General features: G+C 74.9%; 49 protein-coding genes, 1 other RNA gene, 2 pseudogenes and 1 riboswitch (2 of these 53 running past the window's edge). Of the genes and pseudogenes, 25 read left to right on the forward strand and 27 right to left on the reverse strand.

The window, feature by feature from the left end:
* The 3 genes from ABZ457_RS11295 to ABZ457_RS11305 form a co-directional block, all read left to right on the forward strand.
* Positions 1 to 538 carry the final stretch of an iron ABC transporter permease gene (locus ABZ457_RS11295; RefSeq protein WP_359156519.1) on the forward strand. 548 nt of this gene lie to the left of the window's left edge, so only the last 538 of its 1,086 coding nucleotides appear in the window; its start codon lies off the left edge, out of view; its stop codon occupies positions 536 to 538.
* 79 nt (positions 539 to 617) lie between these two features.
* Positions 618 to 1,505, forward strand: coding sequence for a heme ABC transporter ATP-binding protein (locus ABZ457_RS11300; protein ID WP_359156397.1), 888 nt, complete (start codon positions 618 to 620; stop codon positions 1,503 to 1,505).
* Positions 1,506 to 1,588: 83 nt separating this feature from the next.
* Positions 1,589 to 2,578 carry a hypothetical protein gene (locus ABZ457_RS11305; RefSeq protein WP_359156399.1) on the forward strand — a complete coding sequence of 330 codons (990 nt, stop codon included), beginning with the start codon at positions 1,589 to 1,591 and terminating at the stop codon, positions 2,576 to 2,578.
* Between the two features lie 463 nt (positions 2,579 to 3,041).
* Here the strand turns inward: ABZ457_RS11305 and ABZ457_RS11310 are convergent, their stop codons facing one another.
* From ABZ457_RS11310 to ABZ457_RS11340, 7 genes are all read right to left on the reverse strand, one after another.
* Positions 3,042 to 6,059 (reverse strand): hypothetical protein, encoded by a 3,018-nt coding sequence (locus ABZ457_RS11310; protein ID WP_359156401.1) that lies wholly within the window; start codon positions 6,057 to 6,059, stop codon positions 3,042 to 3,044.
* A gap of 82 nt (positions 6,060 to 6,141) precedes the next feature.
* Complete coding sequence (locus ABZ457_RS11315) at positions 6,142 to 8,070, reverse strand: HSP90 family protein (RefSeq protein WP_359156403.1); 1,929 nt, start codon at positions 8,068 to 8,070, stop codon at positions 6,142 to 6,144.
* Positions 8,071 to 8,222: 152 nt separating this feature from the next.
* A complete protein-coding gene (locus tag ABZ457_RS11320; protein WP_359156405.1) occupies positions 8,223 to 9,215 on the reverse strand; it encodes a hypothetical protein in 993 nt (330 codons plus the stop codon).
* A 215-nt stretch (positions 9,216 to 9,430) separates the two neighbouring features.
* The gene (locus tag ABZ457_RS11325) at positions 9,431 to 10,252 is read right to left on the reverse strand and encodes a bifunctional DNA primase/polymerase (RefSeq protein ID WP_359156407.1); all 822 of its coding nucleotides are present in this window, start codon (positions 10,250 to 10,252) and stop codon (positions 9,431 to 9,433) included.
* Positions 10,253 to 10,547: 295 nt separating this feature from the next.
* Positions 10,548 to 11,225 carry a TetR/AcrR family transcriptional regulator gene (locus tag ABZ457_RS11330; protein WP_359156409.1) on the reverse strand — a complete coding sequence of 226 codons (678 nt, stop codon included), beginning with the start codon at positions 11,223 to 11,225 and terminating at the stop codon, positions 10,548 to 10,550.
* A gap of 315 nt (positions 11,226 to 11,540) precedes the next feature.
* The gene (locus ABZ457_RS11335) at positions 11,541 to 12,617 is read right to left on the reverse strand and encodes a small ribosomal subunit Rsm22 family protein (RefSeq protein ID WP_359156411.1); all 1,077 of its coding nucleotides are present in this window, start codon (positions 12,615 to 12,617) and stop codon (positions 11,541 to 11,543) included.
* Positions 12,618 to 12,707: 90 nt separating this feature from the next.
* Positions 12,708 to 14,234, reverse strand: coding sequence for a multidrug effflux MFS transporter (locus ABZ457_RS11340; protein WP_359156413.1), 1,527 nt, complete (start codon positions 14,232 to 14,234; stop codon positions 12,708 to 12,710).
* Positions 14,235 to 14,335: 101 nt separating this feature from the next.
* On the opposite strand from ABZ457_RS11340, the gene ABZ457_RS11345 reads away from it, so the two are divergent.
* Both ABZ457_RS11345 and ABZ457_RS11350 read left to right on the forward strand, forming a co-directional pair.
* On the forward strand, positions 14,336 to 15,355 hold the full coding sequence (locus tag ABZ457_RS11345; RefSeq protein WP_359156521.1) for a Gfo/Idh/MocA family oxidoreductase: 1,020 nt from the start codon (positions 14,336 to 14,338) through the stop codon (positions 15,353 to 15,355).
* A 97-nt stretch (positions 15,356 to 15,452) separates the two neighbouring features.
* Entirely contained in the window at positions 15,453 to 16,211 is a 759-nt protein-coding gene (locus ABZ457_RS11350) for an SDR family oxidoreductase (RefSeq protein WP_359156415.1), read from the forward strand.
* Positions 16,212 to 16,414: 203 nt separating this feature from the next.
* On the opposite strand, the gene ABZ457_RS11355 is transcribed toward ABZ457_RS11350, so the two are convergent.
* Positions 16,415 to 19,225: a hypothetical protein gene (locus tag ABZ457_RS11355; RefSeq protein WP_359156417.1), complete on the reverse strand. Its 2,811-nt coding sequence runs from the start codon at positions 19,223 to 19,225 to the stop codon at positions 16,415 to 16,417.
* A gap of 54 nt (positions 19,226 to 19,279) precedes the next feature.
* On the opposite strand from ABZ457_RS11355, the gene ABZ457_RS11360 reads away from it, so the two are divergent.
* Positions 19,280 to 19,846 (forward strand): hypothetical protein, encoded by a 567-nt coding sequence (locus tag ABZ457_RS11360; protein ID WP_359156419.1) that lies wholly within the window; start codon positions 19,280 to 19,282, stop codon positions 19,844 to 19,846.
* A 143-nt stretch (positions 19,847 to 19,989) separates the two neighbouring features.
* Here ABZ457_RS11360 and rnpB read toward each other — a convergent pair.
* Positions 19,990 to 20,388: RNase P RNA component class A (gene rnpB, locus ABZ457_RS11365), an RNA gene on the reverse strand.
* Between the two features lie 43 nt (positions 20,389 to 20,431).
* On the reverse strand, positions 20,432 to 21,010 hold the full coding sequence (locus ABZ457_RS11370) for a Uma2 family endonuclease (RefSeq protein ID WP_359156421.1): 579 nt from the start codon (positions 21,008 to 21,010) through the stop codon (positions 20,432 to 20,434).
* Positions 21,011 to 21,184: 174 nt separating this feature from the next.
* On the opposite strand from ABZ457_RS11370, the gene ABZ457_RS11375 reads away from it, so the two are divergent.
* Positions 21,185 to 22,009: a MerR family transcriptional regulator gene (locus ABZ457_RS11375; protein ID WP_359156423.1), complete on the forward strand. Its 825-nt coding sequence runs from the start codon at positions 21,185 to 21,187 to the stop codon at positions 22,007 to 22,009.
* Between the two features lie 26 nt (positions 22,010 to 22,035).
* Positions 22,036 to 22,710: a hypothetical protein gene (locus ABZ457_RS11380; RefSeq protein WP_359156425.1), complete on the forward strand. Its 675-nt coding sequence runs from the start codon at positions 22,036 to 22,038 to the stop codon at positions 22,708 to 22,710.
* Between the two features lie 34 nt (positions 22,711 to 22,744).
* Here the strand turns inward: ABZ457_RS11380 and ABZ457_RS11385 are convergent, their stop codons facing one another.
* Positions 22,745 to 24,208, reverse strand: a complete 1,464-nt coding sequence (locus ABZ457_RS11385; protein WP_359156427.1) for an RNB domain-containing ribonuclease — start codon at positions 24,206 to 24,208, stop codon at positions 22,745 to 22,747.
* A gap of 276 nt (positions 24,209 to 24,484) precedes the next feature.
* Between ABZ457_RS11385 and yaaA the strand changes: the two genes are divergently transcribed.
* On the forward strand, positions 24,485 to 25,285 hold the full coding sequence (yaaA, locus tag ABZ457_RS11390) for a peroxide stress protein YaaA (protein WP_359156429.1): 801 nt from the start codon (positions 24,485 to 24,487) through the stop codon (positions 25,283 to 25,285).
* A gap of 156 nt (positions 25,286 to 25,441) precedes the next feature.
* The gene (gene eda / locus ABZ457_RS11395) at positions 25,442 to 26,083 is read left to right on the forward strand and encodes a bifunctional 4-hydroxy-2-oxoglutarate aldolase/2-dehydro-3-deoxy-phosphogluconate aldolase (protein ID WP_359156432.1); all 642 of its coding nucleotides are present in this window, start codon (positions 25,442 to 25,444) and stop codon (positions 26,081 to 26,083) included.
* A gap of 284 nt (positions 26,084 to 26,367) precedes the next feature.
* On the opposite strand, the gene ABZ457_RS11400 is transcribed toward eda, so the two are convergent.
* The 3 genes from ABZ457_RS11400 to ABZ457_RS11410 are packed head-to-tail and all read right to left on the reverse strand — an operon-like array spanning position 26,368 to position 29,518.
* A complete protein-coding gene (locus ABZ457_RS11400) occupies positions 26,368 to 27,939 on the reverse strand; it encodes a histidine phosphatase family protein (protein WP_359156434.1) in 1,572 nt (523 codons plus the stop codon).
* Positions 27,939 to 28,682 (reverse strand): C4-type zinc ribbon domain-containing protein, encoded by a 744-nt coding sequence (locus ABZ457_RS11405; RefSeq protein ID WP_359156523.1) that lies wholly within the window; start codon positions 28,680 to 28,682, stop codon positions 27,939 to 27,941. Before ABZ457_RS11405 ends, ABZ457_RS11400 begins: the two co-directional genes overlap by 1 nt.
* A complete protein-coding gene (locus tag ABZ457_RS11410; protein ID WP_359156436.1) occupies positions 28,679 to 29,518 on the reverse strand; it encodes a Nif3-like dinuclear metal center hexameric protein in 840 nt (279 codons plus the stop codon). The genes ABZ457_RS11405 and ABZ457_RS11410 overlap by 4 nt, the downstream gene beginning before the upstream one ends.
* Before the next feature lie 828 nt (positions 29,519 to 30,346).
* Here ABZ457_RS11410 and ABZ457_RS11415 point away from each other — a divergent pair.
* Together ABZ457_RS11415 and ABZ457_RS11420 are read left to right on the forward strand one after the other, a co-directional pair.
* The gene (locus ABZ457_RS11415) at positions 30,347 to 31,570 is read left to right on the forward strand and encodes a hypothetical protein (RefSeq protein WP_359156438.1); all 1,224 of its coding nucleotides are present in this window, start codon (positions 30,347 to 30,349) and stop codon (positions 31,568 to 31,570) included.
* 114 nt (positions 31,571 to 31,684) lie between these two features.
* Positions 31,685 to 31,861, forward strand: a complete 177-nt coding sequence (locus ABZ457_RS11420; protein WP_359156440.1) for a hypothetical protein — start codon at positions 31,685 to 31,687, stop codon at positions 31,859 to 31,861.
* Positions 31,862 to 31,976: 115 nt separating this feature from the next.
* Here ABZ457_RS11420 and ABZ457_RS11425 read toward each other — a convergent pair.
* Positions 31,977 to 32,273 (reverse strand): annotated as a pseudogene (locus tag ABZ457_RS11425) (transcriptional regulator); the annotation flags it as partial.
* Between the two features lie 7 nt (positions 32,274 to 32,280).
* The gene (locus ABZ457_RS11430; protein ID WP_359156442.1) at positions 32,281 to 32,616 is read right to left on the reverse strand and encodes a low temperature requirement protein A; all 336 of its coding nucleotides are present in this window, start codon (positions 32,614 to 32,616) and stop codon (positions 32,281 to 32,283) included.
* Positions 32,617 to 32,691: 75 nt separating this feature from the next.
* Here ABZ457_RS11430 and ABZ457_RS11435 point away from each other — a divergent pair.
* Positions 32,692 to 33,129, forward strand: a pseudogene (locus tag ABZ457_RS11435) (response regulator); the annotation flags it as partial.
* Between the two features lie 113 nt (positions 33,130 to 33,242).
* Here ABZ457_RS11435 and ABZ457_RS11440 read toward each other — a convergent pair.
* Positions 33,243 to 33,650, reverse strand: a complete 408-nt coding sequence (locus tag ABZ457_RS11440) for a RidA family protein (RefSeq protein ID WP_359156444.1) — start codon at positions 33,648 to 33,650, stop codon at positions 33,243 to 33,245.
* Between the two features lie 119 nt (positions 33,651 to 33,769).
* Between ABZ457_RS11440 and ABZ457_RS11445 the strand changes: the two genes are divergently transcribed.
* Positions 33,770 to 34,204, forward strand: coding sequence for a helix-turn-helix domain-containing protein (locus ABZ457_RS11445; protein WP_359156446.1), 435 nt, complete (start codon positions 33,770 to 33,772; stop codon positions 34,202 to 34,204).
* 21 nt (positions 34,205 to 34,225) lie between these two features.
* Here ABZ457_RS11445 and ABZ457_RS11450 read toward each other — a convergent pair whose 3' ends face one another.
* The 6 genes from ABZ457_RS11450 to ABZ457_RS11475 form a co-directional block, all read right to left on the reverse strand.
* A complete protein-coding gene (locus tag ABZ457_RS11450; protein ID WP_359156448.1) occupies positions 34,226 to 35,677 on the reverse strand; it encodes an MFS transporter in 1,452 nt (483 codons plus the stop codon).
* A gap of 751 nt (positions 35,678 to 36,428) precedes the next feature.
* The gene (locus ABZ457_RS11455) at positions 36,429 to 36,674 is read right to left on the reverse strand and encodes a hypothetical protein (RefSeq protein WP_359156450.1); all 246 of its coding nucleotides are present in this window, start codon (positions 36,672 to 36,674) and stop codon (positions 36,429 to 36,431) included.
* Positions 36,675 to 36,768: 94 nt separating this feature from the next.
* Positions 36,769 to 37,632, reverse strand: a complete 864-nt coding sequence (locus ABZ457_RS11460; RefSeq protein WP_359156452.1) for a hypothetical protein — start codon at positions 37,630 to 37,632, stop codon at positions 36,769 to 36,771.
* A complete protein-coding gene (locus ABZ457_RS11465) occupies positions 37,629 to 38,708 on the reverse strand; it encodes a hypothetical protein (protein ID WP_359156454.1) in 1,080 nt (359 codons plus the stop codon). The genes ABZ457_RS11460 and ABZ457_RS11465 overlap by 4 nt, the downstream gene beginning before the upstream one ends.
* Before the next feature lie 104 nt (positions 38,709 to 38,812).
* The gene (locus ABZ457_RS11470) at positions 38,813 to 39,082 is read right to left on the reverse strand and encodes a DUF397 domain-containing protein (protein WP_359156456.1); all 270 of its coding nucleotides are present in this window, start codon (positions 39,080 to 39,082) and stop codon (positions 38,813 to 38,815) included.
* A complete protein-coding gene (locus tag ABZ457_RS11475) occupies positions 39,042 to 39,890 on the reverse strand; it encodes a helix-turn-helix transcriptional regulator (protein ID WP_359156458.1) in 849 nt (282 codons plus the stop codon). Before ABZ457_RS11475 ends, ABZ457_RS11470 begins: the two co-directional genes overlap by 41 nt.
* 261 nt (positions 39,891 to 40,151) lie before the next feature.
* Between ABZ457_RS11475 and ABZ457_RS11480 the strand changes: the two genes are divergently transcribed.
* From ABZ457_RS11480 to ABZ457_RS11490, 3 genes are all read left to right on the forward strand, one after another.
* Entirely contained in the window at positions 40,152 to 40,751 is a 600-nt protein-coding gene (locus ABZ457_RS11480) for a class I SAM-dependent methyltransferase (protein WP_359156525.1), read from the forward strand.
* A 58-nt stretch (positions 40,752 to 40,809) separates the two neighbouring features.
* The gene (locus tag ABZ457_RS11485; RefSeq protein WP_359156460.1) at positions 40,810 to 41,691 is read left to right on the forward strand and encodes an N-acetylmuramoyl-L-alanine amidase; all 882 of its coding nucleotides are present in this window, start codon (positions 40,810 to 40,812) and stop codon (positions 41,689 to 41,691) included.
* A 158-nt stretch (positions 41,692 to 41,849) separates the two neighbouring features.
* Positions 41,850 to 42,674: a hypothetical protein gene (locus ABZ457_RS11490; RefSeq protein WP_359156462.1), complete on the forward strand. Its 825-nt coding sequence runs from the start codon at positions 41,850 to 41,852 to the stop codon at positions 42,672 to 42,674.
* A gap of 95 nt (positions 42,675 to 42,769) precedes the next feature.
* Here ABZ457_RS11490 and ABZ457_RS11495 read toward each other — a convergent pair whose 3' ends face one another.
* Positions 42,770 to 43,363 carry a hypothetical protein gene (locus ABZ457_RS11495; protein ID WP_359156465.1) on the reverse strand — a complete coding sequence of 198 codons (594 nt, stop codon included), beginning with the start codon at positions 43,361 to 43,363 and terminating at the stop codon, positions 42,770 to 42,772.
* A 176-nt stretch (positions 43,364 to 43,539) separates the two neighbouring features.
* Between ABZ457_RS11495 and ABZ457_RS11500 the strand changes: the two genes are divergently transcribed.
* Positions 43,540 to 43,830, forward strand: coding sequence for a hypothetical protein (locus tag ABZ457_RS11500; protein ID WP_026278010.1), 291 nt, complete (start codon positions 43,540 to 43,542; stop codon positions 43,828 to 43,830).
* Positions 43,831 to 43,892: 62 nt separating this feature from the next.
* Here the strand turns inward: ABZ457_RS11500 and ABZ457_RS11505 are convergent, their stop codons facing one another.
* The 3 genes from ABZ457_RS11505 to ABZ457_RS11515 form a co-directional block, all read right to left on the reverse strand.
* Complete coding sequence (locus tag ABZ457_RS11505; RefSeq protein WP_359156467.1) at positions 43,893 to 44,996, reverse strand: prenyltransferase; 1,104 nt, start codon at positions 44,994 to 44,996, stop codon at positions 43,893 to 43,895.
* Positions 44,993 to 45,724 (reverse strand): class I SAM-dependent methyltransferase, encoded by a 732-nt coding sequence (locus ABZ457_RS11510; RefSeq protein ID WP_359156469.1) that lies wholly within the window; start codon positions 45,722 to 45,724, stop codon positions 44,993 to 44,995. Before ABZ457_RS11510 ends, ABZ457_RS11505 begins: the two co-directional genes overlap by 4 nt.
* An 84-nt stretch (positions 45,725 to 45,808) precedes the next feature.
* Positions 45,809 to 47,119 (reverse strand): glycosyltransferase family 4 protein, encoded by a 1,311-nt coding sequence (locus tag ABZ457_RS11515; protein ID WP_359156471.1) that lies wholly within the window; start codon positions 47,117 to 47,119, stop codon positions 45,809 to 45,811.
* A gap of 199 nt (positions 47,120 to 47,318) precedes the next feature.
* Here ABZ457_RS11515 and ABZ457_RS11520 point away from each other — a divergent pair, with 199 nt between their 5' ends.
* The 7 genes from ABZ457_RS11520 to ABZ457_RS11550 form a co-directional block, all read left to right on the forward strand.
* Positions 47,319 to 48,032: a TetR family transcriptional regulator gene (locus tag ABZ457_RS11520; protein ID WP_359156473.1), complete on the forward strand. Its 714-nt coding sequence runs from the start codon at positions 47,319 to 47,321 to the stop codon at positions 48,030 to 48,032.
* 144 nt (positions 48,033 to 48,176) lie between these two features.
* Positions 48,177 to 48,248, forward strand: a riboswitch (cobalamin riboswitch).
* 140 nt (positions 48,249 to 48,388) lie between these two features.
* The gene (locus ABZ457_RS11525; RefSeq protein WP_359156475.1) at positions 48,389 to 49,645 is read left to right on the forward strand and encodes a prenyltransferase/squalene oxidase repeat-containing protein; all 1,257 of its coding nucleotides are present in this window, start codon (positions 48,389 to 48,391) and stop codon (positions 49,643 to 49,645) included.
* Positions 49,645 to 50,334 (forward strand): SCO2322 family protein, encoded by a 690-nt coding sequence (locus ABZ457_RS11530; protein WP_359156477.1) that lies wholly within the window; start codon positions 49,645 to 49,647, stop codon positions 50,332 to 50,334. Before ABZ457_RS11525 ends, ABZ457_RS11530 begins: the two co-directional genes overlap by 1 nt.
* A 452-nt stretch (positions 50,335 to 50,786) precedes the next feature.
* Positions 50,787 to 51,926: a CbiQ family ECF transporter T component gene (locus ABZ457_RS11535; protein WP_359156479.1), complete on the forward strand. Its 1,140-nt coding sequence runs from the start codon at positions 50,787 to 50,789 to the stop codon at positions 51,924 to 51,926.
* Positions 51,923 to 53,689, forward strand: a complete 1,767-nt coding sequence (locus ABZ457_RS11540; protein ID WP_359156481.1) for an ATP-binding cassette domain-containing protein — start codon at positions 51,923 to 51,925, stop codon at positions 53,687 to 53,689. Before ABZ457_RS11535 ends, ABZ457_RS11540 begins: the two co-directional genes overlap by 4 nt.
* Positions 53,686 to 54,582 (forward strand): ECF transporter S component, encoded by an 897-nt coding sequence (locus tag ABZ457_RS11545; RefSeq protein WP_359156483.1) that lies wholly within the window; start codon positions 53,686 to 53,688, stop codon positions 54,580 to 54,582. The genes ABZ457_RS11540 and ABZ457_RS11545 overlap by 4 nt, the downstream gene beginning before the upstream one ends.
* 274 nt (positions 54,583 to 54,856) lie before the next feature.
* On the forward strand, positions 54,857 to 55,110 hold the 5' portion of the coding sequence (locus ABZ457_RS11550; protein WP_359156485.1) for a transglycosylase SLT domain-containing protein. It continues 172 nt past the right edge of the window; 254 of the gene's 426 nt are visible here — the first part of the coding sequence; it begins with the start codon at positions 54,857 to 54,859; the stop codon falls past the right edge of the window.

Genomic DNA, 55,110 nt, shown 5'->3' on the forward strand with positions numbered 1-55,110 from the left:
CGCGGGCGCGCTGATCGGCCTGTTCATCTTCTTCGCGGACAACGCGCAGATCACCGAGATCACCTTCTGGCAGCTCGGCTCCCTCGCCCAGGCCACCTGGCCCAAGGTGCTCGCCGTCCTGCCGTTCGCCCTCCTCGGCCTGCTCGTCGCCCCCTTCTACGCGCGCAAGCTGGACCTCCTCGCGCTCGGCGAACGCCCCGCCCGCCACCTGGGCGTGGACGTGGAGCGGCTGCGCCTGGTGCTCATCCTGGTGGTGGCGCTGCTCACCGCGGCGGCCGTCGCGGTGGCGGGCATCATCACCTTCGTGGGCCTGCTCGTCCCGCATCTGCTGCGGATGGCGAACGGGCCGGGCCACCGGTTCCTCGTCCCCGGCAGCGCCCTCGGCGGGGCCGTGGTCCTCGCGGCCGGCGACCTCGCGGCGCGTACCGTGGCCGCCCCGGCGGAACTCCCGCTCGGGGTGCTGACCGCGCTGTTCGGCAGCCCGTTCTTCTTCTGGCTGCTGCGCAGGACCCGCCGCCGGCAGGGCGGTTGGGCATGACGCGCCCTCGCAGCCGCCGCGCCCGCCCCGCCCCCACCGCCCGCACTCCCGTGGGCCCGAACCCCGAGGCGATGCCCCCATGGTGATGTCCCTGCTCCCCCGCCGGCGGCGCGAGCTGCCCGCCCCCGTGCCCCGCGGCGAGATCGTGGCCGAGGCCCGGGACGTGACCCTGCTGCTCGGCGGACGGCCCGTGCTGCGCGGCGCCGGGCTGCGGGTGCGCACCGGCGAGGTGCTGGCCCTGGTGGGCCCCAACGGCGCGGGCAAGTCCACCCTGTTGTCCGTCCTCGCCGGCGACGGAGGCCGCTCCGGGGGCGAGGTGCTGATCGCGGGCCGCGAGGCCCGGGAGTGGTCCGCCGGGGACCTGGCCCTGCGGCGGGGCGTGCTCCCCCAGGCGGCCGCCCTCTCCTTCCCGTTCACCGTCGTCGACGTGGTGCGGATGGGCCGGGCGCCCTGGTCCGGGACACCCCTGGAGGACGAGGACGAGGCGGCGGTCGCCGAGGCGATGGCCGCGACCGAGGTCGAGGAGTTCGCCGCCCGGTCGTTCTCCGAACTGTCCGGCGGTGAGCGGGCCCGGGTCGCCCTCGCCCGCGTCCTCGCCCAGCGCGTCCCCCTCCTCCTGCTGGACGAGCCGACGGCCGCGCTCGACCTGCGGCACCAGGAACTCGTGCTGCGCATCTGCCGGGAGCGGGCGGCGGCCGGGGACGCGGTCGTCGTCGTCCTGCACGACCTGTCGCTCGCGGCCGCCTGCGCGGACCGGGTCGCCGTCCTCCAGGACGGCGCGGTGGTGGCGGACGGCCCGCCCGCCGAGGTCCTCCGCGGCGACCTCCTCGGCCGGGTCTACCGGCAGCCCGTCGAGGTGCTGCCGCACCCGGTCACCGGGGTGCCGCTGGTCCTGCCGCTGCGCCACGACCCGGACCGGCCGGGGGCGCCGGGGGTGCCGGGGACGGGCGCGGCCGGGCCGGTGTGAACAACCGGTCCCGGCACCCGGGGCGTTCCGGACCCCGGTAGGGTTCGGACGGTCAGTGGGGTGCGAGGAGCAGAAGGCGACCGATGAGAAGGATGGGCCGGGCGGCGACGGGTCTCGCGGCGGCAGTGGTGCTGTCCCTGGCGGCGAGCGGCTGTGTGACGATCCACGGGGAGCGGGAGGTCGTGCCCTCCGCCACGGAGCAGGAGGCCGCCGAGGCGCTCGCCGGCTTCACCGCCGCGTACAACGCGGCGGACAAGGCGTACGACCCGGCGCTGGACGCCCGGCACGTCACCGGCGCCCTCGGTGCGATCAACCAGGCCGGGCTCAAGGCCCGCCAGGTCAACTTCCCGGACGGCAACCCGCGCCACTCGCCGCTGGAACTGACCGACGCGAGGTTCCTCATCCCGAAGAAGGCGGGCTGGCCGCGCTGGTTCGTCGCCGACACGGACTCCAACCGGGACCGCGACGGCGACACCCGCCTGGACAACCGCTGGCTGGTGGTGTTCGTCCGCGCGGGCGTCGACGACACCTGGAAGGCCGCGTATCTGGCCATCGTCCCGCCGAAGGACATCCCGGCCGTCAAGCTGGACGCGGACGGGTACGCGGAACCGGTCGCGGCGGACACCTCGGCGCTGGCGATGGCGCCGCGCGACCTGAGCCGCGACTACGCCGCCTACCTCCAGGACGGCAAGCCGGAGCGGTTCGCGGCCGGGCCGCACACCAGTGTCTGGCGCGACACCCGGGCGAAGAGCGCCTCACGGCCGGGGCTGTCGACGCAGTACCTCGACCAGCCCCTGGACTCGGGGGCGTTCGCGCCGCTGGGGCTCGCCACCCAGGACGGCGGGGCGATGGTCTTCTTCACCGTGAAGAACTTCGAGCGGCAGACGGCCGCCGACGGGGTGGAGATCAAGGTCATCCCGGATGTGCGGGCGCTGCTGAGCGGCGAGGTGAAGACCACGATCACCAAGGAGCGGGTGTCCAGCCAGCTGGTGTCGGTGCCGGTCGACGGGGGCGGCGAGCAGCCGGACATACTGAGTCGGCTGACCGGCCTGACGGCGGCGAAGGGTTCCTGACGGGGGTGCGGGCCCTGGGGGCCGGGGCACATGGGGCCGGGGCACGTGGTGCCGCACCACATGGGGCCGGGGCACATGGGGCTGGCGCACGTGGTGCCGTGGCACACGTGGATCCGCACCATGTAGGGCGGGCGCCCTACGGGTCCTCGGCACACGTGCCCGGGCGACACATGGGCGCCCCACACGTGGACGCCCCACACATGGCCGGGCCACACCTTCCCTAGCCACACGGTGGGTGAGCGCACTCGCCCCGGCCCGCGCCACATGTGGCGCGGGCCCATGGGGGGCGGGCGCTTGGGCCTGAACTTATGGGCCAGCGGCCCATAGGGCCGGGGCCCATGGGCTCACGGCCCACAGGGGCGGGCCACATGTGCTCCCAGCACGTGGGGCCCCAGCACACAAGGTCGCGGCACACGCCCCGGGCCGGGGGCGAGCGCACCCGCCCCCGGCCGTCGCCCCCGCGTCAGTCCTCGTCGCGCAGTCGCCCCGCGAGGGACGCCAGCGCGTCGCTCTCCTCCGTGTGGCCCAGGGCCGTGAGGCGGGAGACCGCCGCGTCCAGGCGGGCCAGGGCCGGGGCGGGGCGCTCCAGGTAGATGCCCTCCACGGCGCCCGCGAGGCGGACGCACTCGGCCCACTCGCCGGCCACCTCCGCGTCCGCGCCCGGCTCGCCGAGGAGGCCGAGCGCCCGGTCCAGCGCGGTCAGCGCCTCCTCGTACTCCCCGGCGTACGCGTTGACCCGGCCGTGCTCGTACGCCAGCGCGCTGTCCAGGGACCGGCCGCGCGCCACGTACCCGGCGGCCCGGGCCTCGTCCGCGATCCGGCCCGCCGTGGCGAGGTGGGTACGCGCGCCGGCCAGGCCCTCCGGTCCCCGCTGCTCGGCCTGGAGACGGGCCAGCTCCCGCAGCGCGTTGCTGAGCTGCTCGAAGCGCGGGGCCCGGCCGTGCGCGGCGACCGCCCGGTCCATCGCCTCCCGGGCCCGGTCGAACTCCCCCGCCTCGCCGAGGAGTACGGCCGTCTCCGCCGCGATCATGGCGTGGCTGCCCGGGTCGTCGTCCCAGCCGGCCGACTCGGCCGCCAGCGCGACGAACTCCGCCGTGGCGGCCTTGAGGTCGTCCCCCGCGTGCAGCGCGCGGGCGCGGGTCAGCCGGAGCTGGGCGGTCAGCCGGTCGTCCAGCGCCCCCGCCGCGATGTCCGGTTCGGCCAGCAGGGAGTCGAGCAGCGCGATGCACTCCTCGACCCGGCCCAGGTCGAGGCTGAGCTGCGCGGCGCTGCCGTAGGCGCAGAACGCGTCGATCCGGCTGCCGTGGCGCAGCTCCAGTTCGGCGGAGCGGGTCAGGTGCCGCAGGGCCTCGTCGGGGCGGCCCAGGTGCAGACAGGTGTCGGAGAGGTCGCCGTGGATCCGGGCCGTCGCGATCACCCCCTCCGGCCAGTCGGCGGCCAGCCGCAGCGCCTCGGCCAGGTCCGTGTACGCGGCCTCCGGCTCCCGCAGTCCGCGCCGCAGCCTGCCCCGCAGGGCGAGCGTCCGGGGCAGGTGCCAGGCGGGGCCGTGCTCCGTCAACCGGGCCTGGAGGGTGTCGAGTTCGGTGACGGCGGTGGGCAGGTCCCCGGAGAGGGCGTGGGTCCCGGCGCGCAGCAGCAGGGCGCCGGCGATCTGCCCGGGGAGGTCGTGCCGGACGGCGTACTCGTGCAGTCGCTCCGCCTCGGCGAAGGCCGGCGCGATGTGCTCCTCGCTCCCCGAGACCTGGAGGCGCAGTCCGAGCGCGGTCGCCCGCACCCGCAGCAGACGGGCCTCCTGGTACGGAGCGAGCGAGGTGGCCTCCTCGTGCAGCCCGGCCATCGCGGCGTGGGCGGCGGTCAGCGCGGCCACCCGCGCCTCGGCCTCCGCCGGTCCGCCTTCCTCGCCGCCGTCCTCCTCGCCGCCGTCCGCCTCCGCGTCGTCCCGCTCCCCCGGCGGGAGTTCGGCGGCCGCGAGCAGGGCGCAGGCGCGGGCGACCGCCGCGTCGCCGGGCTCCCCGGCGTCCTCGTACAGGCCAGCGGCCTCCTCGTAGAGGGCGAGGGCGGTGGCGAAGTCGTCCTTGTCGCCCGCCCGGCCCGCCTCGTCGTCCAGCAGGTCCGCGCAGAGCCGGACGTACGGGCCCGTCTCCGGGTCCTCGGGGTGGGTGTACCCGGGAGCGGCGACGAGGGTACGCAGCCGGGCCCAGCAGGCACGCGCGTCCGGGTGCCCCTGCTCGTCCAGCTCCCGTGCGTGGCGGATCAGTTCGGGCAGCGACTCGGGAGCGGGGTCGGCCGTCCGGGCAGTGGCAGTGGCAGCGGCAGCGGCTACGGGCACGGGCGCCTCGGCCGCCGGGGCCAGGTCGGCCAGGGCCCGGGTGCGCAGGGACAGCTCCAGGGCGTCCAGCAGCGGGGCCCGGTCCAGGCGGGCCCGGCGGCGGTCGGCGTGGGCGGTGGTGCCGTTGCGTGCGTCGAAGCGGGCGGCGAGGTCGTCGGCACGCTCGGCCGCCTCGGCGCGCAGCCCGGCCACCGTCCAGGTGCGGCCCGCCCAGCCGACGGCGGGCAGCTCGCCGTGGCCGAGGGCCTCGACCCGCTGGAGGAGGACCTGCACCCCGGTGAGGAAGTCGAGCAGGTCCCGCGGCGAGTCCACCTCGTCGAAGAGGCTCCGGTTCTCGGCGAGGAGTTCCAGGCCGCGCGCCTCGTTGCCGGTCAGCGCGCAGAACTCCAGGTGCCGGCCGACCTCCCCGGCCATCGAGGGGTTGCGGCGGCAGGCCCGGTACCCGGCCAGGTGCAGTTCCCGGGCCCGGTCGGCGTGCCCGGTGCGCAGCAGGGGCAGCAGCGCGTACGAGACCGAACGGGCCGGCTCCTCCTGGCAGGACTCCTTCCCGGCCAGGACGGGGTCCCAGGCCGTCAGCGCCCGTCCGTCGTCGCCCGCCGCGAGGTGGAACAGGGCGCGCTCACAGATCTCGCACGCCTCGCAGTCGCTGAGCCGGGTACGGGCGCGGCCCGCCCACAGCTCATAGGCGCGGGTGGTGTCCTCGCCCATGTGGGCGGCCAGCTGGTACGCCTGCCCGTAGTAGGGCTGGAGGCCGAGGCCGGCCTTCTCGTACCGGTCGCGCATCTCCTTCTGCCACTGGCGCAGGCTGGCGAGCGGCACCTCGGGCAGGGCGCGCAGGGCGTTGGCCACCCACTTGAAACGCCAGAAGAGCAGGTGGCGCAGGCGCTCGTCGAAGACGTCGGGCTGCTCGTCGAAGAGGTTCAGCAGCCGGGCGAACACGACGGGCGACTTGCGGGGTTCGGAACCGTAGGTGTACGCCTCCTGGAGTTCGAGGAGGGCGTGCACGAGGGCGGTCGGGTCGTCGAACTGCTCCGCCGCGTCGACCAGTTCCTCGGCGGTGACGGTGCGGGGGCGGCCGTAGGGGCGCGCGTCGTTCTCCCGGAGTGCCGCGTACAGCTCGTCCGTGCTCTGGGGGTGGGGTGCGGTCGGCATCGTCAGTCCTTGCGGAGATCGGTCCTTGCGGAGGTCGGTTCTTGCGGAGGTCGGTTCTCGCGGAAGCCCGACCCTCGCGAGGTCAGTTCTTGCGGAGGGCGTGGGCGAGGAGGTCGAGGAAGGAGCGGTTGATCAGGCTGGACTCGGCGGGCCGCAGCGGGCGCCGGGAGAGCAGCGCGGCCTGCCCGTAGAGGGCTTCGGCGCTGGTGCGGGCCAGCTCGGGTTCGTCGATGGCGACGGCGGTGCGGACCAGCGGGTTGAGCTGGTTGAGGATCAGCTGCGCCCTCGGGGCCTCCTGCCGCAGCGCGCCGAGGATGTCGCCCCACAGACCGCCCTCCTGCTCCCGGGCGAGCTGCGAGCGGGTGCGCTCGTGCCGGGCCTCGCGGCTGTCCACGAGGAGGGCGGGGGCCGAGGCGGGCTGGAAGGTGCGCAGGGCGACGTCGCAGTCGAAGACGGCGAGGGCGTCCCGGGCGATCGCGAGATAGGCCGCGGCGGCGAGTTCGGTCTCCCGGTCGACGGGGTCCAGGTGCGCGGTCAGGGTCGCCGGGTCCAGGTCGGCGACGGTGACGGCGGGGTCGATCTCGGGCAGCCGGTGGACCAGTTGGCGGTCGTAGGTGTACCCGCCGTTGACGACGCCGAGCCCGGCGGCCGAGGCGATCGCCGCCACCTGCCGGAACTCCTCCACGCTCGACGTGACGAGCACCGTGCGGTGGGTGCGGGCGAACTCGTCGAGGGTGGTGTGCCCGGCGGTGGTCTCGAACGGCAGCCAGGGCAGCAGCATCCGCAGGATCTCGTCGTCGTGCACGGCGAGGGACTTCACGGCCAGGTGGTGGGCCTGGAGGAAGCGGCCGAGGAGTTCGGGGTCGCTGGCGGCGGCGCGGGCGATCCAGTCGCGCAGCCGCTCGGCGAGGGCGTCCCGGACGGCGGCGAGGGTGTCGTCCTCGTACAGCGCCTCACGGGACGCCGTCGGGCGCAGGCTCTCGGCGTCGACGACGCAGCGGACGAAGAAGGCCCAGTCGGGCAGGATCTCCTCGGCCTGCTCGGACAGCAGCATGCCCTTGACGTGCACCCGGTGGCCGTGGCGGCGCCCGGCCGGCACCGCCTCGGGCAGCACGCAGGCGATGCCCTTGAGGCCCACGGCCGGCAGGTCCAGCTCGACGGTGTCCAGCGGTGCGAAGCCGAAGACCTCCTCGCCGTACGCGGCCAGCGCGCGGGACCGGGCCCCGGGGGTCGGGTGGTCGCGGGCCCAGGGCGCGGGCTCGGGGTTGACGGACACGGCCGGGCCGTGGCCGCCGTCGTCGAAGGTGACCGGGTGGCGCAGCAGGGAGCCGAAGTGGCGGGCCAAGGCGTGCACGCGCGCCGGGGAGGTCCACTCGGCCGCGTCGGCGCGCGGGGTCAGGGTGACGGTGGTGCCGGGCCGGGGGCGTGCGGAGGCGGGCAGGGTGCGGACGGTGTAGCTGCCGTCGCCGCGTCCGCGCCATTCGACGGCGGGGGCGTCGGGGGTGCGGGCGGAGCGGCTGAGGACGTGGATCTCGTCCGCGACCAGGAAGCAGGAGAGCAGGCCGATGCCGAACTGGCCGATGAAGTCGCCGCGTTGCTCGGCGATCCGCTCGGCGCGCTTGCTGCTGCGGCCGATGGTGGCGAGGAAGGTGTGCACGTCGTCGGCGGTGAGGCCGATGCCGTCGTCCTCGACGCGGACGGTCGAGCCGTCGGCGTACACGCGGATGCCGGGGGTGTCCGGTCCGGCGTTCGCCGCCGGTCCCGGGGCGGGTGTGGTGCGCCCGGAGGCGTCCGGGCCGGTGGGGTCCGTGCCGGTGGGGTCCGTGCCGGTGGCGGGGTCGAGGGCGTGCCGGGCGGTCAGCGCGTCGACCGCGTTCTGCAGGAGTTCGCGCAGATAGACGCGGGGGCTGGAGTAGAGGTGGTGGGAGAGGAGGTCGACGAGGCCGCGCAGATCCACCTGGAAGGTGCGGTCCGCGCCGGCCGGGTTCGCGGCGGTGTCGGGCAGAGTCATCGGGCAGTCCGGGGTGGGAGAGGGTGAGCTGCGAGAGGGGCGGGCTGGGGCGGGACGCGGGTGTAACGCGTGGGCGCCCGGGGCGTGCCCGGTACTCGGGCGAGCGGGTGGTGTGCGGCGGCGCGCGGGGGCGCGCTCAGCGTGGTGCGGGGTCAGGCGGCGCGGCGGTGCGCGCGGGCGAACTGCTTCTCGGGCTCGCCGAAGAACACCCAGGGCCACCGGGTGTACGCGCCGTCCAGCGTCCGGAAGACGCGCTGGATCGTGTGCTGCTCACCGGCCAGCCACAGGGCCATGCCGAAGATGTTGAAGTCGTGCTGCCAGCCCGGGCGGCGCCGGTAGGCCGGGTGGAGGATGCTGTGGTCGGCCGCGTTCCTCAACTCCGCCCGGATCTCGGGGGTTGCCAGGCAGTCGGCGTCGTCGGACTCGACCCACTCCTCGATGTGCGCCATCGCGATCACCGAGCCGAGGGGGTGCCCCTGCGGGGTGCGGGCGAGCGCCTCGCGGGCGAACGCGAGGGCCTCGCCGGGCTCACCGCCCCAGCGGGGCTGGAGCTGCGACAGCCACTCCAGATGGGTCTCCGGGCAGAGGGTGTCGCGGCGCAGGGCTGCCTCGAACCGGGCCTCGTTGACGGCGGTGCCCAGCGATATCCCCCGTCCGGAGGTGAGGAGTTGGCGCCACGGGGTGATCCACTCCGGCTCCAGCTCGGCGGCCTCCAGCAACTGCTCCTCCGCGAGCTCCAGCCGCTCGTGGAAGATCCGCCACTGGTCCCGCGTGACGTCCACGGCACGGGCGGAGGTGCGCGCCTCCCAGCCCCAGGCGATATGGCGGGCCCCGGATATCAGCAGCGCGGTCGCCCGGTGCTCCTTGTCCTCCGCGACGGGGCGGCCGATCCAGTCCTGGAGGCCGTCGACGGAGACCAGTTCACCGAGGACCCGGTGGTCGCGGCCGAGGTCGAAGGGGGCCAGGGCCTCCTTGAGGGCGGGCCAGTTCCCGGACTCGGCGGCCTCCACGGCCAAGAGCACCCGCCGGTCGCCCAGCGCGCGCAGCACGTACATACCGCTGCGCCGCCGCTCGGACGGGGGAAGGGCGTACGGATCCGCCGGGGGTCTCTCCCCGCCGCCACCACCGAACAACCTGCCGAACATGCCGACCCCTCCCCTGGTCCCGCGCGATCTTCGGGGTGCAGCATAAACGCCACCACCGACACGGTGACCACAGGGTTTTCACCGGTGCTTCACGAGCGAAGGGTGGTCGGCCGGGAGCCGGTGGCGGGCGCCGGTGGCCGCGGGGCGGGGTCGGCCCGGGCCGACCCGGGCGACCGGGGGGCGGGACGCGGCCCGGGGCTAGCGTCGGCGAGGGGCTAGCGGCGGCCGAGGGGCCAGGCCGGCTCGTGGTGCTCGGCGTCGAGGCCGTTGCTGCGCCGGTCGTCCGCGTACCGCGCGCACGCGTCGGTCAGGGTCTCCAGCAGGGTCAGCGGGTCGGGCAGCGGGTTCTCCACCCCGCGTACCCAGGCCACGCCCCGGTCGCCGTCACCCGGCAGCCGGGCGGGCGGTACCAGGACGTAGCTGCCCCGGCAGTGCCAGCGCAGGCCTGGGTGCTCGTCCATCGTCTCGGGGTGGCAGTCCAGTTCGCAGGGCCACCACTCGTCCTCGTCCTCCGGGGTGCCCCGGGTGGCGGTGAAGAACAGCATCCGGCCGCCCTCGCCGTGCTCGTCGAGGACGGCGACCGGGCCCACCTCGACGCCCTGCTCCAGCAGCCTGCGCAGAGCACTGCGACCGGCCTCCAACGGAACGTCCAGGACGTCGTGGACCATGCCGGTCGCGGTGATGAAGTTGGCCTCGGGCTGGTTGCGGGCCCAGCGCTCGATCTGGGCGCGGTCCGTGGTGGACTGCGTCTGCCAGGCGAAGGAGAGCGGATGCGTCGCGGGCGTGGGACAGCCGATGCGCTCGCAGGAACATCGGAAGCCGACGGGATGCGCGGCCGGGGCGAGCGGCAGTCCGGCGGCGGCGGTGGCCAGCAGCAGATCCTCGCGGCGTGAGTGCTCCGCCTCGGCGCTCCGGGCCTCGGCCCCGCCCCCGGCGCGGCGGCGCAGCCACTGCGCCAGCCTGCCCTCCCGGGACCGGCCGCCCTCCTGGGACCGACTGCTCTCCGTGCCGCGGATCCGACCGCTACCGTCGCCCATCTATCCCCTCACACCTCACGCATTCGTCCGTGCGGACACTGCTGCCATGGTCCCACCATCCTGCGCCCCCGGTGGACACTGTCCCCAACCGGGGTACCGGCTCATCTGTTCCCGGCGTGTTCCCGGCGCGAGGGGGCGCACGGTGGCAGCTCCCGAGCGCACGGGCCGCACCGAGGCCCGGGACGGGCCGGGAGCCGGGGGCGGGACAGCGGCGGGGCGGGGACGCGACGCCTGCCCGAGGTGTGGGCGCGGGGCCGGGCGCGGAGGGGGCGCGCCGGGTCAGGAACGGGGCGCGTCAGGGGCGGGGCGCGAGGCCGTGCACGGCGTAGTCGACGATCGTGTCCGCGTACGCGTGCGTCAGGGGCAGGGTGCGCAGCAGCCAGCGGTGGGCGAGGGGGCCGACGAAGAGTTCCAGGGCGATCCGGGGATCCAGGTCGGCCCGCACCCCGCCCGCGTCCCGGGCCGCGTTCAGCCGGTCCGTGTACAGCCGGAGCTGGGGTTCGAGGAGCTTCTCGACGAACACGGCGCCGACCTCGGCGTCCAGGATGCCTTCGGCGGTCAGGGCGCGGGCGGGGGCGTCGTAGGCGGGGCTGTTCATCTCGTCGACGGTCGCGCGCAGGACGAGGCGCAGGTCGGCGGCGAGGTCGCCGGTGTCCGGGATGGCGTACTCCCCCGGCCCGCCGGGCTGCCCGGGGCCGCCCGCCGCGTCCGCCCCGGTCCCGTCCGCCGCCTCGGCCGCTTCCGCCGCCGCGCGGTCGGCCAGGTCGAGGAACGCCTCCAGCAGGACGGCGCCCTTGGAGGGCCACCAGCGGTAGATGGTCTGCTTGCCGACGCCGGCCCGGGCGGCGATGCCCTCGATGGTGGTCCGGCCGTATCCGACCTCCCCGACGAGGGCGAGGGCCGCGTCGTAGATCGCACGGCGCGAGCGCTCACTGCGGCGGGAGGAGTCGGGGGCGGTCCTGGCGTCGGTCATGGGGCCAACCTAGCAAGAGGAGAGACGAGACGTCTCGGACAGGCGGGCGGGGCCCGGCGCGGGGCTCGGCGTGAGCCCGGGTCCTGGGGTGCAGGGCGGGGTCCGGGGCGCACCCGGGCCCGAGGTGCGGGCCCGGGGCGCTGGGCCCGGGGCGCTGGGCCCGGTCCTGGACGGGCACCCCCGCACGGCGCGAGGCCGGTCCGAGGCGGGCCCGGTCCCGGGGTGCGGGACGCGGGGCCGACCCCGGGGCGCACCCGGGCCCGAGGTGCGGGCCCGGTCCGGGGTCGACCCAAGGCGGGTCCGGGGCCCGCCCGGTCAGGCGTCCCCCGCGCCTTCCGCCTCCGGAGGCCACGCCTCGCCCCACGCCGTGTCGCGGGCGGCCCGGTACAGCGGGCCGTGGCGCTTGGTCACGGTCTCCCGGCGCAGCCCCTCCGCCTCCGTGCACAGGTCGAGCAGGACCATCCCCTTGCGGATCTGCGGCCTGCGCACGACCCGGGCCGGGGCGGGAGCCACCGGAACCGGAACCTCCGCGTCGCCGCCACCGCCGGCCCCACCGCCACCTTCGCCGTCACCGCCACCGTCCCGAACCGCGGCCACATAGCTGAACTTCTCGTCCTCGTACGCCAGCGACCCGCCCTTGATCTGCCGGTGCAGGGAGGAGCGCGAGACGCGAGCCGCGAAGTGGCACCAGTCGGAGCCGGGCACGATCGGGCAGGCGGCGCTGTGCGGGCAGGGCGCGGCGACGGTCATGCCGGCCGCGACGAGGGCGTCCCGGGCCCGGATGATCCGCTCGTAACCGTCCGGAGTGCCGGGTTCCACGATGACCACGGCCCGCGCGGCGCGGGCGGCCTCGGCGACGACCACGTCCCGGTCCGCCTCGGTCAGCTCCTTGAGCACATACGACACCGTGACGAGATCACTGCTCTCGATACGGAGCGCCGCTCCAATACGAGAGCGCTGCCACTCCACCGCACCGAGCGACGGCACACCCGAGGCGCGGGCCAGTTCACGGCCGAGGGCGAGTGCCGGCTCGGCCCAGTCCAGGACGGTCGTCGACGGCGGCCGCTCGGCCCACGCCTCCGCCACGGCCCAGCTCGCCGCCCCCGTCCCGCCCCCGATGTCGGTGTGCGTCACGGGCGCCCACCCGGGCACGGCGTCCCGCAGCGCGTCCAGCGCCGACCGCACCGCCTCGTAGGTCGCGGGCATCCGGTACGCGGCGTACGCGGCGACGTCCGCCCGGTCGCGGAGCACGGGGGCGTCGGTCGGGGTGGTCCCCCGGTAGTTGGCGATCAGCCGGTCGACGGCCTGGGCGGTCTGCGTGGGCGGCAACCCGGCCAGCAGTCCGGCGAGGGTGTCGCGCAGCGTCTCGGCGGTGGGGGCGGTGGCGTTCACCGGAAAATCCTAGTCCTGCTCGCCGGATGACCGGGGTGACCGCCCTCAGATGTCCTGGCTCCCTCCCGGCCGGTCGCCGGTCGGTCGCCCTCAGATGCCCTGGTTCCTGCGCTGCCAGGGGCGGCACAGCACCAGGAAGCAGGTCACGGCGGCCAGCGCGCAGGACAACTGGACCACCGCCATCGGCACCGCCGTCCGCTCGCCCGCGATCCCGACCAGCGGCGAGGCGACGGCCCCGACCAGGAAGGACGAGGTGCCCAGCAGCGCCGACGCCGAGCCGGCCGCGTGCGGGGTGCGCAGCAGGGCGAGGGCGTTGGTGTTCGGCATCGCGAGGCCCATCGCCGACATCAGCACGAACAGCCCGGCCGCCACCGGCACCAGGCCGACCTCGCCGAAGACCCCGGAGGTCATCAGCAGCAGCGCGGTCGCCGCCAGGGTGATCACCGCGAGCCCGAAGCCGAGCGCCTTGTCCAGCGACACCCGCCCGACGAGCACCTTGCCGTTGATCTGGCCGACGACGATCAGCCCGACCGAGTTGAGCCCGAAGAGCAGGCTGAACGTCTGCGGCGAGGCACCGTAGATCTCCTGCACCACGAACGGGGAGGCCGCGATGTACGCGAAGAGCGCGGCGAAGGCGAGGCCGCCCGCGAGCATGTAGCCGGTGAACACCCGGTCCGCGAGCAGCCCGCGCATGGTGCGCAGCGCCTCGCCCACCCCGCCGGAGTGCCGCCGCTCGGGCGGCAGCGTCTCGCCGAGCCACTTGACGACGACCAGGGTCAGCAGCAGTCCGACGCCGGTGAGGACGACGAAGATCCCGCGCCAGTCGGTGATCCGCAGCACCTGGCCGCCGATGAGGGGCGCGACGATCGGCGCGGCTCCGGAGATGAGCATCAGGGTGGAGAAGAAACGTGCCATCTCCACGCCGTCGTACAGGTCGCGGACCATGGCGCGGGCGATGACGATGCCGGCCGCGCCCGCCAGGCCCTGGACCAGCCGGAAGGCGATGAGGAGTTCGGCGGTGGGGGCGAGGGCGCAGACGGCGGTGGCGAGGACGTAGAGGACCATGCCGGCGAGCAGGGGCCGGCGGCGGCCCCACCGGTCGCTCATCGGGCCGACGACCAGCTGCCCGAGAGCCATGCCGGCGAGGCAGGCGGTGAGGGTGAGCTGCACGGTCGCGGCGGGCGCGGAGAGCGAGTCGGTGACGGCGGGCAGGGCGGGGAGGTACATGTCCATGGACAGGGGCGGGAGGGCGGTGAGCCCGCCCAGTACGAGAGTCACCAGCAGCCCGGCCCGGCGTGCCCCGACGCCGTCCCGGCCGGTGGCCCCCGGCTTGCCCGCGCCGACGGCACCGCCCCTACCCGCGCCCTTGACGCCCCCGGCCTCGGGACCGGACCCGGGCGCCGCCACCACCCCGCCGGGAACGCCCCCGGCACCGGTCCCCGAAGCGGACCCGGGCGTGGCCGGCGCCCCTCCCCCGGAAACGGCCTCCGTCCCCGGGACGGCGACGGCTCCCGGGACGGCGACGGCCCCGGGGAGGGCGGCGGCCTCGGCCACGGGCTCGGGGTGTACGGCGGGTACGGGGTGGTGTCCTTCGTGGCTCTGGCCGCGGTCCGGCATCGACAGCTCTCCTGTTCCTGGTTTCAACAAACTATGCTCTCAGCCCGATCGCTTGATCGAATCCATCGGACGGGGCGCCCGTGCACACCACCCGCACCACCATCACCCCCGACGAGGCCGGAACCACGGCCTCCGACCGGGACCGGCCCCTGCGCTGGGGCATCCTGGCCACCGGCGGCATCGCCGCCCGCTTCACCGAGGACCTGCTGCGGATGCCCGACGCCCGGGTGGTCGCGGTGGCCTCCCGCAGCGAGTCCTCGGCCCGGGCCTTCGCCGACCGGTACGCGATCCCCCGCGCCCACGGGAGCTGGGCCGCGCTCGCCGCCGACGAGGATGTGGACGTCGTCTATGTGGCCACACCACACTCCGCGCACCGGGCGGCGGCCGGTCTCTGTCTGGAGGCGGGGCGTCCGGTCCTGTGCGAGAAGCCGTTCACGCTGAACGCGGCCGAGGCGGCCGAACTCGTCGCCCTCGCCCGCGCACGGGGCACGTTCCTGATGGAGGCCATGTGGATGTACTGCCACCCGGCCGTCCGGAAACTCACGGAACTCGTCCGGGACGGCGCGATCGGCGAGATCCGCACCGTGCAGGCCGACTTCGGCTTCGCCGCGCCGCCGGACGCGGCACACCGCCTGCGCGACCCGGCCCTCGGCGGCGGCGCCCTCCTCGACCTCGGCGTCTACCCGGTGGCCTTCGCCCAGCTCCTGCTCGGCGAACCGGACCGGGTCCGGGCGGACGCGCTGCTGAGCGAGGAGGGCGTCGACCTCAACACCGGGATGCTGCTCGGCTGGGACGGCGGCGCGACGGCGCTGCTGAGCTGCTCGATCACGGCGGGCACCCCGGTGACCGCCTCGGTCAGCGGGACCCTGGGCCGGATCGACGTGCCCGACGGCTTCTTCCACCCGGAACGCTTCGTCCTCCACCGGGCGGGCGCGGAACCGGAGGAGTTCGCCTTCACCGGGCGGCGCGACACGATGGAGCACGAGGCGGCCGAGGTGACGCGCGCGCTGCGGGCGGGCGAGACGGAGTCCCCGCTCGTCCCGCTGGACGGCACCCTCGCGGTGATGCGGACGCTGGACGCGGTGCGGGCCCGGATCGGGGTGCGCTTCCCCGGCGAGTGACCGCCCCGGGCCCGGCCCGTTCCCCCTCGCCCCCTCCGCGTCCGCATGGCGGTCGGCCGCGCCCCGCTCCCCGCGCCGGGCCGTACGCTGCGCAGCCATGAGCGCTGTACGGAAGATCGCGGTGGTGACGGGAGCGGGCTCGGGGATCGGCCGGGCCGTGGCCCTGGAGCTGGCGTCAACCGGCTGGTCGGTGGCCCTGGCCGGGCGCACGGCCGGCACGCTGGACGAGACGGCCTCCCTCACCGGCCCGGACGCGGACGTCCTGGCCGTCCCGGCGGACGTGACCGACCCGGCCGCGGTGACGGCCCTGTTCACCACGGTCCGCGAGCACTTCGGCCGCGTGGACCTCCTCTTCAACAACGCGGGCACCTTCGGCCCGGGCGGCATCGGCTTCGCGGACCTGCCGTACGAGGCGTGGCGCAAGGTCGTCGACGTCAACCTGAACGGCGCGTTCCTCTGCGCCCAGGCCGCGTTCCGCCAGATGCGCGACCAGGACCCGCGGGGCGGCCGGATCATCAACAACGGCTCCATCTCCGCCCACGTCCCCCGCCCGGACTCGGCCCCCTACACCGCGACCAAGCACGCGCTGACGGGCCTCACCAAGTCCATCGCCCTCGACGGCCGCCCGTACCGGATCGCCTGCGGCCAGATCGACATCGGCAACGCGGCCACCGACATGACCCGCGCCATGCAACAGGGCGTCCGCCAGGCCAACGGCGACCTCGCCCCGGAACCGGTCATGGACGTCACCGACGTCGCCCGCACCGTCCGCCACATGGCGGACCTCCCCCTGGAGGCGAACATCCCGTTCGCGACGGTGATGGCGACGAACATGCCGTACGTCGGGCGGGGTTGAGGGCGAGGAAGCGTCCGGCGGCGGTGCCGTCCGCTGCCCCGAGGACCCTGCCCGCGCCGGGTGTCCGTCATGGGCACCTTCCGTATCGCGGCCGGAGGGCGCCGGCCACGGAGATCGTCGTCCGTGAGTCCGTGCTCGCCCTGCTTCTGCCGGTGGCAGCCGGCGAAGAAGTCCGCCGGGGAACCGCTGTCGGCCCGGCTACGTCAATCGCCCAGTCCGGGACCCCGGTTCGGCCCGGGACGCTGCTGGTCCGGGGGTGCATGCTGCGGCTGGGTGGGGGCGGTGGCGCTCCTCGTGCCGGTCACCCGGACACCCGGCAACCACTGATGCCCCGGTCGCGGCTCGCGCGCTGCGGGAGCGGGTGCCTGCGGGGGAGCTTGCGTGGGCGCGGGGCGCGCGAGCGGCGGCTCCTGCTGGCCCTGTTGCTGTTGCTGTTGCTGTTGCTGTTGCGGGACGGAAGCGGTCGGTGAGTTCGAGGGCCCGGTCGTGGTGTTGGCCGGCACCGAAAGCTCCGGCGGCCGCCACCGGGGCGGGATCTCCTGTACCCGTCGCACAGCGTTCTCGTCCCCGGACTGTTCCGCGGCCACCGCCCTCGCCCGGAGCGCGCTCTGCCGGGCGATGGGAGAGAAGCCGGGCGAGGCGTTGCCGGTCTCGGCGGGCAGGGCGCGGGCGCCCATCTGGTTCAGCCGCTGCTGGATGCCCGACTCCGGGGCGAACACCTCGCGCGGGAGTTGCCAGGACGCGGCGCCGTCGACGTCGACACGATGCTCCTTGCCGTCCTCGGTGCGGAACGTCAGCCCGTAGCCGATGTACTGGTCGTCCTGGTCGAACATCAGGTCGCCGGTGACCTGCCCGCGGTTGTCCCGCACCTGGTTCGCCAGTGTCTGCAGGGCCGGGGGAAGGGGGTTGGTACGGCCCAGGCTCGCGACGTAGCCGTCGCCGGTGAGTTCCCTGGGCGGATCGCCTCTGTTCTCGCCCGGGTACGTCAGCTTGAACGATGTCCTGCCGTCCTCGCCCTGGAAGGTCTCGATGGCGCCCACGCGCGCGTTGACAAGATTCAGGCGGCCCTCGAACTCCTTCCGCATCTGAGGGAACTGCACCTGGTGCTCCAGAGCGGCCGGTGGTGCCGCACCGATGACGGTCACTTTCGCGTCGGCGTTCTCCCGCAGGATGATCTCAGCGTTGGCGACCCCCGTGCCGCCGGAGCCGGCGACGATCCAGTGCTCGGCGTCCGCCGGGTCGAAGCGGTTCTCGGCGACCTCGTCACCCATCAGCACCCGCCCGGGGGCTGCCTCCCTCGCCCTCTCCCACTTCTCGGTGGCGTCCAGGGTCGTGAAGCAGCCTTCCAAGCGCCGCTTGACCGGCCCTTCGCCCAGCCCGTCGAACAAGGCCCCCCGGAGGTTGGACGAGTCGACGGCGGCGAGGACCGTCGCGGTGTCGGCTCCGGTCCGCTCTGCCCGGATGAGCCGCTCCCGAAGCTCGCCGGCTCCGGCGGCCCCCTGCCCTTCGAGTTCCTGGAGGCGCTCGCTGATCAGCCGTACGGCCTCGCTGCGGCTCTCCACGCCCGGCCCGAGTTCTCGGCTGTCGCGTGCGATTCCGGGGACCACTTCGGCGGTCAGGCCGGTCGCGACGGTGGGCGTACCGTCGACCCGCACCAGCAGAGGTGTCCCGCCACGCTCGCTGCCGTCCCTGTTGAAGGCCCGCGCCTCGGCGAGCAGCGTGCCGTTCTCGTCGAGTCTCAGGTGGGCGCGGCCGTTCGCCACATCACCCTGGGTGGCCAGCTGATCCTCCCAGAGGCGCACCGCGTCGATGGAGATCCGGTCGCCGGGCTCCCTGACGGCCTGGTACGGGTCGGCTCCCATCCACTGGGCCAGGTCCCGGTCCTGGTCCGCCGACTGCACGATCCCGGCACCGGGGTCCAGGTGCCAGCGGCCCACCGCGTCGATGAGCAGGGCCTCACGGTCGCGCCCGGACAGGCTCGCGCCCCCGCCGATCGTCACCTTGCGCAGCGGGATCTCGCCCGCCGCGTTCTGATTCGCCACGGTCTGCGCGGCCAGCTCACCCATCTGGCCGCGGTAGTCCGCCCACTGCTGCGAGGCGGGTTCTACCTGATCGCGGGGGAGCGGCAGGCCGTTCTGGTCGTAGCCGGGCATGGCCATGGTGATGTCGCGCCGCCCGATGAACGCCTCGACCTGCCGCTGCGCGACGGCGGCCGCCTCACGAGCGGCCTGGAGCATGGCGGCGTCGGTGGGGTCGAGTTGTTCGATGGGGCGGGCGAGTTCACCTACTGTGCGCTTGGCGGCGGGGGAGAGGAAATCCCGTGATGCGAGGAGCCGCCGCGCAGCGGATCTCCGCTCGGCTGCATGCTGTTCCACCTCGGCAGTGGGCACGACAGCGCGCTCCCCGCAGTGGTCGAGCAGGGCGGACAGTTCGGCACGCGCCCCGGTCCGCTGCCGCTGTGACAGATCCCGATTGCGGGCAATACTCGCAAGCCAGTTCAGCTCGCCGATACGGCCGTGGTCCCGGCTCGACAGCTCCTGCCGAGGGGAGACTTTCGCCCCCTGGGCCAGGAGATTCTCGCGGACAGGTGCCAGCCCCTGGCCGGACCGCTCGTGCACAGCCATGAGTTCGCCGACCTCGTGCGCCAGCACTCTCCTCAGCAGACGGCTCGGCAGACGATCGGACACCTGCACGATGTACTGGTCCGACGTTGTGTTCGTCGCGGTAGTGGCGATGGTGCCGGCAGGCATCGGAACGGCGTCCAGCCAGAGCGCCATCGGCTTCCCGCGTGTTGCCCTCAGTTCCAGGTAGTCGCGCGGATTGCTTTCCTCTGTCCGAGCAGCTTCGAGCGATCTGAAGCGATCTCCCAGAACCGTCGACGCGATGCTCTCCGTCTCAGCCCTGGAAGCCTCGACGAGCGCCGCCTGCCGGGCACGCAGTTGATCCGCCTCGGTTCCTCCTGGCTCCGCTGCCAGCACGTTCGCCAGCATTCGAGGATCGGCAGATCGGTCCATGCAATGCTCCGCCGTAATCCTGCCACCGCATCGAACAGCCAGTATGATCATGCCATGTTGACGGCACGCTCATCGTTCGAAGCGCATCTGTACATGGATCTGCACCCGTGTGTGTGCGGTTCCGGCGACTTCGACCGGCAGCACCGGCTGGAGCAGCACGGCGATGACCTCGTGGCCGTGTATGAGGGTCCGTGTCGGCAGTGTGGGACGGTTCGTCGCTTCGACTTCCGTATGGCTGAGGAGATTTCTCCGCCGCCGCCCGCGTTCGGTGGGGCTCAGCCCTCGCAGATCATCGACCCGGGTGAGTTCGCGGAGGTCGCGTTCCGCATCTCCGAGTCGGCCGGTATCCAATTGCTCAACTCTCCCGAGTCCGAGCACGACAAACTGCGTGATGCTGTGGCATACGCGCTCGCGGCCTTCCAGGAAACGCTGAAATTTGTGCCGCCGGGTGCCGACTCCATTCCCGCGGAGGCCTTCACCTCAGAGGTCGGCAAGGCTCGGTATCAACGCGAACCGGGGAATTTCGACCGCGACATCCTCGAAGGCAATGTCGCACTCGCCCAAACCGTCCTCGACGACATCGACGAGGTCAGCCGCCCCCCGCAGACGCCCCGGCAGTGACCGCGGGTGGGGCGGGGCCGGCTGCCCCGCACCACCCCTGCGACGGTGTTGTCAGCGCTTCGCGCCCGGGTCGTACGTGGCCAAGGAGGGCCTTGACCGACCGGGCGTAGGGGCCCTCCCCCAGGCGAAGCCACAGGAAGCGGCAGACGAGTCGGGCTGTACGCCGGGTTCTGTCCCCCGGGACCTCGCGGTCGTCGGGGTGACGGCCATCCATCTAGGGCCGGCGTTGCCGCCGGCCTCGTGCGGTCTACCCGCGGACTCGGGCGGGCAGCCCTCGAACGTCCGCGCAGGAGCGCCGGGGCGCTCCCTCTTGACCTTGCTCCGGGTGGGGTTTACCTAGCTGCCCAGGTCGCCCTGGGCACTGGTGGTCTCTTACACCACCGTTTCACCCTTACCGAGGACCGAGGTCCCCGGCGGTCTGTTTTCTGTGGCACTGTCCCGCGGGTCACCCCGGGTGGCCGTTAGCCACCACCCTGCCCTGTGGAGCCCGGACGTTCCTCGGGAGGATCCGGGGATCCCCACGCGGCCGCCCGCCCGGCTCGTCTGCCGTGGGGACCATGCTACCCGCCGGGCGGGGGCGGTCGGTCAGGCGAGGTCGGCGGTCTCCAGGTCGAAGCCGAAGGGCTCGGGGAGGGGCAGCGGCTTGCCGAACGGGAGGGTGGTGAGCTGGCGGTAGTCGCCGTTCTCCGGGTCGGAGAAGAGGGTCAGGGAGGAGGCGTCCCGGTCCACCAGGAGGTACAGCGGGATCTCCGCCCGGGCGTAGCAGCGGCGCTTGGCCTCGCGGTCCGCGTGGGGGCGGGTCGAGGTCACCTCCAGGACCAGGGCGACGCCGTCGCTCGGCATCCAGGGCTCGGCGCCGCGGAACAGCCGCCGGTCGGCGGCCGCGAAGGTGCCGTCCGGGATGACGTGGTTGCGGGGGCAGTCGGGCGCGCTGCGCAGCTTCAGCCCCTTGTTGCCGGAGTAGTCCATGTCGGTTCGTGAGCGGCGGATGATCTGCTTCACGATCTGGTTGATGTAGTCCTCGTGGTCCCCGTCCGGCGGCGGTGTCACAACGATCTCCCCCTCGATCAGCTCCGCCCGGAAGCCCTCCGGCGTGTCCAGCGCCAGGAAGCCCTCCAGCAGGACGTCGCCCCGCGTGAGCGGTTCATGCGGCACGGCAGTCATGTCGCGCTCCTCCCTCGGTCGCCGATCGTGCTCGGACATCGCTGCTCCCGCCGTCCCGGACATGGGGGTCGTTCCCTCGATCGTGGCACATGATCAGCGGGTTCCGGGGGTACCGCGAGGCCGGTGCGCGTGCGGCTTGACCCTGTCGCAGCGTCATGGTTTCCACTGGACCCCATGAGGATCGGAGAGCTCGCCGCGCTCGTCGGCGTCACGTCGCGGACCGTTCGGCACTACCACCAGCAGGGGCTGCTGCCCGAGCCCGTGCGGCGGGCGAACGGGTACCGGGAGTACGGGCTGCGGGACGCGGTGGTGCTGGCGCGGATCAGGCGGCTGACCGAGTTGGGGCTGGGGCTGGCCGAGGTGCGGGACGTGCTGGCCGACGACGCCGGGCGGGAGCTGGTCGAGGTGCTGGAGGAGCTGGACGCGGACCTGGCCGCGCAGGAGGCGGCGATCGCGCGGCGCCGGGCGCGGCTCGGGGAGCTGGTGGCGCAGGCGCGGGACGGGCGGTTGCCGGTGGAGGGCCCGGTGTCGGCGGAGCTGGCGGGGCTGCTCGGGGCGCTGGGGCCGACGGACTCCCCCATGGCGGCCAAGGACCGCGAGCACCTGGCGCTGCTGGACTCCCTGGTTCCGGATGAGCAGCGGGCCGAACTCTTCGCCGTGCTGGGGCCGTTGGCCGGTGACGAGGGGTACGCGGCGAGGGCGCAGGCGCTGTACGAGCGGCTGGACGAGCTGGCGGACGCGGCGGCCGACGACCCGCGCGTGGAACCGCTGGCGGTGGCACTGGCGGACGCGGTGCCGGACGCACTGCTGGCGTTCATGGACGAGGGGGAGCAGGGGGACGGGGCGTTCGAGGGCGCGTTCGGGGAGGCGTTTCTGGCGGACTTCGCGCCGGCGCAGGCGGCGGTGGTGCGGCGGATGCTCGTGCTGGTGAAGGAGAGGACGGCCGGGGGCAGGGCGGCGGAGTCGGGAGACCGGGGAGAGCAGGGGGCGGGGCGATGAAGGTGGGGCGGGGTGCGGTGCGGGACATGGGGCTGAGGGCGTGGCGGGCGTTGCTCGGGCTGCTGCCGGTGAAGGTCGCGCGGCTGCTGGAGCACGAAGTACGCGGGGTGCACAGCCTGGTGCTGTGGGTGGCGCGGCGCAGGCACGGCGTGCCGGCGGGGGCGTACGCCGGCGCGTACACCGGCCCGCAGACGGCGATGATGTGGGGCCTGATCTTCGTCTCCGTCGTGGAGGCGGTCGCGCTGGCCGTGCTCATCCCCTGGCCGCTGGTGCACAGGATCGTGCTGGTGGTGGATGTCTACGGTGTGCTGATCGCGGTGGCGATGCATGCGGCCTGTGTGGTGCGGCCACATGTGGTGGAACCGGATGGGTCCTTGCGGCTGCGCTGGGGCGCTCTGGTGGACGTACGGGTGCCGGTGGACGCCGTCGCCCGGGTGCGGGTGGAGCGGCGCTACCCCGACGGGAAGCTGGTCACCCTGCGCGAGGACGGTTCGGTGGAGCTGGTGGTCGGCGGGCAGACGACGGTCGCGGTGGACCTGGCCCGCCCGGTCCCGTTCGTCCGGCCGCTGGGCGCGCGGGCGGTCGCGGAGGGGACGATCCGGTTCCACACCGACGACCCGGCCGCGTTCGTCGCCGCGTACCGGAAGGCCGTGGAGGGCGACGGCAGGGTGGAGAGCGAAGGCGGGGTGGGGGTGGGTTGAGGGGTGCGGGTGGGGTGAGGGTGAGGGGTGCGGGTCACGCCGGGGTGAAGAGGACCGAGGGGGTGGCCGGGTCCGCGTGGGTGAGGCGGACGGGCAGGCGCTCACCCAGCGGCAGCGCCACCCCGTCGCCCTCGATCCGGGCCACCACCGCCGGGTCCGCCAGGTGGACGGTGCCCACGTCGGGGGACTTGTCCTTGACGTCCACCACCACGCCGTCGAAGACCTCGCCCACCCGGTCGCGCAGCACCGCCGCCTCGACCAGGTCGACGCAGGCACGTTCCACCGCGTTGGCGCGCCGGGACCCTTCGGCCATCTCGCCCGGCAGGGCCGGGAGCGCGGCCGTCACCCACTCGGGCGGCTCCCGCCCGGCGACCGCCGCCACACACAGCTCGCCCGCGTACCGGTCGACGAGCCGGCGCAGCGGCGCGGTGCAGTGGGTGTACGCGTGCGCCACGGCCGCGTGCACGGAGGGCGTCGGCAGCTCCCCGCCGGTGAACGCGGTGTAGCCCGCCCCGCGCAGCAGCGTCGTGCACTCCTGGAGGAAGGCGGCGTGCCGCGGTTCGCGCGCGTCGAGGGCGCGGACGAGGGCCGCGTACGAGACGTGGTGCGGCCACTCGATCCCCAGCGCCGTCGCCGAGCGGCGCAGCCGGGCCACGGCCCCGTCCGGCGCGGTCGGCAGGGTGCGCAGGATGCCCGTACCGGACGCGATCATGACATCGGCGGCGGTCATGCCGGTGAGCAGGGAGATCTGGGCGTTCCAGCCCTCGGCGGGCAGCGGGGCGCGGTACGCGAGGACGAAGGCGCCGTCGCGCTCGCTGATCTCCTGCTCGGGGACGTCGAGCGAGATGCCGCCGCGTTCCGCCTCCAGCGCCTCGCGCAGCCGCCCGATCTCGCGGAGCAGGGCGAGGGGTTCCTCGGCGGTGCCGGTGTCGATCTGCCGCTGTACATGGGCGTAGTCGAGGCGGGCGCGGCTGCGGACGAGGGTGCGCCGCACGTCGAGGGAGGCGGTGGGGCCGGTGGTGAGGGGGGCGCCGTCGGCGTCGAGGTCGATGCGCCAGAGCAGGGCGGGGACGGTCCGGCCGGGCAGCAGGCTGGCCGCGCCCTCGGAGAGGACGGGCGGGTGCAGCGGGACGCGCCCGTCGGGGAAGTACAGGGTCTGGACGCGGCGGTGCGCCTCGCGGTCCAGCGGGCCGCCGGGGGTGACGAACGCGGCGACGTCCGCGATCGCGTAGTGCACGCGGTAGCCCCCGCCGGGCCGCCGGGCCAGGTGCATCGCCTGGTCGAGGTCGGTGGAGCCGGGCGGGTCGACGGTGAGGAACGGCAGGTCGGAGACGGGGGTGTCCGGGCCGATGCCGGGAGTGCGGGCCGCCGTCTCGGCCTCGGCCAGGACCTCGGGCGGGAACGGGCCCGGGACGTCGGGGCTGGTGCGGATCTCGCGCAGTGCGGTGCGCAGCGTGGCCTCGGCTGCGCCGGTCAGATGCATGGGGCGGCGGGGCATGGACCGAGCGTATGGCGGGGTGGGGGTGGGAGCACGTCGGGCGCGGGGGTGCGCGGGGCGCGCTGTGTTGGGGCGCGGGGGCGCAGGGTGGGGGTGGGGCGCGGGGGCGCAGGGTGGGGGTGGGGCGCGGGGGCGCAGGGTGGGGGTGGGGCGCGGGGGCGCAGGGTGGGGGTGGGGGGCACGTCGGCGCCCGTGGGGGCGCCCGGGGGCGGGGGGTTTGTAGGGTTGCCGAGGGGGCCGCACCCCCTCCCCCGTACGTCATGAAGGAGAACCGCCGTGCTCGTGCTGCTGCCGCCGTCGGAAGGCAAGGCCCCCGCCGGACGCGGGGCCCCGCTGAAGCCGGAGTCGCTGTCCCTGCCGGGGCTCGCGGAGGCGCGGGCGGCCGTCCTGGACGAACTGGTCGAGCTGTGCGCGGCCGACGAGGCCAAGGCGCAGGAGGTGCTCGGGCTGAGCGACGGCCTGCGCGGCGAGATCGCGAAGAACGCGGAGCTGCGGACGGCGGGGGCGCGGCCGGCCGGTGAGCTGTACACCGGGGTGCTGTACGACGCGCTCGGCCTGGCGACTCTGGAGGCGGGCGCCCGGCGCCGGGCCCGGGAGTCCCTGCTGGTGTTCTCGGGGCTGTGGGGCGCGCTCCGGATCGGCGACCGCGTCCCGCCGTACCGCTGCTCGATGGGCGTCAGGCTGCCCGGACTGGGCGCGCTCGGCGCGTACTGGCGGGGGCCGATGGCGGACGTGATGCCCGAGGCGGCGGACGGCGGTCTGGTGCTGGACCTGCGGTCGTCGGCGTACGCGGCGGCCTGGAAGCCGAAGGGGGCGGTGGCGGACCGGACGGCGACGGTCCGGGTGCTGCACGCGCAGATGGTGGACGGGGTGGAGAAGCGCTCGGTCGTCAGCCACTTCAACAAGGCGACGAAGGGGCGGCTGGTGCGGAGCCTGCTGGAGGCGGGGGCGGCGCCGCGGACGCCGGAGGCGCTGGTCGAGGCGTTGCGGGACCTGGGGTACACGGTCGAGGCGGAGGCGCCGGCGCGGGCGGGGCGGGCGTGGGGGCTGGACGTGGTGGTGACGGAGATCCACTGAGGGGGCGCTCGCGCGGGCGGCGGCGCTCGCGGGGGCGGGGCCGCTCGCGAGGGCGTGCGCGGGGGCGCGCGGGACGGGGAGCGCTGAGCTTGCGGGTGGGTTGCACAGGGCGCAACGCGCGTTGCGCAGGGTGGGGTGGGTGGGCAGGATGGCGGCATGAGTTCCGTCCTGCCCTCCTCCGTGCTCGACCTCGCGCCCGTGCTGCCGGTGGTGGTGATCGACGACGCCGACGACGCGGTGCCCCTCGCCCGGGCCCTGATGGCGGGCGGGCTGCCCGCGATCGAGGTCACGCTGCGGACGGCCCCCGCGCTGGACGCGATCCGGGCGATCGCGGCGGAGGTGCCGGGGGCGGTCGTCGGGGCGGGCACGGTCGTGACGCCCGCGTCGGTGGACGCGGCGGTGGCGGCGGGGGCGCGGTTCCTGGTGAGCCCGGGGTGGACGGAGACGCTGCTCGGCGCGATGCGGGCGTCCGGGGTGCCGTTCCTGCCAGGGGTGTCGACGGCCTCGGAGGTCCTGGCGCTCCTCGAACGCGGCGTCCACGAGATGAAGTTCTTCCCGGCGGAGGCGGCCGGGGGCACGGCGTATCTGAAGTCCCTGGCCGGGCCGCTGCCCGGGGCGCGCTTCTGCCCGACGGGCGGGATCACGGTGGAGTCGGCCGGCGCGTATCTGGCGTTGCCGAATGTGGGGTGCGTGGGCGGGTCGTGGCTGCTGCCGGAGGACGCGGTGCGGGCGAAGGACTGGGGGCGGGTGGAGGCGCTGGCGCGCCGGGCGGCGGGGCTGCGGTTGTCGGGCGCGTAGGCCCTGCGGCGGGGCTGCGGTTGTCGGGCGCGTAGGCCCTGCGGCGGGGCTGCGGTTGTCGGCCGGGTAGCCGCCGTCTGTGGGGGCGTTGCTTGTGCGGGGCCCGGTCCGGGACGCTGGTCCCGTGGCCCCTCCGGGGCTCATGCACGGGACGCGCGGCCTGCCCACCCGGCTTCCGGGCCACGCCGCACGTCCCGTACACGACCCCTGCACGGCCCCGGCCTCCCCACCATGGCTGAGCTGCGCTGCTACGCGCGGGAGGGGGCACGGGGACGACGCCGGTGTCAGCGCAGGTGGGAGGTGTCGTTGAGGAGGCGGACGGACGCGTTGCCGTCCGCGTAGTACGCCACCGCCGAGACCGACGCGGCCGAGAGCTCCATCCGGAACAGCGACTCCGGCGGGGCTCCCAGGGCCAGGCGGGCCAGGGTCTTGATGGGCGTGACGTGGGTGACGAGGAGGACGGTGCGGCCCCGGTGCGCCGCGAGGAGGCGGTCGCGGGCGGAGGAGACCCGGCGGGCCACGGTGGCGAAGGACTCGCCGCCGCCGGTGGGGGCCGCCTTCGGGGACGCGAGCCAGGCGTTGAGGTCGTCGGGGTGGCGCTCCCGGACCTCGGCGAAGGTCAGTCCCTCCCAGGCGCCGAAGTCGGTCTCGCGCAGGCCCTCGTCGACGGTGACGGGCAGCCCGAGGCGGGTGGCCACGGCCTCGGCGGTCTCGCGGCAGCGGCGCAGGGGTGAGGTGACGATCGTCTGGACGGTGCCGCGCGCGGCCAGGGCGGACGCGACGGCCTCGGCCTGGCGGCGTCCGGCGTCGGAGAGGACGGGGTCGCTGCCGCCGCTGCCGGAGAAGCGCTTCTCGGGGGTGAGGGCGGTCTCGCCGTGGCGGAGGAGGACGAAGGTGGTGGGGGTGCCGAGGTCTGCCGCGGTTCCCCAGCCGGGGGTTCCCGTCGCTGTGGGAGTTCCGGCCGAGGTGGTGGCCCCGCTGGCCGAGGTGGTGGCCCCGCTGGCCGAGGTGGTGGAGTTTCCGCCCGCCGTCGAGATCCCGGTTGAGGTGGGGGTCCTGGCCGAGGTTGCGGTCCCGGCCAAGGTGGGGGCCTGGGCCGAGGTCGTGGCCCCGGCCGAGGTGGTGGAGTTTCCGCCCGCCGTGGAAGTCCTGGCCGAGGTGCCGGTGGGCTCAGGCCCGGCCGAGGTCGTGGGCCCGGCTCCGGTGGAGGTCCGGGCCGAGGCCGTGGACCCGCTGGCCGTGGGGGTGCCGGTCACCGTGGGAGTTCCGGCCGAGGTCGTGGACCCGGCTCCGGTGGAGGGCCCGGCCGAGGTCGGGGTCCCGGTCGCCGTGGCGGCGCCCGCGAGGGCCGCGCGGGCGCGGGCCGCGCCCGCTGCCGCGTCGCCGACCGTGCGGGCCGCGCCCGCGTCCAGGTCGGCGGTGGAGCGGGACGGCTCCCACTGCCGGCCCTGACGCCCCGCGTCCATCGCCTCGTTGGCGAGGCGGTCCGCGTGCTTGTTGCGCTCGCGCGGAATCCACTCGTAGCGGACCCGGCCGGCCGGGAGGACGCGGGCGGCCTCGGCCGCGAGGGGCTTCATGTCCGGGTGTTTGATCTTCCAGCGGCCGGACATCTGCTCGACGACCAGCTTGGAGTCCATCCGGACGCGGACGGTGGCCTCCGGGTCCAGGTCGCGGGCCGCCTTCAGGCCCGCGATCAGGCCCCGGTACTCGGCGACGTTGTTCGTCGCCGTGCCGATGTACTCGGCGGCCTCGGCGAGGGTCTCGCCGGTGACCGGGTCGAGGACGACGGCGCCGTAGCCGGCGGGGCCCGGGTTGCCCCGGGAGCCGCCGTCGGCCTCGACGACGAACTCCGTCACTACAGGCCCGATTCGGAGGTGCGGACCAGGATGCGGCGGCAGTTCTCGCAGCGCAGCACCGAGTCGGGAGCCGCGGCGCGGACCTCGTTCAGCTCGGTGATGTTCAGCTCCAACTGGCAGCCCTCGCAGCGCCGTTGGTAGAGGCGGGCCGCGCCGACGCCGCCCTGCTGGACGCGCAGCTTCTCGTACAGCTTGAGGAGGTCGGCGGGCACGGCGGCGGAGACGACCTCGCGCTCCTTGGTGACGGAGGCGGCCTCGGCGTCCAGATCCTGCTGGGCGGTGTCCCGGCGGGTGGTCGCGTCGTCGACCTTGGCCTGCACGGACTCGACGCGGCCGGTCAGTTCGGCGGCACGCTCCTGGGCGGCCTCGCGGCGCTCCATGACCTCCAGGACGACGTCCTCCAGGTCGCCCTGGCGCTTGGCGAGGGAGACGATCTCGCGCTGGAGGTTCTCCAGGTCCTTGGGCGAGGTGACCGCGCCGGAGTCCAGGCGCTGCTGGTCGCGGGTGGCGCGCTGGCGGACCTGGTCGACGTCCTGCTCGGCCTTGGTCTGCTCGCGGGCGGTGTCGCTCTCCTCGGTCTGCGCGGCGACGAGGAGGTCACGGAGCTGGGAGAGGTCCTTGTTCAGCGACTCCAGCTCGGCGTGCTCGGGCAGCGAGGCCCGCTTGTGGGCGAGCTGGGCGAGCCGGACGTCCAGGGCCTGTACGTCGAGGAGTCGGATCTGGTCGGCGGGCGCGGCGTTCAGTTGGGGGCTCCAGAGGAATCGTGGTGGGAGGACCAGGGGTCGGTGACCGTCTTCGAGACATGGACCCGCAGGTCCCAGCCGTGCCGGTCGGAGATCTCGTCGAGCTGGGCGGCGGCCTGCTCGCACCAGGGCCACTCGGTGGCCCAGTGGGCGGCGTCGACGAGGCCCAGCGGGGTGTGCTGGACGGCCTCGGACACCGGGTGGTGGCGCAGGTCGGCGGTGAGGAAGGCGTCCACGCCGGCGGCCCGCACCTGGTCGAAGAGGCTGTCGCCGGAGCCGCCGCTGACGGCGACGGTGCGCACGAGGGCGTCCGGGTCGCCGGCGACGCGGACACCCTGCGCGGTGGCGGGCAGCCGCTTGGCGGCGCGGGCGGCGAACTCGGCCAGTGTCTCGGGGTGGTCGAGTTCGCAGATCCGGCCGAGGCCGCGGCGCCCGGCGGGGTCGGTCGCGTCCGGGACGAGGGGGCGCACGACCCGCAGGTCGAGGGCGCCCGCGAGGGCGTCGGAGACGCCGGGGTCGGCGGTGTCCGCGTTGGTGTGGGCGACGTGCAGGGCGATGTCGTTCTTGATCAGGGTGTGCACGACGCGGCCCTTGAAGTGACCGGCGGCGACGGTCGTCGTCCCGCGGAGGTAGAGCGGGTGGTGGGTGACGAGGAGGTCCGCGCCGAGGCGGACGGCCTCGTCGACGACGTCCTGGACCGGGTCGACGGCGAACAGTACCCGCGTGACCTCGGCGCCGGGCTCTCCCACCACCGTCCCGACGGCGTCCCACTGCTCGGCCCGCTCGGGGGGCCAGAGGGTGTCGAGCGCGGCGATGACTTCAGACAGACGGGGCACGCCCCACAGGCTACCCGCCCGGTCGGCGGCCCCGGGCGCCCGCCCGGACCCCGCACACGGGACGCCCGTCGGGTGGGGACCGTGCGGGTGGGTGGTGCGAAGCCCGGACCCGCGCGGGACGCCCGCCCCGGGGGTGGGCGGACGCGCGGCCGGGGCGGGCTCGCGCCCCGATGGTCCGCCCACCCGGCGGTCACCCCGAGGCGGACCCGGCCTGCGACCTCGGGTGGGAGCCCGGCCCCCCGCGCGGGACGCCCGCCCCGGGGGCGGACGGCCCCGAACGGGCCGGCGCCGGCGGGCCCGGCTTCTCCGCCCAGGGCCCATATGCCCGGGGGTGGGCGTCCCGCGCGGGTCCGGGCGGCCGCCCGGACCGGCGGCGGCCGTCGAGTCGGCGGCGCCGGACGCGTCCGTCGGCGACGACGACACGGCGGCGGTCGGGTGGACGCGGTAGCCGGGGCGGCCGGACGCGGCGGCCGGGGCGGGCTCGCCCCCGGATGGGACGCCCACCCGGCGGTCACCCCGGGGCGGGCCCGCCCGGGGAGCGCCGGTCCGGCGGGGCCCCGCGACACCGGCCGCGCGGCGGGTGCCACGGGCTTCGTGCCCGGCGCCCCGGGCACGAAGCCCGCGTCCCCTGGCCGTCCGGGCCCGCCCCGGACCCGAACCCCCGCCCCCGGGGCGGAACGCGGGCCTCCGGCGCGTCGGCGCAGCACAGCCGTCCGTCGCCGCTCAGGCGAATCGCCGCACCGCCACCCTTATGTGTGAAGACGGGTGGCTCGTGTTGTTCGGCAGGAAGTGCGATACCTAGCTTCGGTTGCCGGAGGTGAGGTACCGATGACTGTCTGTGCCATCGAGGCCGCCGCGGAGGACGAGGCGGCGGACAATCCGGGGACCGCCGGGGCCGCGGCGGCCGCGTTCGTGATCGCCGCGGACGGGTCGTACGCGGCCCGCATCGCCGGGACCGGTGACGCGCTGTTCGCCGAGCGCTGGACCCTCGGCGGGCCCGAGCCGTACGCGGTGCCGCTGCCCGTCGGGCAGCCCGAGGAGCCGGACACCGGGGTGCTGCCGCTCGCGGACGGCCGGGTCCTGGTCGCCCGGCGGGTCGACGGCCGGTACACGTTCTCGCTGCTGTACCCGACCGGCCCCGGGACCGGGGAGCTGGCCCTCGGGGCCGTCCCCGCCGAGGAGTTGACGCTGCTGCCGCCGTCGCCGGACGGCGCCCGCGCCTACGCGCTGGTGCCCGGCGCGCACGCCACGGCCGTGTGGCTGGTGGCGGGCGGCCCCGCCGGCCCGGAACGGGTCGCCCAGGTGCCCGGCCACTGCTCCGGCGGCGCCTGGCTCGACCGCGAGGGCCGGCTGCTCGCCCTGGACCGGCGGCTGCCCGGCGGCGGCCCGGTCAAGACCGTCGCCGTGGACCTGGCGCGCGACGGGGAGGTCACCCCGCTGCTCCAGATCACCGAGTCCAGCGACGACCGGCTGCTGCTGGCCGACCCCGACAGCGGTCTGATCCTGGTGCGTTCGGACGCGCCCACCCCCGGCCGGGACCGGCTGGGCTGGGGTGTGCTGGGCAGTCTGCGTCCGGCGCGGTTCCCGGAGAGCCTGCGGCTGCCGGACGCGCTGGTGACCCCGTTCGCCGTGCAGCCGGGCCAGGTGCTGACGCCGGAGGGCTGCGCCGTCGCGCTGCGGATCGACGGCCCGGCCGGGAGCTGGGTCGCGGTGTGGCGGCCGTCCGGCGGCCGGATGCACCAGTTCGCGCCACCCGCAGGGTGGTTGGCGGGCGCCGGCACCTGGACGCGCGACGGGGAACTGCGACTGCCGTACGCGACGGGCGAGGTGCCCTGCGGTGTGGCGAGGGCGGCCTGTGGAGAAACCTTCGGCCAGGACCGGCCCGGCGCCCGGCGCGCGCCCGCCGTGGCGGGTGGCGCGGCGCCCGCCACGGAACCCGCACAAGCGGAACCCGCAGGTGGGGAACCGTCCGACGCTCCCCGGGGTCCTGCCGTGTGCAAGCCGGTCCCGTTGCAGCAGGCTCCCCTGACGGACCGGGTGCCCGCTGGATAGGATCAGCGGCGGGGCTACGCATCCGCACCGCCCACGCACCGACGGTGACGGGTTCCGCGGTGCGGCCGGGCCCTGTGACAGGCCATCAGCGATCACAACGGGGTGACTTCCCACATGTCCGAAACCCGAACCGACACGCTCCCCGAGCACCCGCGGCCCGCCTCCGCGGGCGGGGCGCCCCAGGCGGCCGAGGCCGGACCCGCCGGAGCGGGCCGGCACCGGGGCGGCGCGGCGGCCGAGGAGCAGACGGCGTCCGCACCCGAGGCCCACGGCCGCCACCGCAGACGGTGAACAGCTCAGGGGCGTGAGCCCGGCGGGGCGGGGCGGGTGGCGCGCGAACAGGCGCCGCCCGCCCCGCCCTTCGTCGTCCGTGGCGCGGGGGGTCGGGGGGCACCGGCCCGGGGTGTCAGCCCGCCGGGCGCAGGCCGTCGTGGGAGGGGCTGCCGGGCTCGGCCGTCCATACGACGAGTTGCTGTTCGGGGTCGTTGGCGCAGGTCAGCGCGTCCCAGTCGAGTGTCAGCTCCCCGGCGACCGGGTGCCGCACGACCTTGCTGCCCCGGCCGCGGGTGGCGATGTGGTGCTCGCCCCACCAGCGGCGGAAGTCGTCGTCCCGCACGGACAGTTCACCGACGAGACCCGCCATCCGCTGGTCGTGGGGATTGCGCCCGGCCTCCGTCCGGAGCATCGCGACGCAGGCGTGCGCGCCGTGATCACCCCGGTGAACGCCAGGACCGTGGGCAGGTCGATCGCCGTCGCGGACAGGGTCCGGCGGCGAAGGACCGGGAGATCGCGGCGTTCATGAACAGGCCGAGCCCCATGACGAGGACGACCATCGCCCGGGTCAGGGGCCGGTGGATGCCGAGGAGCGTCGCCTCGAAGCCGGGGTACGTCCAGGTCCCGAACACCGCGACCGGCAGTACCGCGGTCTGGGCCGCTCCCCGCCGGCTGAGGTCGTCCGCGAGGTGGTAGGTGAGCTGGATGACCGCGAAGACGAAGACCAGGTCGAAGAAGAGTTCCAGCGGGGAGACCTCGCGTCGGCTCGACATGGGGCGAAGACAGACAGACACCGCGCGTATCCGACGCAACAGGCCCAACATCCCCAACAGGCTTAATCTGGGCGAATGGACGAGATACCGAGGGACCACAGACCGGCCAGGTCCCTGCGTGTGCTGATCGCCGAGGACCGGGTCACCACGCGCGGTGCGCTGGGCCTGCTGCTCGGGATGGAGCCGGACATCGAGGTGGTGGCCCAGGTGGCCCGCGGCGACGGGATCGTGGACGCGGCGCTCGTCGCCCGGCCCGACATCGCCCTGCTGGACGTCGAACTCCCCGGTCTCGGCGGGGTGGAGGCGGCGGCCCTGCTCCGGGACGAGGTGCCGGACTGCCGGACGGTGATCCTGACGACCTACGGCCGCCCCGGCACGCTGCGCCGCGCGCTGGCGGCGGGGGCGGTCGGGTTCCTGGTCAAGGACGGCCCGGTGGACGACCTGGCGGACGCGATCCGCCGGGTGGTCCTCACGGGCGAGACGGTGATCGACCCGGCCCTCGCGGCGGCCGCCGGGGACGAGGCGGGCACCGCGTCCTGAGCGCCGCGCGGCCCCGGCGGTCCGGGTCCCGCCGGCCCCCGGCCCCGTCAGTCGAGCACCGCGACGGCCTCCCGACACCGGCCCCGTCAGTCCAGGACCGCGACGGCCTCCACCTCGACCAGGTGCTCCGGCACGTCCAGCGCGGCGACGCCCAGCAGCGTGGCCGGGGGCGCGGGGGTCTCCCCCAGCTTCCGGCCCGCGCGGGCGATCCCGTCCAGGAGCTGGGGCATCTTGTCGGGCGTCCAGTCGACGACGTACACGGTCAGCTTCACCAGGTCGCCGATCCCCGCGCCCACGCCCGCCAAGGCGGTGGCGACGTTGAGGTAGCACTGCTCGACCTGTGCGGCGAGGTCGCCCTCGCCGACCGTCCGCCCCTCCGCGTCCCAGGCGACCTGCCCGGCGATGTACACCGTCCGTGACCCGCTCGCGACGGCGACCTGCCGGTAGACGTCGATGGCGGGCAGACCGTCGGGGTTCACCAGAGTGATGGCCATGGTGTGTGCCTCCATGTGCTCGGAGCACAGCTCTCCGTGCTCTCTTGTGGTTACTCGGGAACCATAAGAGAGTGTACGCTGACGTGGAAGAACGCACTTTTCGGTAACGGGGGCACCTGATGGTGACCAAGCAGCTCAACGGCCCGGACGGCACGGCGGACGTGACCACCGCGGCGGACGCGACCGGCCCGGCGGCCCTGTCGGATGCGGCGGACCTCCGCCGGGCGGACTCCCTGGCCCGGGAGGTCTTCTCCGACGTGGCCAACAAGTGGGCCCTGCTGATCATCGAGGCCCTCGGGGACCGCACCCTGCGCTTCAGCGAGGTGCGGACCGAGGTGGACGGCATCAGCCACAAGATGCTCACCCAGAACCTGCGCATGCTGGAGCGGAACGGCCTGGTGGAGCGCATGGTGCACCCCACCGTCCCGCCGCGCGTCGAGTACACCCTCACCGAGCCGGGCCGGGCGCTGCGGGCGACGGTGGACCTGATGTGCGACTGGACGCACCGGTACTTCGCGGAGATCGAGGTCGCCCGGCACCGCTTCGACGGCTGAACGGGGCCGGGGCCGCCGGGCTCAGTCCGGTTCCGGGGCCCCGGAACGTTTCGGCAGCCAGAGCAGCATCAGCAGGGCCGCCGCCACCAGCACCCCGCACCCGGTACGGAAGGCGAGCGCGTACCCGGCGGTCAGCGCCTCCGGGGCGGTGGAGCCACCGGTGCGGGCGGCGGCCACGGTGGAGAGGACGGCGAGGCCCAGCGCGCCGCCCATCGTCCGCGAGGTGTTCACCAGCCCGGAGACCAGGCCCGCGTCGCCCGGGGCCGCGCCGGAGGTGGCGAGGGAGGCGAGCGGGGTCATGGCGAGGCCGATCCCGGCCATCATCACCATGCCGGGCAGCGCGATCGTGGTGACGTAGGAGCCGTCCGTGCCCATCGTTGACTGCCAGCCGAAACCGGTCGCGGCGATCAGCGCGCCGAGGACGGCGATGTTCCGGGCACCGGCCCGGACCATCAGGCGGGGCGCGGCCTTGGAGCCGACGATGACGCTCAACGAGCTGGGTATCAGGGCGAGTCCGGCCTCGGTGGGGGTGTAGCCGAGGACGTTCTGGGCGTAGACCGTCATGAAGAACCACATGGAGAAGGTGACCGAACCGGTCACCAGCATCGCCGCGTTGGACGCGGAGACCGCGCGCGAGCGGAAGAGCTTCAGCGGCATCAGCGGGGCCGCCGCCCGCGACTCGACGGCGACGAAGGCGGCGAGCAGCGCGAGTCCGCCGAGGAGGGGGAGGAGGGCGGCCCGGGTGCCCCAGCCGGTCTCCTCGGTCTGCACGATGCCGTACGCGACGGCCGCGAGCCCGCCGGTGGCGAGCAGCGCGCCGGGCAGGTCGAGGCGGCGGCCGGCGCCGAGGCGGCTCTCGTGCAGCCACACCAGCGCGGCGACGATCACCAGGACGCCGACGGGGACGTTGATCAGCAGCACCCAGCGCCAGGACAGCAGGTCGGTGAGGACCCCGCCGACGAGCCCGCCCGCCGCTCCGCCCGCGGCGCCCACGGACGACCAGGTCGCGATGGCCCGGGTCCGGGCGGGGCCGGGCGGCACGGCGGCGGTGATCAGGGTGAGCGTCGCGGGGGCGAGGACGGCCGCGCCGAGCCCCTGGACGCCCCGCGCGGCGAGCAGCTGCCAGCCCTCCTGCGCGAGCCCGCCCGCGAGGGACGCGGCCGTGAACAGCCCCAGCCCCGCGAGGAACATGCGCTTCCGCCCGTACATGTCGGCGGCCCGCCCGCCGAGGAGCATGAACCCGGCGAACGCGATGGAGTACGCGTTGAGCACCCACTGCAGCCCGGCCGCGCTCATCCCGAGGTCCGCGCGCATCGACGGCAGCGCCACGTTCACCACGGACACGTCCAGCACCACGAGGAACTGCCCCGCGCACGCGGCCAGCACCACCGCCCAGGTGCGCGGCGTCGGAGGGGCGGACTGCGGGACGGCGGGCGCGTCACTGCGCGATCGGGCTCGGACCATGCCCGCCATGCTCGCACCCGCCCCCGACCCCGCACATCGGCCCCCGGATCGGTCCTTGGGGAAGACGTATGCGACCAAGGCCACGTTCGGGCGGCGTCAACTCTGGCCACGGCCCCACCGGGAGAACTGAGCACCGAGTGCTCATGGCGAACACCGAGGGCCTGTACGAAAATTCGGTTCAGTGAATCTCAAGAAATCCACTGAACCGGAGATGTGATGGGTTCTCGAATTAATCGCCAGAAGCGCCTTGCCGCCGCAGTCGGTGTCGCTGCGGCTGGAGCACTCGGCGCAACGCTGCTGGTAGCCGCCCCGTCCAATGCAGATTCAGCTGACTGGCGAGTCGTTTCAGGAAAGTCCGTTGGGGAGAAAGGCTGGTACGGGCACGTCGCCAAGGTGAGGTGCCCTGTCGGGTTCAGCCCGGTGAGCTTCACCTCGCAGCTCGTCAAGAATGGCGGATTCCCGGGCCCCGCGAGCATGCTGCAGCCGGAACTTCACGATACGGAACGCAAGTCGTTCGGTTCAGGGGCAACCGCTTCTTGGCGGGAGCTCCACATCACGTGGCAGTCCACCCAGTGGGACTACAATTTGTTCCACATGAACGTCCAGGTCGTGTGCGGCCGAGGTGTCTTCTGACGGTGACGCAGCCCGTCAAACTGTCGGGCGGTGGCCCGTCTTGTTCGAAGGCCGACCACCACCGGTCCGGCAGACACCCCGCACCGGTCGGCGCTCCAACAGGCACATCCGGCTGAACCGTGCCCGGTCAGCCGGCAGGGAGTTCCACCTCGATGCGGCCGCAGCCCAGGCGTTCGCTTTCGGCGGCGACGTAGGACGGGAAGAGGTCGGGGACGAGGGGGGTTTCGCCCTCGTAGAGGCGGGTCTGGTGGGCGAGGAAGGCGACCGGGCCGGTCTGGCAGCGGGCCCAGTGGACGGCGCGGGTCGGGGAGGACGCGCCGAAGCCCCTGGTGCCGTTGACGCGGACGCCGTAGAGGGCTTCCTTCAGGAACATCTCCGCCAGGCCGGGGTCGGAGACCGTCGTCAGGTGGATGGAGGGGTCCGGAGAGCCGCCGCCCGCCTCGCAGGTGCGGGCGGGGGCCGAGGGGTCACCCGGGGGTGGCCCAGGTGAGTTGCTTGCGGTAGCCGGCGGGCACCCGCAGCCCCGGGATGCCGCAGAAGTCCTCGCCGATGTCCGCCCGGGCGGGCAGGACCCCGCTGACCCGCGGCTGCGGATAGACGCCCTCGCAGCCGAGTTCGCGGATGACGCCGTTGGTCACGGCGACGGCCGCGCGCGCGAGGGCGTCGCGCTGCCGGGAGTCGTCCGGGAAGTCCGGCATGGTGACGCGTTCGTTGCGGCTCAGCTCGACCACGGTCGAGCCGCCCGCGCCCTCCGCGCGCCCGACGCACTCCTCCGGGACGGTGAGCCACGCGCGGTTGGGCGAGACCATGCCCGGCAGGCCCGCGCCCAGCGGGACCATCCGGGAGGTCAGGTATTCGCGCGGCCAGCCCGGCGAGTCGGACGAGTCGAGGCGGCGCACCTGGGCGACGACGCCCCGGTAGCGGGTGCCGTGCTCGTTCCAGGCGGTGAGGCGGCAGGTGCCGTACGTGCCCGTCGCCGCGTCCGGGCCGCCGCGCAGGGCCTCCTCCTCGACGCCGACCCGCTCGGCCCCGCGCAGGACGTCGTCGACGGCGGCGGAGTCGAGGGTGTCCCAGCAGGCGTCCGGCCCGACGAGGGGCAGGGTGTCGGTCCGCCAGGCGACGACGCCCGCGCCGAGCAGCCCGCCGACGAGGGCGGAGGCGAGGGCGGAGGCGGCGACCACACGGGCGGTCCGGCCGCGCAGCAGCCGGCGGTGCAGCGGCGTGCGGCCCGCTTCGGGGGCGGGCGAGGGCTCGGAGGCGGGTGAAGGCGCGGCGGCGCCCGCCCCGGTCGTCCCGTCGGTCGTCCCGTCCGTCGTCTCGTCGGTCGTCATGCCCGCTCTCCCCCTGCCGCTGCCGCCGCGCCCCCGCACCCGATGCGCGTCCCCACCGCCTTGACGTACGCGTCGAACACCCCGCGTACGTCCGGCTCCGCGCGCCCCTGGACGCCGACGCCCGGGGCGCCGTAGAACACCGCCTCGCGGTCACCGCCGTCGCCGTCGCGGTCGTCGTCGCCGCAGGCCACGCGGACCAGGCCCTGGTCCCGGCCCTCCGGCAGCCCCGCGAAGAGCGCGTTCAGGCGCGGCGCGGCGGTCATCACGTAGTGCGCGGACGGTTCGTGCTCGCCCCCGTCCAGCGGCCAGCTCAGCGAGCAGGTCTGGAGCCGGTCGCCGACGGCGCCGCGGTACTCCCGGTACCGCGACCCCCTCGGCCAGTCGAACGTGACGCCGGGTATCGCGCACAGCTCCTTGCCGAGCATGGTCTCCCCGAGGTCCCCGGGCACGGAGACGAACGGCGCGCGCCCCGCGAGCGCGCGCTCCGGGGCGCAACCCGCCGCCCGCGCCCCCGCGTTGGCGGCGGCGAGCAGCAGTTCCCGGGTCGTGGTCGGGCCGCCGAAGCCGGGGGACGAGGACACCCGGTCCCCGTCCCACTCCGTGGTGCGCAGGGTGACGACGGTCGGCCCGGCGTCCGTGTCGCAGGCGGCGGGCAGGACGACCAGGCCCCGGTCCTCGGCGACCGCCCCGTCCAGCCCGTCGGGCAGAGGGGTCACGGTGCCGTGCAGGAAGTAGAAGAGCCAGCGCTTGCGCGCCGTGGTGTCCTCGGGCGGCGGGCCGTAGTCCACGGTGACGGTCCGTTCCGCATCGCCCCTGACCTCCACCACGCAGGTCCCGCGCGGCTTCTCACGCGTCGGGGCCTCGGAGCGGGCCTCGCGGCGCTCGCTCGCGCCGTCGTCCAGGATCTCGTCACCGAGGAAGGCCGGGCCGCTGTTCTGCTGCCACGCGCCGTCCCAGCAGTAGGAGTCCCGGAACGGGCCGGAGTCCGTCGTGTACAGGGCGATCCCGGTCGCGAGCAACGCGCCCGTGACGATCGCCGCGGCCGCCTTGGCGCGCCTGCGCCCGCCGCTCGTCATGTTCTCCCCCGTGGCATCGCGAACCGACTGCGAACGCCGTGATGCTATCGACCGGGCCCGCCACGGGACGGGCCGGGTCGTCGTACCGGATCGACCGCCTCCGCTCAGCGCGCGGCGGCGGCCCCCACGAACGCGCTGAAGGCGGCCGGGCTCACGGTGAGCACGGGGCCCTCGGGGCGCTTGGAGTCGCGGACGGCGATGTGCGGGACGAGGTCGGCCACCTCGACGCACTGGCCGCCGGTGTCAGCACTGTACGAGGACTTCTGCCAGGCGGCCGTGCCCAGGGGGGCGCACTCGACGCAGTCGCCGCCGGTGTCGGAGCTGTAGGAGGACTTACGCCACCGTGCTCCGGTCAGCTCCAGGTTGGTGTCCATACCGTTCCTCCATCACGCGGGCGATCAGTGCCGCCGACGCGTCAATGGAGAGAGCGGCGGCCTGTACGTGATCGTAACGGAGTGAACCCTCCCTGAGAGCACCCGAGTCGGCGGTCATATGCCCTTGGACGAAGTCCTCGGTGTAGACGACATCGGGATCGTCCTCGAAGCGGAGGAGATTGAACGAGCCGGGCAGCCCGGCGTGCTCGCCCACGGTGAAGGGGAGGATCTGCACCTTCACCCACTCCCGCTCGCGTAAGGCGAGGAGGTGGGCGAGCTGTTCACCCATGACCGCACGGCCGCCGATCTCCTGGTGGAGGACGGCCTCACTGAGGACCACCCACATCAGGGGCGGCAGTTCGCGGTCGAGGATGCGCTGCCGCTCGATCCGGGCGGCCACCCGTGCGTCCAGCCGGGAGTCCTCGCGGACGCTGAGCACCGCGCGGGCGTAGTCCTCGGTCTGGAGGAGGCCGTAGACCAACTGCGCCTGGAAGGTGGAGATGTAGGTGGCCTTGGCCTCCATCTCCGCGTACGGCTGGAACCAGCTCGGGAGTTGACTGCGCAGGACCAGGCCGACGAGACGGGAGAACATACCGTCCGTGCCGAGCGCCGCGTCCAGGCGCTCGCTGAACTCACGGGTGGGGACCTTCTTCGCCGTCTCGATCTGGCCGATGAGCGAGCCGGTCACATAGACCAGCGCGCCCAGCCGGCACTGACTGAGTCCGGCCGCTTCTCTCCGGCGACGGAGTTCGGCACCGTAGTAGTCGAGGGGGGATGCCGAGGGGTCGAGGCTGCGGATGTGCACCATGTGACCCACCGTAATTGCGCGACTGCGGCAGGGTGAGGCTTCTCACTCAACTTCCACCGCCGTTGCATCGACTCCCGGCCCGTGCGGCACGATGGCCTCTCCCGTCACACGCCCGCGCCCCCGAGGACCGAGGACCGCCCCGCCATGCACCCCGCCGCACCCGTCTCCACCGAACCGGCCTCCACCGGACCGGCCTCCACCGACCCCGCCGCCGGGCCCGCCGCGAAGACCCTGACCGCCTTCCGGGCCGCCAAGGGGTTCATGCCGGAGGACGAGGGGCTGACCCTGTACGCCGCCGCCCGGGAGGCGGGCGCGGGGCTGGGGCTGCCCCTGCTGGAGGTGGGGACCTACTGCGGGCGCTCCACCCTCCTCCTCGCGGACGCGGCCCGCGCGACGGGCACGGTGGCCGTCACCGTCGACCACCACCGGGGCAGCGAGGAGCAGCAGCCGGGGTGGGACTACCACGACCCGGAGACGGTGGACCCGGCGGCCGACGGCCGGATGGACACCCTCCCCCTCTTCCGCCGCACCCTCTTCCACGCGGGGCTGGAGGAGCACGTGATCGCGGTCGTCGGGCGGTCGCCGCAGGTGGCGGCGGTGTGGGGCGGCCCGGTCGGGCTGGTCTTCGTGGACGGCGGGCACACCGACGAGCACGCCACCGCCGACTACGAGGGCTGGGCCCCGCATCTGGCCGAGGGCGGGCTGCTGGTGATCCACGACGTCTTCCCGGAGCCGGAGGACGAGTTCACCGGGCAGGCCCCGTACCGCGTCTTCCTGCGGGCCCTGGCCTCGGGCGCGTTCGCGGAGGTCTCGGCGACGGGTTCACTGCGGGTCCTGCGGCGCACCGGCGCGGGGATCTGAGGCGGGGGCGGGGCAGGGTTAGAGTCGCGGCGTGCTGCCGTACGAGGAGAAACATCGCATGTCCGCCCGTTCGCGACGTTCCGGGCGGCGGCTGGTCGCCGTCACCGTCGCCGCGCTCGTGCCCGCCGTGCTGCTCACGGGGTGCGCGGGCGGGGACGGCGGGAGCGGCCCGGCGACGAAGCCCCCGGCCGCCGACGACCGCTCCGGGGACAGTGCCACCCCGTCCGTCTCCCCGTCGCCCTCCGGCTCCGCTTCCGGCGCGGTCCGGCCGCTCGCCGGGAAGGTCGTGGTGATCGACCCCGGCCACAACCCGGGAAACTTCGAGCACACCACGGAGATCAACAAGACCGTGGACATCGGAACGAACCGCAAGGAATGCGACACCACGGGCACGGCTTCCGAAGACGGCTACCGGGAAGCCGATTTCACCCTCGATGTTTCACGCCGTCTTCGCACCCTCCTCGAAAAGCAGGGCGCGAAGGTCGAATTGACCCAGGATGACGATCGGCCGTTCGGCCCGTGCGTCGATGAACGAGCACGGTTCGGCAACAATGCGGACGCGGACGCCGTGATCTCCGTCCACGCGGACGGTTCGGCGGTGGGGAATCGCGGATTCCACGTCATCCTCCCGGCCCGCGTCAAGGAGGGCGGAGCCGACACCTCCGCGATCGTGGAACCCTCCCGTGACCTGGGCGAACACCTGGCCACCGCGTTCGCGCGGGCCACCGGCACGAAGCCCGCCAACTACCTGGGCGACGGCAAGGGATTGGACGTCCGCGACGACCTCGGCGGCCTCAACCTCTCCACCGTCCCCAAAGTCTTCGTCGAATGCGGCAATATGCGCGATCCGAAGGACGCGGCCCTGCTCTCCGAGGCGAGTTGGCGCCAGCGGGCCGCGGAAGGATTGGCGGAGGGCGTCGGCAGGTATCTCGAACAGTGACCTGACAATCCGGATACCGGGAGGACGGCCGGAACCGGCGGACGATAGGTTCGCCTCTACGACGGGGAGTCACCCCCGAGCTCCGCGTCCGCGCACTCCGCCCCAACCGGGCGGAAGCGGCGACCGCCCCGATGAGACGACCTGAGAAGGACTGAAACGTGAACATCCGCTCCCTCACTCGAGGCGACGGCGTGGTGATCGGAGCAGCGGTGTTGCTGTTCATCGCCTCGTTCCTCAACTACCTGGACTTCGGCGGGGACGAGGCGCCGAACGCCTGGGACAGCCTGGGCACCGCCCTCGGCCTCTACCTGGTCGGCGTGCTCGGAGCGGCGCTCATCGTGCTCTCCCGCACGCAGCCGCAGCGCAAGGTCGCGGGTATCGACCTGGGCCAGTTCGGCATCGCCGCCACGATCATCGTCGCCTGGACCTTCTTCTGGACGATCGTGGACCTGGACCGGATCGACGCCGGCGCCGGTCTGATCCTGGGCCTCATCGCCTCCCTGCTGCTCGCCGCCGCCGCGGTCGCCACCCCGCTGGTGCCCGCCCTCAAGGCCCCGCTCGTCGGCGCCCCGGGCCCGGCGGCCCCGCAGCCGTACGGCGGCCAGCCGCAGGGCGGCTACGGCTACCCGGGCGCCCAGCAGCCCTACGGGGCCCAGCCGGGCCAGCCGCAGCCGTACGGCGCGCAGCCGGGTCAGCCCGGTGCCGGTCAGCCGCAGGGCGGGGCCCAGCCCGGCCCGCAGGCGGGTGGCGCCCCGGCGGACGCGTCGAAGGGCGGCGCCCCGTCGGACTTCTCACCGTTCTGGTTCGCGGTGCCGGTGGCCCGTCCGCTGTACGGCGAGGACGGTTCGCAGACGCCGGTCGCCGAGCTGGCGCCGGGCACCTGGTACCTCGCGGTCGAGCAGCGCGGTCAGGGCCTGGTCGCCCAGACCCAGGACGGCCGCCGCGGTGTCCTCCAGGACACCTCCGGCATCCAGCGCGGCTGATCGCGCCCGCCCGCCCGTTCCGCACCCGCGGCCCCCGCCCCTCACCGGGCGGGGGCCGCGGGCGTTTCCGGGGCGGCGGGCTTGTACGGGGCCGGTCAGCCACCGAGTTGGGAGACGGACGGGACCTTGTCCTCGACCGGCGCCCCCGCGCTGCTCCCCGCCTCCTTGACGCTCTTGATCACCGACTCGAAGGAGGCCACGTCGCCCGCGCCCGCCTCGCCCTTGCGCAGCTTGGTCCCGAGCTCCTTGAGCTGCTCGATGCCCGCGGTCAGCGGCGCGACCGCCTTGGCGAGCAGCGGGTCTCCCTTGGCGTTCTCGGTGGCGGCCTTGAGCCGGTTGTAGGCGAAGGTGCCCGCGAGACCCGCCTTGACCAGGGCGAAGGTGCGACCCTCGGCGCCCTTGGCGAACTTGCCCTCGCGGTACGGCTTGACGATCCACTGGTAGGTGGCGCCGGCCGCGAGTCCCGCGTTGGCGACGAAGCGGGTCTTGGCGAACTTCTGCTGCTCGGCGGAAGCGGAGACGGAGGCAGCGGGGCTCGCGCTCGCCGCCGCGGTGCCGCTGCCGCCGTCGTCCCCGCCGCAGGCCACGGCGGAGGTGAGCAGCGCGGTGCAGAGCAGCAGGGCGGTGAGGGCCCGGCGCACCGGCCCGGCGGGACGCGGGGACACACGCACGGGCGTGGGCTCGGGCACGGGGACCTCCAGGGGCGGGCGCCAGGGCGGCGGGCTGCCTCCGAGCCTCCGCCCGCCGGTGCCGCCCGGCCATCCGGGCTCACCCGGGCGGGGGACGGCCGTGGCCACCGGGTTTCCGCCGGAAGCCTTCACAGAACGGCGCGTTTCACAGGGTCACAAGGGGCAAGACGCGGGACATGACAACACGGACGAGAAGTTCCTCCACCGCGGGCCGCGTCATCGCGATCGTCGCGGACGTCATGGCCTTCGTGATCCTGCTGTGGATCCTGATGTATCTGCTGGACGCCAACCGCGCGAACGACTTCGTGGAGTTCATCCGCGACTGCGCGCGCTTCCTGGCGGGCTGGTCGCACGACCTCTTCACCTTCGACGAGGAGTGGGCGCGCGTCGTGGCGGGCTACGGTCTGGCCGCGGTCGTGTACCTGTTCATCGGGCACGCCATCGCGGGGCGGCTCCGCCGCGCCTGAGGCCGGGTGCGCCCGAGCCGGGCGGGCCCGCCACGGCCCGGGCGCGGGGCCCGGGCCGGGCGTCAGGCCGAGGCGGGCCGGTCCGCGTCCGCGTGCCCGCAGCAGTCTCCGGTCAGCCCCCGCGGCAGCCGTTCGCCGCCGAAGACCTCCACGGTGGCCTCGTCGCCGCCGAGGGCGGCCACGGCGAGCAGCAGGGAGCCCGCGGTCCAGGTGGTCAGCTCCTCGGGCCAGACCGCCCGTTCGCCCTCGAAGACGTAGCCGGTCCAGTACATGCCGCCCTCGGCGCGCAGGTGCCCGATCGAGCGCAGCACGTCCAGGGCGCGGTCGGACTCGCCCACGGCCCAGAGGGCGAGGGCGAGTTCGCAGCTCTCGCCGCCGGTGACCCAGGGGTTCGGCAGGACGCAGCGCACCCCGAGGCCGGGGACCACGAAGTCGTCCCAGCGCGCCGCGATGCGCTCCTTGGCGGCCTCGCCGGTCAGCGCGCCGCCGAGGACCGGGTAGTACCAGTCCATCGAGTAGCGGTCCTTGTCGAGGAACCGCTCGGGGTGGCTGCGGATCGCGTGCGCGAGGGCGCCGGCGGCGAGTTCCCAGTCGGGCTGGGGGTCGCCGCGCTCCTCGGCCGCCGCCAGGGCGCAGCGCAGGGCGTGGTGGACGGAGGAACTGCCGGTCAGCAGCGCGTCGTTCACCGCCGTGCCGTCGTCCTCCCGCTTCCAGCCGATCTGCCCGCCGGGCTGCTGGAGGGCGAGGACGAACTCGACCGCCGCGTACACCACGGGCCACATGCGCTCCAGGAACGCCTCGTCGCCCGTGCTGAGGTAGTGGTGCCAGACGCCGACGGCGACGTACGCGCAGAAGTTGGTCTCCCGGCCCCGGTCGGTGACGTCGTGCGCGTCGCCGTCCCGGTAGGCCGCGTACCAGGAGCCGTCCGGGTTCTGGTGGCGGGCGAGCCAGGCGTAGGCGCGGGCGGCGGCCTCGTGCTCGCCGGCCGCGTCCAGGGCCATGGCGGCCTCGGTGTGGTCCCACGGGTCGAGGTGGTGGCCGCGGAACCAGGGGATCGCGCCGTCCTCGCGCTGCGCGGCGAGGATGCCGGCCACCGTCTCGGCGGCCTGGTCGGCGGTGAGGACCCCGGGCAGGACCAGGTGGTCGGTGCGTCCGGGGCTGGTCACGCGGCGGCCTCGGGCAGGCGGGGCTTGGTGGCGTAGACGACGAAGCTCTTGCCGATGAGCGGGTTGAGGGCCTGCTCGGCGACCCGGGTGGCGAGCGGCTTCTTCATGATGTCCCAGACCAGCAGCTTGTGGTACGCCTTCACCGGCAGGGCCTTGTCGTTGTCCACGCCGAAGGCGCATTTCAGCCACCAGTAGGGCGAGTGCAGGGCGTGCGCGTGGTGGGTGCCGTAGGGGCGCAGGCCCGCCTCGCGGATGCGGCCGAGGAGTTCGTCCGCCTTGTAGATGCGGATGTGGCCGCCCTCGACCTCGTGGTACGCGTCGGAGAGGGCCCAGCAGACCTTCTCGGGGCCGTAGCGCGGCACGGTGACGGCGATCCGGCCGCCGGGGCGCAGCACGCGGACCATTTCGGCGAGGACGCCCTTGTCGTCGTGGATGTGCTCCATGACCTCGGAGATGATCACGACGTCGAAGGACTCGTCGGGGAAGGGGAGGTTGAGGGCGTCGCCCTCCATGGCGGTGGCGGTGGCCCCGGCCGGGGCCTCGCCCGCCTCCTTCATGGCGGCGAACCACGTGGCGACCTCGCGGATCTCCTCGGCGTTCTGGTCGAGGGCCACGACCTGCGCGCCCCGCCGGTAGCACTCGAACGCGTGCCGGCCTGCGCCGCAGCCCAGGTCGAGCACGCGGTCGCCCGGTGCGAGCGGGAAGCGGGAGAAGTCGACGGTCAGCACGGGGGTCTGCCTTCCTGCGGGCGGAGCTTCAGGGGTGGTTCGCGGTTCGGTTCGACGGCTGTTCTGTCTTCGACGGGTGTTCTGTCAGCGGGTGCGGGCGGCGCCCCGGGCGGCGACGGCCTCGCGGTAGCGGGCGGCGGTGCCGATGGCGGCCTGCTTCCAGGTGAAGCGGGCGAGCACCCGCTCCCGGCCGGCGGCCCCGAGCCGGGCCCGCAGCTCCGCGTCGCCCAGGAGGCGGCGCAGGGCGGCGGCGAGGGCCTCGGAGTCGCCCGGCGGCACGGCGAGACAGGTCTGACCGTCGGGTCCGGCGACCTCGGGGATCGCGCCGCCGGTGGTCGCGACGAGCGGGGTGCCGGTGGCCATGGCCTCCGCGGCGGGCAGCGAGAAGCCCTCGTAGAGGGAGGGGACGCAGGCGATCTGGGCGCTGCGGACCAGGTCGACCAGCTCGGCGTCGGTGATGCCCTTGACGAACTCGACCGCGTCCGCGAGGCCGTGGCGCTCGATCAGCCGGGCGACCGGGCCGTCCTCGGCGCGCTTGCCGACCACGACCAGGTGCGCGTCCGGCCGCTCGGTGCGCAGCTTGGCCAGCGCCTCCACCAGGTGCACCAGGCCCTTGAGGGGGACGTCGGCGCTGGAGGTGGTGACGATCCGGCCGGGGACCTCGGCGACGGACGGGTCGGGCGAGAACAGGTCGGTGTCCGCGCCGATGTGGACGACGTGAATCCGGTCCTGGCGGACGCCTAGGTGCTCGGTGATCTCCTGCCGGGAGGAGCCGGAGACGGTGAGCACGGACGGCAGACGGCGGGCGACGCGCTTCTGCATCCGGGTGAAGCCGTACCAGCGGCGCACCGAGAGGCGGCCGGTGAGGTTCTTCGCGGCGTCGAGGTCGAGCCGGCGGTCCACCGTGATCGGGTGGTGGATAGTGGTGACCAGGGGCGCGCCGAGGTCGCCGAGGAGGCCGTAGCCGAGGGTCTGGTTGTCGTGGACGACGTCGAACTCGCCCCGGCGGGCGCGGAGATGGCGGCGGGCGCGCAGGGAGAAGGTCAGGGGCTCGGGGAAGCCGCCGGTCCACATGGTGGCGACCTCCAGCCGGTCGACCCAGTCCCGGTACTCCTCGCGCTTCGGGGTGCGGAAGGGGTCGGGCTGCCGGTAGAGGTCCAGGCTGGGCAGCTCGGTGAGCGGCACGCCCTCGTCGAGGACGGGGTAGGGCTGGGCGCCGATCACCTCGACCCGGTGCCCGAGGCGGGCGAGTTCACGGGAGAGATGGCGGACGTACACGCCCTGGCCGCCGCAGAACGGGTTCCCCTTGTAGGTGAGGAGGGCGATGCGCAGGGGCGCTTCGCCGTCGGCGGCCGTGCCCGCACGGGGGCCGATCTCTATGGCCTCTGCGGTCACCCACGGCCCCCTTCTCGCTGCGTCCCGCCGGAGCGTAGTCGGTCGCGCTAATCTAGAACAAGTTTCAGACTTGATCGTTCAAGAGCTTCGAATCTACCGGCAGGTAGCGCAACTGTGACCGGCGGATCAGGTGATTCGCACCACGGCGGAGACGCGGCGCGCGCGGGGTGCGCGGCGGCACGGGAGACGGGGACGGCAGATGGCAGTGGACGCCGGATCGGACACGAGACCGGGGGCTCCGGCGGGGGCGGGTTCAGGGGCGGGCGCCACGGGCTCGGGGGCGGTCGCGGGCTCGGGGGCGGACTCGCCGCCCCTGACCGAGCGGCAGGAGGAGCGCCGCCGCCGCATCCTGCGCGCCAGCGCCCAACTCGCCGGGCGGGGCGGCTTCGACGCGGTGCAGATGCGGGAGGTCGCGGAGGCGGCCGGGGTCGCGCTCGGCACGCTCTACCGCTACTTCCCGTCCAAGGTGCACCTGCTGGTGGCGACCATGCAGGACCAGCTCCAGCGTCTGCACACCACCCTGGCCAAGCACCCGCCGGGCGGGGACTCGGCGGGCGAACGGGTCGCCGCGACCCTGATGCGCGCGTTCCGGGCGCTCCAGCGGGACCCGCACCTCGCGGACGCGATGGTCCGGGCGCTCACCTTCGCGGACCGCAGCGTGAGCCAGGAGGTGGACACCGTCTCCCGGCAGACCACGGCGATCATCCTGGAGGCGACGGGGCTGGAGCGGCCGACCCCGGCGCAGCTCGCGGCGGTCCGGGTCATCGAGCACACCTGGTACTCGACGCTGATCACCTGGCTCTCGGGCCGCGCGTCGATCGCGCAGGTGCGGGCGGACATCGAGACGGCGTGCCGGCTGGTCGACCTGGCGGAGCCGGCGGAGGCGCCGGGGGCGCCGGGCGCGTCCGGCTGACGGGACGCATAGGACGCCGGGCGCGTCCGGCCGGCGGGGGCCGGCGGGGGGCCTCGGCGCGGCCCTCGCGGAGCCCAGCCCCTGCGGGCCGGGCCCCAGGTGACCGGCCGGTACAGTGAGCGGGTCGTCATCATGCCCGTACGGGGGGAAGCCGGTGCGAATCCGGCGCTGACCCGCAGCCGTCAGCCCAGGTGTCCTGGGTGAGCCGGAATGCCCCGTGCGCGGTCGTGACCGGCTCGTGTCACCGGCAGCCCGCCGGTGGCCGGCACCGTCGAGGCATACGGAGCCGGAGCCCGGTGCCCTCGCGCGCCTGTGCCCGGATCCCGCCGGGACCCGCAGGAGAGGCACAGAACCCCATGACCACCGTCCGCCGCGGCGCAGCCGCGTTCGCCGCCGCCGCCGTGCTCGCCACGGCCGCCGCCCCGGCCGCCGTCGCCGCGCCCTCCCCCTCGCCGTCCCCGTCGGTCGCGCTGCCGTCCGGCCTGTACGGCACGGGGGACCCCACGTACGACGGGGTGTGGCGGCAGTCCCTGGCGCTCCTCGCGCAGGACACCGCCGGGGTCGTGCCCGCGGCGAAGGCCGTGGACTTCCTGACCGGCCAGCAGTGCGCGGACGGCGGCTTCGCCTCGTACCGGGCCGACGTCTCGAAGCCGTGCGACGCCGAGCTGCCGCGCGACACCAACGCGACGAGCGCGGCGGTCCAGGCTCTGGCGGCCCTCGGCGGGCGGGACGCGGCCGTGACGAAGGCCGTCGACTGGCTGAAGTCCGTGCAGAACGAGGACGGCGGCTGGAGCTACAACCCGGGCGGCGGCAGCGACGCGAACTCCACCTCGGTGGTCGTCGGCGCGCTCGCCGCGGCCGGGCAGAAGCCGGCCGAGGTGACCTCCAAGGGCCGCAAGACGCCCGACCAGGCGCTGGAGACCTTCGCGGTCCGGTGCGGCGGGGAGAACGGCGGCGCGTTCGTCTTCCAGAAGGGGACGCCGGGCGCGGTGGGCGACTCCACCGCCGCCGCGGTGACCGCCCTCAACGGCGACGGGTTCGTGGTCGACCCGGTCAAGGACCTGGGCGAGGACACGGAGTGCCGCAAGGGCGCGGCGAACGAGACGGCCGCGCACAACGGCGGTGTCTTCCTGGCGAAGAAGCTCGCCGCGACCGGGCACCTGGACACCGCGCCGATGCCGGGCGCGGAGGACGCCGACCCGCAGCCGGACTTCGGCAACACCGCCGACGCGGTGGTGGCGCTGACCGCGCAGGGCATGGCGAAGCAGGCCGAGAAGCCGCTCCAGTGGCTGGAGAAGAACGGCGCGGGCTGGGCGAAGCAGGCCGGTCCCGCGGCGTACGCGCAGCTGGTGTTCGCCGCGCACGCGAGCGGCGCCGACCCGAAGAACTTCGGCGGCACGGACCTGGTCGCGGCGCTGAACGCGACCGGGCCCGCGCCGCAGGGCGGGGCGGACGCGTCGTCCGGGAGCCCGTCCGCGTCCGCCGACTCCGGCAAGGACGAGGCGAGCGACGACGGCGGCTCGATGTCCACCTGGTGGATCGTCGGCGTCTTCTTCGTCGCGGCGGTGGGCGTCGGCTTCCTGTTCAGCGGGCGCCGGAAGTCGCGGTCCTGATGCGTCGCCGCCACCGCCTCGTCACGCGCCTGGGCGTCCTGGGGCTGGGCGCGCTGCTCGCCGTGCTCCTGGCCGCCCCGGCGCAGGCGGCCGGGTACCGCTACTGGTCGTTCTGGCAGGCCGACGGCACGGCCTGGCGGTACGCGACCGAGGGCCCGGCGACCGCCCGCCCGGCGGACGGGTCGGTGGACGGCTACCGCTTCTCCGTCAGCCGCGACAGCGCGGACGCGGCGAAGCCGCGGCGGGCACCGGAGTTCGCGGCGGTGTGCGCGGACACCCCGGCGAAGGAGGGCACCAAGCGGGTCGCCCTCGTCATCGACTACGGGACGCCGGCGGACGCGCCCTCGGGCGAACGCCCGCCGGCCCTGCGCACGGCCTGCGCCCGGGTCGCCCCGGACGCGACCTCGGCGGAGGCGCTGGCGTCGGTCGCCAAGCCGCTGCGGTACGACAGCAGCGCGATGCTGTGCGCGATCGCGGGCTACCCGTCGAAGGGCTGCGGCGACCAGGTCCCGGACGGCCCCTCCTCCGCGCCCGCCCCGGCCGCCTCGGGGGACGCCGCGTCCGACCCGGCCGCCTCCGGTGACGAGGGCGACGGCGCGGGCCCGACGGTGGGCGTCGTCGCGGGCGCGGCGGCGGTCCTCGCCCTGGGCGGCGCTGCGCTCTGGCGCGCCCGCCGCCGCGCGGGATGACGGGCGGGGCGGGCCCCGGCCCGGACAACGGAACACGCCCGGCTTCCGACCGGGCCACCCCCGGCCCGGGCAAGCCCGCCACGCCCGCGCCGGGCGACCCGTCCGAGCCCGAACCGGGCTTCGGCCCGGGTGACGCGAGCCCCAGCGGGGCGGCGCAGCGCGCCGCAGGAGGCGGCGAGCCCTCCGCACCCGGGCCGGACACCGCACGACCCGCCGCCGAGGCACGGCCGAGCCCCGGCAAGCCCCGCCCGGACAGGGCGGCCCAGCCGGGCCCGGGCCCGGGCCCGGCCGACCCCGAACCGGGCTTCGGCCCGGGGGACGCGAGCCCCAGCGGGGCGGCCCAGCGCGCCGAAGGCCGCGAGGGCGCGTATCGGACCGTGCGGCGGTACGGAGCTCGCGAGGGCGGGACGGACGGGGGCGCAGCCCCCGTCACTGCTCGCCTGCCGCGCGCCGTGCGCGCGCTGCGCGCGCCCGTCGCGAGCCGGAGCAACGCGGTGCACGCCGGGGCCTGGTGGCTGTGGGCCGTGGGGCTGGCCGTCGCCGCGTCGCGGACGACGAACCCGCTTCTCCTCGGGCTGATCGTCGGCGTCGCCGGATACGTCGTCGCCGCCCGCCGCACCGACGCGCCCTGGGCCCGTTCCTACGGCGCGTTCGTCAAGCTGGGCCTCTTCGTCATCGGCCTGCGCGTCCTGTTCTCCGTGCTCCTCGGGTCCCCGATCCCCGGCGCGCACGAGCTGTTCACGCTCCCCGAGGTGCCCGTGCCCGACTGGGCGGACGGCATCCGGATCGGCGGCCGGGTCACCGGTGAGCAACTGCTGTTCGCCCTGTACGAGGGCGCCAAGCTCGCCACCCTCCTCATCTGCGTCGGCGCCGCCAACTCCCTCGCCAACCCGGCCCGGTTGCTGAAGTCCCTGCCGGGCGCGCTCTACGAGGCCGGCGTGGCCGTCGTCGTCGCCATGACCTTCGCGCCCAACCTCGTCGCCGACGTCCTGCGTCTGCGCACCGCGCGCCGCCTGCGGGGCCGGCCCACCGGCGGGGTGCGGGCCGTGGCGCAGATCGCGCTGCCCGTGCTGGAGGGCGCGCTGGAGCGGTCCGTCGCCGTCGCCGCGTCGATGGACGCCCGCGGCTACGGCCGCACCGCGCAGGTCCCGCCCGCCGTGCGCCGCACCACCAACGTCCTCACCCTGGGCGGCCTGCTCGGGGTGTGCGCCGGCTCGTACGGGCTGCTCGCGGCGGAGGGCGCGCGCTTCGGCGTCCCCCTGATGGCCGCCGGGCTGCTCGCCGCCGCCGGGGGCCTGTGGCTGGGCGGACGGCGGTCCGTCCGCAGCCGGTACCGGCCGGACCGGTGGGGCGTCCGGTCGTGGCTGATCGCCGCGTCCGGCGCGGCCGTCGCCGCGCTGATGATCCGTGCCGCGACCGTCGCCCCGGACGCGCTGCGCCCCGGCGTCGTCCCGCCCACCTGGCCCGAACTGCCCTTGTGGCCCGCGCTGTCGGTGCTGATCGGCCTGCTGCCCGCGTTCGTCGCGCCCCTCCCGCCCAGCCCCACCGACCCCGTTCCCGTTTCCGCCGCCTCCGAGGAGTCGACCCCGTGATCCGCTTCGACGACGTGACGGTGACGTACCGGGACGCCGGCGCGCCCACCCTGGAGCGGCTGGACCTGACCGTCCCGGAGGGCGAACTCGTGCTGCTGGCGGGCCCGTCGGGAGTCGGCAAGTCGACACTGCTGGGCGCCGTGTCCGGGCTGGTCCCGCACTTCACCGGCGGCACCCTGCGCGGCCGGGTCACCGTCTGCGGCCGCGACACCCGCACCCACAAGCCGCGCGAACTCGCCGACGTCGTCGGCACGGTGGGCCAGGACCCGCTGGCGCACTTCGTCACCGACACGGTGGAGGACGAGCTCGCGTACGGGATGGAGTCGCTGGGCCTCGCGCCGGGCGTGATGCGGCGGCGCGTGGAGGAGACCCTCGACCTGCTGGGCCTCGCCGAGCTGCGGGAACGCCCGATCGCGACGCTCTCGGGCGGGCAGCAGCAGCGCGTCGCGATCGGGTCCGTGCTGACCACGCACCCGCGGGTGCTGGTCCTCGACGAGCCGACCTCCGCGCTGGACCCGGGCGCGGCGGAGGACGTGCTGTCGGTCCTCCAGCGGCTGGTGCACGACCTGGGCACCACGGTCCTGATGGCGGAGCACCGGCTGGAACGGGTGGTGCAGTACGCGGACCGGGTGGTGCTGCTGCCCGGTCCGGGCGAGGCGCCCGTCGTCGGCGCGCCGGCCGAGGTGATGGCGGTCTCGCCCGTCCACCCGCCGGTCGTGGCGCTCGGCCGCCTCGCGGGCTGGGCCCCGCCGCCGCTCTCGGTGCGGGACGCGCGGCGCCTGGCCCCGCCGCTGCGGGAACGCCTGGCGGGGCTGACCCCGCCGTCCGCCCCGGCGGGCCGCGCCCTGCCCGCCCACCCCCCGGGCCCGGGGTCCGGCCCCCGCCCGGGCCTCCTCCGCCGCGCGGTCACCCGCCTGCGGCCGCCGCCGTCGTCACCCGCCGGGGCCGGGCGGGAGGCCGAGCGCACTCCGGAGGCACCCGGCCCCGCCCCTGCCCGCGTGCGCGGGCTCGGGGTGCGGCGCGGGCGGGTGGAGGCGCTGCGGCGCGTGGAGCTGACCGTCGGCGCGGGCGAGACCGTCGCGCTGATGGGCCGCAACGGCGCCGGGAAGTCCACCCTGCTCGGCGCCCTCGTCGGCATGGTCGAGCCCACCGCCGGTTCGGTGAGCGTCGGCGGGCACACCCCCCACCGCACGCACCCCCGGGAGCTGATCCGGCACGTCGGCCTGGTGCCGCAGGAGCCCCGGGACCTGCTGTACGCGGACACGGTCGCCGCCGAGTGCGCCGCGGCCGACGCCGACGCGGGGGCCGGGCCCGGCACCTGCCTGGCCCTCGTCGCCACGCTCCTCCCCGGCGTACCGGACGCCACCCACCCCCGGGACCTGTCCGAGGGGCAGCGCCTCGCCCTCGCTCTGGCGATCGTGCTCACCGCCCGCCCGCCGCTGATCCTGCTCGACGAGCCGACCCGCGGCCTGGACTACGCGGCGAAGGCGCGCCTCGTCGGCGTGCTGCGCGGACTCGCCGCCGAGGGGCACTCCATCGTCCTCGCCACCCACGACGTGGAACTCGCCGCCGAACTGGCCCACCGGGTGGTGATCCTGGCGGACGGGGACGTGGTCGCCGACGGCCCGACCGCCGAGGTCGTCGTCTCCTCGCCCGCGTTCGCCCCGCAGATCGCCAAGGTGCTGGCCCCGCAGAAGTGGCTGACCGTGCCCCAGGTGGCGGCCGCGCTCGCGTCGGCCCCCGCCCCGGAGGACGACCGGTGACCCGCACCACCCCGCCCGACTCCCCCGTGCACGCCGTCCGCGCCGTGCGCGCCGTCCGCCTCGGCCCGCGTTCCGTCGTCGCCCTGGCGCTGGTCAGCGCCGTCGGTGTCGTCTTCTTCGGCTGGCCGCTGCTCGCCGACTCCGGCTCGGAGCTGACCGCGCACGCGGGCGACGCGCCCTGGCTGTTCGGCGCGCTGCTGCCGCTGCTGGTCGCCGTCGTCGTGGCGACCGTCGCGGACAGCGGCATGGACGCCAAGGCGGTGGCCATGCTCGGCGTCCTCGCGGCGGTGGGCGCGGCCCTGCGCCCGATCGGCGCGGGGACGGCCGGCCTGGAGCCGATGTTCTTCCTGATGGTGCTGAGCGGCCGGGTCCTGGGCCCCGGCTTCGGGTTCGTCCTCGGCGCGGTGACCATGTTCGCGTCCGCGCTGCTCACGGGCGGGGTCGGGCCGTGGATGCCGTTCCAGATGCTGGCGATGGGCTGGTTCACCATGGGCGCCGGGCTGCTGCCGGGCCAGGACCGCATCCGGGGGCGGCTGGAGCTGGCGATGCTCGCCGCGTACGGGGCGGTGGCGGCCTTCGCGTACGGCACGATCATGAACCTGTACGGCTGGACGATCGTGCCCGGGATGGCGTCCGGGATCTCCTTCCAGGAGGGCGCGCCGCTCCACGAGAACCTGGTGCGCTTCCTCGCGTACTGCGCCGCGACCTCGCTCGGCTGGGACCTCGGGCGGGCGGTGCTGACGGTCGTGCTGACGCTGACCCTCGGCGCGACCCTGCTGCGCGCGCTGCGCCGGGCGACCCGGCGTGCGGCCTTCGAGGCGCCGGTCACCTTCGAGGACCCGGACCGGCCGCCTCCGGGTGAGGCGCCCCACAGGCCGCACGTCCTCCACTAGGCGGCCCCGTACTCGCCGGACCCGACCGCTCCCCCGCCCCCACCTGCGCGTTTACCCGGCACCCCGCCCAGGGCCGTTCGTCCTTTCCCCGAGCCGCGGTAGTACCGGGGGGTCGTTGCCAAGCGGCGCGGCGGCCTTTAACACTGGTCCGGTCGCAAGGCACCGCCGTGCTCCTGACGGAGCGGCGGCGCCCGTGGGCGGCCGAACCCCCCTCGCACCGGAGCGGGTCCGGCCCGCCCGGCGAGACCCCCGTCCCCGACGTCAGGAATCCCCGTTGACCCGCTCCGTCGTCCGCCGTATCGCCGACCGCCCGAAGACCGCGCTCGCGGGCTCCGCCCTCGTGCTGGCCACCACGGGCCTGGCCCTGGGCATGAATCCGGCCACCGCCTCGGCCGCCCCCGCGGCCCCGTCCGGGTCCCCCAAGGCGATCGCCCAGAAGCTGATCGGGGACGACGCGCAGTTCGCCTGCTTCGACCGCATCGTGACGCACGAGTCCAACTGGGACGTGTCCGCGACCAACCCCTCCAG

It is taken from the genome of Streptomyces sp. NPDC005805 (assembly GCF_040630445.1).
Taxonomy (GTDB): domain Bacteria; phylum Actinomycetota; class Actinomycetes; order Streptomycetales; family Streptomycetaceae; genus Streptomyces.

What these genes read in the sequence shown, in the direction of transcription:
- ABZ457_RS11485 (WP_359156460.1), top strand. Translation starts at nt 40,810, where the DNA reads ATGTCCGCCCGTTCGCGACGTTCCGGGCGGCGGCTGGTCGCCGTCACC.
- ABZ457_RS11360 (WP_359156419.1), top strand. Translation starts at nt 19,280, where the DNA reads ATGTTGACGGCACGCTCATCGTTCGAAGCGCATCTGTACATGGATCTG.
- ABZ457_RS11470 (WP_359156456.1), bottom strand. Translation starts at nt 39,082, where the DNA reads ATGGACACCAACCTGGAGCTGACCGGAGCACGGTGGCGTAAGTCCTCC.
- ABZ457_RS11475 (WP_359156458.1), bottom strand. Translation starts at nt 39,890, where the DNA reads ATGGTGCACATCCGCAGCCTCGACCCCTCGGCATCCCCCCTCGACTAC.
- ABZ457_RS11300 (WP_359156397.1), top strand. Translation starts at nt 618, where the DNA reads ATGGTGATGTCCCTGCTCCCCCGCCGGCGGCGCGAGCTGCCCGCCCCC.
- ABZ457_RS11375 (WP_359156423.1), top strand. Translation starts at nt 21,185, where the DNA reads ATGAGGATCGGAGAGCTCGCCGCGCTCGTCGGCGTCACGTCGCGGACC.
- ABZ457_RS11350 (WP_359156415.1), top strand. Translation starts at nt 15,453, where the DNA reads ATGAGCGCTGTACGGAAGATCGCGGTGGTGACGGGAGCGGGCTCGGGG.
- ABZ457_RS11415 (WP_359156438.1), top strand. Translation starts at nt 30,347, where the DNA reads ATGACTGTCTGTGCCATCGAGGCCGCCGCGGAGGACGAGGCGGCGGAC.
- ABZ457_RS11530 (WP_359156477.1), top strand. Translation starts at nt 49,645, where the DNA reads ATGCGTCGCCGCCACCGCCTCGTCACGCGCCTGGGCGTCCTGGGGCTG.
- ABZ457_RS11450 (WP_359156448.1), bottom strand. Translation starts at nt 35,677, where the DNA reads ATGGCGGGCATGGTCCGAGCCCGATCGCGCAGTGACGCGCCCGCCGTC.
- ABZ457_RS11370 (WP_359156421.1), bottom strand. Translation starts at nt 21,010, where the DNA reads ATGACTGCCGTGCCGCATGAACCGCTCACGCGGGGCGACGTCCTGCTG.
- ABZ457_RS11340 (WP_359156413.1), bottom strand. Translation starts at nt 14,234, where the DNA reads ATGCCGGACCGCGGCCAGAGCCACGAAGGACACCACCCCGTACCCGCC.
- ABZ457_RS11460 (WP_359156452.1), bottom strand. Translation starts at nt 37,632, where the DNA reads ATGACGACCGACGAGACGACGGACGGGACGACCGACGGGACGACCGGG.
- ABZ457_RS11380 (WP_359156425.1), top strand. Translation starts at nt 22,036, where the DNA reads ATGGGGCTGAGGGCGTGGCGGGCGTTGCTCGGGCTGCTGCCGGTGAAG.
- ABZ457_RS11525 (WP_359156475.1), top strand. Translation starts at nt 48,389, where the DNA reads ATGACCACCGTCCGCCGCGGCGCAGCCGCGTTCGCCGCCGCCGCCGTG.
- ABZ457_RS11455 (WP_359156450.1), bottom strand. Translation starts at nt 36,674, where the DNA reads ATGTTCCTGAAGGAAGCCCTCTACGGCGTCCGCGTCAACGGCACCAGG.
- ABZ457_RS11305 (WP_359156399.1), top strand. Translation starts at nt 1,589, where the DNA reads ATGAGAAGGATGGGCCGGGCGGCGACGGGTCTCGCGGCGGCAGTGGTG.
- ABZ457_RS11520 (WP_359156473.1), top strand. Translation starts at nt 47,319, where the DNA reads ATGGCAGTGGACGCCGGATCGGACACGAGACCGGGGGCTCCGGCGGGG.
- ABZ457_RS11330 (WP_359156409.1), bottom strand. Translation starts at nt 11,225, where the DNA reads ATGACCGACGCCAGGACCGCCCCCGACTCCTCCCGCCGCAGTGAGCGC.
- ABZ457_RS11315 (WP_359156403.1), bottom strand. Translation starts at nt 8,070, where the DNA reads ATGACTCTGCCCGACACCGCCGCGAACCCGGCCGGCGCGGACCGCACC.
- ABZ457_RS11430 (WP_359156442.1), bottom strand. Translation starts at nt 32,616, where the DNA reads ATGTCGAGCCGACGCGAGGTCTCCCCGCTGGAACTCTTCTTCGACCTG.
- ABZ457_RS11445 (WP_359156446.1), top strand. Translation starts at nt 33,770, where the DNA reads ATGGTGACCAAGCAGCTCAACGGCCCGGACGGCACGGCGGACGTGACC.
- ABZ457_RS11310 (WP_359156401.1), bottom strand. Translation starts at nt 6,059, where the DNA reads ATGCCGACCGCACCCCACCCCCAGAGCACGGACGAGCTGTACGCGGCA.
- ABZ457_RS11355 (WP_359156417.1), bottom strand. Translation starts at nt 19,225, where the DNA reads ATGGACCGATCTGCCGATCCTCGAATGCTGGCGAACGTGCTGGCAGCG.
- ABZ457_RS11440 (WP_359156444.1), bottom strand. Translation starts at nt 33,650, where the DNA reads ATGGCCATCACTCTGGTGAACCCCGACGGTCTGCCCGCCATCGACGTC.
- ABZ457_RS11480 (WP_359156525.1), top strand. Translation starts at nt 40,152, where the DNA reads ATGCCGGAGGACGAGGGGCTGACCCTGTACGCCGCCGCCCGGGAGGCG.
- ABZ457_RS11465 (WP_359156454.1), bottom strand. Translation starts at nt 38,708, where the DNA reads ATGACGAGCGGCGGGCGCAGGCGCGCCAAGGCGGCCGCGGCGATCGTC.
- eda (WP_359156432.1), top strand. Translation starts at nt 25,442, where the DNA reads ATGAGTTCCGTCCTGCCCTCCTCCGTGCTCGACCTCGCGCCCGTGCTG.
- ABZ457_RS11325 (WP_359156407.1), bottom strand. Translation starts at nt 10,252, where the DNA reads ATGGGCGACGGTAGCGGTCGGATCCGCGGCACGGAGAGCAGTCGGTCC.
- ABZ457_RS11320 (WP_359156405.1), bottom strand. Translation starts at nt 9,215, where the DNA reads ATGTTCGGCAGGTTGTTCGGTGGTGGCGGCGGGGAGAGACCCCCGGCG.
- ABZ457_RS11420 (WP_359156440.1), top strand. Translation starts at nt 31,685, where the DNA reads ATGTCCGAAACCCGAACCGACACGCTCCCCGAGCACCCGCGGCCCGCC.
- ABZ457_RS11385 (WP_359156427.1), bottom strand. Translation starts at nt 24,208, where the DNA reads ATGCCCCGCCGCCCCATGCATCTGACCGGCGCAGCCGAGGCCACGCTG.
- ABZ457_RS11500 (WP_026278010.1), top strand. Translation starts at nt 43,540, where the DNA reads ATGACAACACGGACGAGAAGTTCCTCCACCGCGGGCCGCGTCATCGCG.